This is a genomic window from Arthrobacter sp. 05T45 (genome assembly GCF_056395875.1).
This window is the reverse complement of the sequence record NZ_JBFTKI010000028.1, coordinates 1-56,280: the sequence shown is the minus strand read 5'-3', so window position 1 is coordinate 56,280 and position 56,280 is coordinate 1. Positions and strand designations below refer to the sequence as shown.

At 67.6% G+C, this 56,280-nt stretch carries 54 protein-coding genes, 1 tRNA gene and 1 rRNA gene (1 of these 56 only partly in view); 23 read left to right on the top strand and 33 right to left on the bottom strand.

The genetic code is table 11. The annotated features are described in order from the left end of the window. Positions 1-1,197: the 5' portion of a pyruvate carboxylase gene (locus AC1DGD_RS19390; protein WP_476857894.1), read on the bottom strand. It extends 2,199 nt beyond the left edge of the window; only the first 1,197 of its 3,396 coding nucleotides appear in the window; the start codon lies at positions 1,195-1,197; its stop codon lies beyond the left edge, outside the window. A 317-nt stretch (positions 1,198-1,514) separates the two neighbouring features. On the opposite strand from AC1DGD_RS19390, the gene AC1DGD_RS19385 reads away from it, so the two are divergent. Then, on the top strand, positions 1,515-2,396 hold the full coding sequence (locus AC1DGD_RS19385) for a ParA family protein (RefSeq protein ID WP_476857893.1): 882 nt from the start codon (positions 1,515-1,517) through the stop codon (positions 2,394-2,396). Positions 2,397-2,526: 130 nt separating this feature from the next. On the opposite strand, the gene AC1DGD_RS19380 is transcribed toward AC1DGD_RS19385, so the two are convergent. The 5 genes from AC1DGD_RS19380 to gcvH form a co-directional block, all read right to left on the bottom strand. Beyond that, positions 2,527-3,123, bottom strand: a complete 597-nt coding sequence (locus AC1DGD_RS19380; RefSeq protein WP_028275903.1) for a MerR family transcriptional regulator — start codon at positions 3,121-3,123, stop codon at positions 2,527-2,529. A gap of 351 nt (positions 3,124-3,474) precedes the next feature. Then, complete coding sequence (locus AC1DGD_RS19375; RefSeq protein WP_230009361.1) at positions 3,475-3,978, bottom strand: bifunctional nuclease family protein; 504 nt, start codon at positions 3,976-3,978, stop codon at positions 3,475-3,477. Then, positions 3,978-4,700 (bottom strand): transcriptional regulator FtsR, encoded by a 723-nt coding sequence (gene ftsR / locus AC1DGD_RS19370; protein ID WP_026266235.1) that lies wholly within the window; start codon positions 4,698-4,700, stop codon positions 3,978-3,980. The genes AC1DGD_RS19375 and ftsR overlap by 1 nt, the downstream gene beginning before the upstream one ends. Positions 4,701-4,717: 17 nt before the next feature. Then, positions 4,718-5,194, bottom strand: coding sequence for an FHA domain-containing protein (locus AC1DGD_RS19365; protein WP_028275906.1), 477 nt, complete (start codon positions 5,192-5,194; stop codon positions 4,718-4,720). Between the two features lie 160 nt (positions 5,195-5,354). After that, on the bottom strand, positions 5,355-5,741 hold the full coding sequence (gene gcvH / locus AC1DGD_RS19360) for a glycine cleavage system protein GcvH (protein ID WP_079553886.1): 387 nt from the start codon (positions 5,739-5,741) through the stop codon (positions 5,355-5,357). Between the two features lie 195 nt (positions 5,742-5,936). On the opposite strand from gcvH, the gene AC1DGD_RS19355 reads away from it, so the two are divergent. Next, positions 5,937-6,806: an Fpg/Nei family DNA glycosylase gene (locus AC1DGD_RS19355; RefSeq protein WP_476857892.1), complete on the top strand. Its 870-nt coding sequence runs from the start codon at positions 5,937-5,939 to the stop codon at positions 6,804-6,806. A gap of 101 nt (positions 6,807-6,907) precedes the next feature. On the opposite strand, the gene AC1DGD_RS19350 is transcribed toward AC1DGD_RS19355, so the two are convergent. From AC1DGD_RS19350 to AC1DGD_RS19310, 9 genes are all read right to left on the bottom strand, one after another. Further along, positions 6,908-6,984 (bottom strand) — tRNA-Pro (locus tag AC1DGD_RS19350). Positions 6,985-7,132: 148 nt separating this feature from the next. Then, the gene (gene der, locus AC1DGD_RS19345; protein ID WP_028275909.1) at positions 7,133-8,683 is read right to left on the bottom strand and encodes a ribosome biogenesis GTPase Der; all 1,551 of its coding nucleotides are present in this window, start codon (positions 8,681-8,683) and stop codon (positions 7,133-7,135) included. Further along, on the bottom strand, positions 8,680-9,360 hold the full coding sequence (locus AC1DGD_RS19340) for a lysophospholipid acyltransferase family protein (RefSeq protein WP_476857897.1): 681 nt from the start codon (positions 9,358-9,360) through the stop codon (positions 8,680-8,682). Before AC1DGD_RS19340 ends, der begins: the two co-directional genes overlap by 4 nt. Before the next feature lie 73 nt (positions 9,361-9,433). Beyond that, positions 9,434-10,177 carry a (d)CMP kinase gene (gene cmk / locus AC1DGD_RS19335; protein WP_028275911.1) on the bottom strand — a complete coding sequence of 248 codons (744 nt, stop codon included), beginning with the start codon at positions 10,175-10,177 and terminating at the stop codon, positions 9,434-9,436. Continuing rightward, complete coding sequence (locus AC1DGD_RS19330; protein WP_459384367.1) at positions 10,177-11,286, bottom strand: prephenate dehydrogenase; 1,110 nt, start codon at positions 11,284-11,286, stop codon at positions 10,177-10,179. The genes cmk and AC1DGD_RS19330 overlap by 1 nt, the downstream gene beginning before the upstream one ends. 2 nt (positions 11,287-11,288) lie before the next feature. Further along, the gene (locus AC1DGD_RS19325; protein WP_476857891.1) at positions 11,289-12,572 is read right to left on the bottom strand and encodes a pseudouridine synthase; all 1,284 of its coding nucleotides are present in this window, start codon (positions 12,570-12,572) and stop codon (positions 11,289-11,291) included. A gap of 110 nt (positions 12,573-12,682) precedes the next feature. Next, positions 12,683-13,369 (bottom strand): SMC-Scp complex subunit ScpB, encoded by a 687-nt coding sequence (scpB, locus tag AC1DGD_RS19320; RefSeq protein ID WP_476857890.1) that lies wholly within the window; start codon positions 13,367-13,369, stop codon positions 12,683-12,685. Then, positions 13,366-14,244 (bottom strand): segregation and condensation protein A, encoded by an 879-nt coding sequence (locus tag AC1DGD_RS19315; protein WP_476857889.1) that lies wholly within the window; start codon positions 14,242-14,244, stop codon positions 13,366-13,368. Before AC1DGD_RS19315 ends, scpB begins: the two co-directional genes overlap by 4 nt. A 44-nt stretch (positions 14,245-14,288) precedes the next feature. Beyond that, positions 14,289-15,188 (bottom strand): ParA family protein, encoded by a 900-nt coding sequence (locus AC1DGD_RS19310; protein ID WP_018772307.1) that lies wholly within the window; start codon positions 15,186-15,188, stop codon positions 14,289-14,291. A gap of 356 nt (positions 15,189-15,544) precedes the next feature. On the opposite strand from AC1DGD_RS19310, the gene AC1DGD_RS19305 reads away from it, so the two are divergent. Genes AC1DGD_RS19305 through AC1DGD_RS19255 form a run of 11 tightly spaced genes read left to right on the top strand, consistent with a single transcriptional unit; the run spans position 15,545 to position 24,599 of the window. Then, positions 15,545-15,874: a hydrogenase maturation nickel metallochaperone HypA/HybF gene (locus AC1DGD_RS19305; protein ID WP_028275916.1), complete on the top strand. Its 330-nt coding sequence runs from the start codon at positions 15,545-15,547 to the stop codon at positions 15,872-15,874. Between the two features lie 2 nt (positions 15,875-15,876). Then, positions 15,877-16,797 carry a hydrogenase nickel incorporation protein HypB gene (gene hypB / locus AC1DGD_RS19300; protein ID WP_476857888.1) on the top strand — a complete coding sequence of 307 codons (921 nt, stop codon included), beginning with the start codon at positions 15,877-15,879 and terminating at the stop codon, positions 16,795-16,797. 55 nt (positions 16,798-16,852) lie between these two features. Continuing rightward, positions 16,853-17,911: an NADH-quinone oxidoreductase subunit B family protein gene (locus AC1DGD_RS19295; RefSeq protein ID WP_026538777.1), complete on the top strand. Its 1,059-nt coding sequence runs from the start codon at positions 16,853-16,855 to the stop codon at positions 17,909-17,911. Between the two features lie 25 nt (positions 17,912-17,936). Further along, on the top strand, positions 17,937-19,730 hold the full coding sequence (locus AC1DGD_RS19290) for a nickel-dependent hydrogenase large subunit (RefSeq protein WP_018772303.1): 1,794 nt from the start codon (positions 17,937-17,939) through the stop codon (positions 19,728-19,730). 6 nt (positions 19,731-19,736) lie between these two features. Beyond that, on the top strand, positions 19,737-20,711 hold the full coding sequence (locus tag AC1DGD_RS19285; protein ID WP_476857887.1) for a NifU family protein: 975 nt from the start codon (positions 19,737-19,739) through the stop codon (positions 20,709-20,711). 43 nt (positions 20,712-20,754) lie between these two features. Further along, positions 20,755-21,492: a DUF5947 family protein gene (locus tag AC1DGD_RS19280; RefSeq protein WP_476857886.1), complete on the top strand. Its 738-nt coding sequence runs from the start codon at positions 20,755-20,757 to the stop codon at positions 21,490-21,492. After that, the gene (locus tag AC1DGD_RS19275; protein WP_476857885.1) at positions 21,485-22,126 is read left to right on the top strand and encodes a DUF6084 family protein; all 642 of its coding nucleotides are present in this window, start codon (positions 21,485-21,487) and stop codon (positions 22,124-22,126) included. The genes AC1DGD_RS19280 and AC1DGD_RS19275 overlap by 8 nt, the downstream gene beginning before the upstream one ends. Beyond that, the gene (locus AC1DGD_RS19270) at positions 22,123-23,631 is read left to right on the top strand and encodes a hypothetical protein (protein ID WP_476857884.1); all 1,509 of its coding nucleotides are present in this window, start codon (positions 22,123-22,125) and stop codon (positions 23,629-23,631) included. The genes AC1DGD_RS19275 and AC1DGD_RS19270 overlap by 4 nt, the downstream gene beginning before the upstream one ends. Further along, complete coding sequence (locus AC1DGD_RS19265; protein WP_018772298.1) at positions 23,628-23,747, top strand: DUF6893 family small protein; 120 nt, start codon at positions 23,628-23,630, stop codon at positions 23,745-23,747. Before AC1DGD_RS19270 ends, AC1DGD_RS19265 begins: the two co-directional genes overlap by 4 nt. An 8-nt stretch (positions 23,748-23,755) precedes the next feature. After that, entirely contained in the window at positions 23,756-24,328 is a 573-nt protein-coding gene (locus tag AC1DGD_RS19260) for a hydrogenase maturation protease (RefSeq protein ID WP_476857883.1), read from the top strand. A gap of 13 nt (positions 24,329-24,341) precedes the next feature. Further along, positions 24,342-24,599 (top strand): HypC/HybG/HupF family hydrogenase formation chaperone, encoded by a 258-nt coding sequence (locus AC1DGD_RS19255; RefSeq protein ID WP_230008283.1) that lies wholly within the window; start codon positions 24,342-24,344, stop codon positions 24,597-24,599. Between the two features lie 69 nt (positions 24,600-24,668). On the opposite strand, the gene AC1DGD_RS19250 is transcribed toward AC1DGD_RS19255, so the two are convergent. Beyond that, complete coding sequence (locus tag AC1DGD_RS19250; RefSeq protein ID WP_230008282.1) at positions 24,669-25,439, bottom strand: DUF6390 family protein; 771 nt, start codon at positions 25,437-25,439, stop codon at positions 24,669-24,671. Between the two features lie 195 nt (positions 25,440-25,634). On the opposite strand from AC1DGD_RS19250, the gene AC1DGD_RS19245 reads away from it, so the two are divergent. The 3 genes from AC1DGD_RS19245 to AC1DGD_RS19235 all read left to right on the top strand — a co-directional run bounded on the left by AC1DGD_RS19245 (position 25,635) and on the right by AC1DGD_RS19235 (position 28,615). Beyond that, positions 25,635-26,810, top strand: a complete 1,176-nt coding sequence (locus tag AC1DGD_RS19245; RefSeq protein WP_476857882.1) for an ABC transporter substrate-binding protein — start codon at positions 25,635-25,637, stop codon at positions 26,808-26,810. A gap of 97 nt (positions 26,811-26,907) precedes the next feature. Next, positions 26,908-27,873, top strand: coding sequence for a FecCD family ABC transporter permease (locus tag AC1DGD_RS19240; protein ID WP_179129146.1), 966 nt, complete (start codon positions 26,908-26,910; stop codon positions 27,871-27,873). Continuing rightward, positions 27,866-28,615 carry an ABC transporter ATP-binding protein gene (locus AC1DGD_RS19235; protein ID WP_223916560.1) on the top strand — a complete coding sequence of 250 codons (750 nt, stop codon included), beginning with the start codon at positions 27,866-27,868 and terminating at the stop codon, positions 28,613-28,615. Before AC1DGD_RS19240 ends, AC1DGD_RS19235 begins: the two co-directional genes overlap by 8 nt. Before the next feature lie 137 nt (positions 28,616-28,752). Here the strand turns inward: AC1DGD_RS19235 and AC1DGD_RS19230 are convergent, their stop codons facing one another. Continuing rightward, on the bottom strand, positions 28,753-30,120 hold the full coding sequence (locus AC1DGD_RS19230; RefSeq protein ID WP_476850387.1) for a cation:dicarboxylate symporter family transporter: 1,368 nt from the start codon (positions 30,118-30,120) through the stop codon (positions 28,753-28,755). A 137-nt stretch (positions 30,121-30,257) separates the two neighbouring features. Here AC1DGD_RS19230 and AC1DGD_RS19225 point away from each other — a divergent pair, with 137 nt between their 5' ends. Together AC1DGD_RS19225 and AC1DGD_RS19220 are read left to right on the top strand one after the other, a co-directional pair. Beyond that, the gene (locus tag AC1DGD_RS19225; RefSeq protein WP_476857881.1) at positions 30,258-31,997 is read left to right on the top strand and encodes a sensor histidine kinase; all 1,740 of its coding nucleotides are present in this window, start codon (positions 30,258-30,260) and stop codon (positions 31,995-31,997) included. Continuing rightward, complete coding sequence (locus AC1DGD_RS19220; RefSeq protein ID WP_223916554.1) at positions 31,994-32,713, top strand: response regulator; 720 nt, start codon at positions 31,994-31,996, stop codon at positions 32,711-32,713. The genes AC1DGD_RS19225 and AC1DGD_RS19220 overlap by 4 nt, the downstream gene beginning before the upstream one ends. Before the next feature lie 337 nt (positions 32,714-33,050). Here AC1DGD_RS19220 and AC1DGD_RS19215 read toward each other — a convergent pair whose 3' ends face one another. Beyond that, positions 33,051-34,496 carry an SLC13 family permease gene (locus AC1DGD_RS19215; RefSeq protein WP_476857880.1) on the bottom strand — a complete coding sequence of 482 codons (1,446 nt, stop codon included), beginning with the start codon at positions 34,494-34,496 and terminating at the stop codon, positions 33,051-33,053. A gap of 10 nt (positions 34,497-34,506) precedes the next feature. After that, positions 34,507-35,625: a PrpF domain-containing protein gene (locus tag AC1DGD_RS19210; RefSeq protein ID WP_476850384.1), complete on the bottom strand. Its 1,119-nt coding sequence runs from the start codon at positions 35,623-35,625 to the stop codon at positions 34,507-34,509. 241 nt (positions 35,626-35,866) lie between these two features. Here AC1DGD_RS19210 and AC1DGD_RS19205 point away from each other — a divergent pair, with 241 nt between their 5' ends. Further along, positions 35,867-36,805 (top strand): LysR substrate-binding domain-containing protein, encoded by a 939-nt coding sequence (locus AC1DGD_RS19205; RefSeq protein ID WP_476850473.1) that lies wholly within the window; start codon positions 35,867-35,869, stop codon positions 36,803-36,805. Between the two features lie 18 nt (positions 36,806-36,823). Here AC1DGD_RS19205 and AC1DGD_RS19200 read toward each other — a convergent pair whose 3' ends face one another. Beyond that, positions 36,824-38,734 carry an AMP-binding protein gene (locus AC1DGD_RS19200; RefSeq protein WP_476857879.1) on the bottom strand — a complete coding sequence of 637 codons (1,911 nt, stop codon included), beginning with the start codon at positions 38,732-38,734 and terminating at the stop codon, positions 36,824-36,826. Positions 38,735-38,932: 198 nt separating this feature from the next. Between AC1DGD_RS19200 and AC1DGD_RS19195 the strand changes: the two genes are divergently transcribed. The 4 genes from AC1DGD_RS19195 to AC1DGD_RS19180 all read left to right on the top strand — a co-directional run bounded on the left by AC1DGD_RS19195 (position 38,933) and on the right by AC1DGD_RS19180 (position 43,209). Then, a complete protein-coding gene (locus AC1DGD_RS19195; protein ID WP_028277407.1) occupies positions 38,933-39,592 on the top strand; it encodes a GntR family transcriptional regulator in 660 nt (219 codons plus the stop codon). Further along, complete coding sequence (locus AC1DGD_RS19190; protein WP_476857878.1) at positions 39,585-41,105, top strand: MmgE/PrpD family protein; 1,521 nt, start codon at positions 39,585-39,587, stop codon at positions 41,103-41,105. The genes AC1DGD_RS19195 and AC1DGD_RS19190 overlap by 8 nt, the downstream gene beginning before the upstream one ends. Next, on the top strand, positions 41,105-42,007 hold the full coding sequence (gene prpB / locus AC1DGD_RS19185; RefSeq protein ID WP_476857877.1) for a methylisocitrate lyase: 903 nt from the start codon (positions 41,105-41,107) through the stop codon (positions 42,005-42,007). The genes AC1DGD_RS19190 and prpB overlap by 1 nt, the downstream gene beginning before the upstream one ends. Positions 42,008-42,069: 62 nt before the next feature. Continuing rightward, positions 42,070-43,209 carry a bifunctional 2-methylcitrate synthase/citrate synthase gene (locus AC1DGD_RS19180; RefSeq protein ID WP_476857876.1) on the top strand — a complete coding sequence of 380 codons (1,140 nt, stop codon included), beginning with the start codon at positions 42,070-42,072 and terminating at the stop codon, positions 43,207-43,209. Between the two features lie 93 nt (positions 43,210-43,302). Here the strand turns inward: AC1DGD_RS19180 and AC1DGD_RS19175 are convergent, their stop codons facing one another. The 13 genes from AC1DGD_RS19175 to rrf all read right to left on the bottom strand — a co-directional run. Then, a complete protein-coding gene (locus AC1DGD_RS19175; RefSeq protein WP_028277411.1) occupies positions 43,303-43,785 on the bottom strand; it encodes an 8-oxo-dGTP diphosphatase in 483 nt (160 codons plus the stop codon). 35 nt (positions 43,786-43,820) lie between these two features. Then, positions 43,821-44,216, bottom strand: a complete 396-nt coding sequence (locus AC1DGD_RS19170) for a hypothetical protein (RefSeq protein ID WP_476857875.1) — start codon at positions 44,214-44,216, stop codon at positions 43,821-43,823. A 362-nt stretch (positions 44,217-44,578) separates the two neighbouring features. Continuing rightward, a complete protein-coding gene (locus AC1DGD_RS19165) occupies positions 44,579-45,100 on the bottom strand; it encodes an RNA polymerase sigma factor (RefSeq protein WP_476857874.1) in 522 nt (173 codons plus the stop codon). A gap of 110 nt (positions 45,101-45,210) precedes the next feature. Further along, entirely contained in the window at positions 45,211-46,221 is a 1,011-nt protein-coding gene (xerD, locus tag AC1DGD_RS19160) for a site-specific tyrosine recombinase XerD (RefSeq protein ID WP_476857896.1), read from the bottom strand. A gap of 11 nt (positions 46,222-46,232) precedes the next feature. Further along, a complete protein-coding gene (locus tag AC1DGD_RS19155) occupies positions 46,233-46,895 on the bottom strand; it encodes an NUDIX domain-containing protein (RefSeq protein ID WP_476857873.1) in 663 nt (220 codons plus the stop codon). A gap of 27 nt (positions 46,896-46,922) precedes the next feature. Continuing rightward, on the bottom strand, positions 46,923-48,716 hold the full coding sequence (locus AC1DGD_RS19150) for a CTP synthase (RefSeq protein WP_476850378.1): 1,794 nt from the start codon (positions 48,714-48,716) through the stop codon (positions 46,923-46,925). Positions 48,717-48,816: 100 nt separating this feature from the next. Further along, positions 48,817-50,553 carry a DNA repair protein RecN gene (gene recN / locus AC1DGD_RS19145; protein ID WP_476857872.1) on the bottom strand — a complete coding sequence of 579 codons (1,737 nt, stop codon included), beginning with the start codon at positions 50,551-50,553 and terminating at the stop codon, positions 48,817-48,819. A gap of 3 nt (positions 50,554-50,556) precedes the next feature. Further along, the gene (locus tag AC1DGD_RS19140; RefSeq protein WP_476857871.1) at positions 50,557-51,594 is read right to left on the bottom strand and encodes an NAD kinase; all 1,038 of its coding nucleotides are present in this window, start codon (positions 51,592-51,594) and stop codon (positions 50,557-50,559) included. A 22-nt stretch (positions 51,595-51,616) separates the two neighbouring features. Then, positions 51,617-52,429: a TlyA family RNA methyltransferase gene (locus AC1DGD_RS19135; RefSeq protein WP_476857870.1), complete on the bottom strand. Its 813-nt coding sequence runs from the start codon at positions 52,427-52,429 to the stop codon at positions 51,617-51,619. Continuing rightward, complete coding sequence (locus AC1DGD_RS19130) at positions 52,426-52,764, bottom strand: hypothetical protein (RefSeq protein ID WP_230010829.1); 339 nt, start codon at positions 52,762-52,764, stop codon at positions 52,426-52,428. The genes AC1DGD_RS19135 and AC1DGD_RS19130 overlap by 4 nt, the downstream gene beginning before the upstream one ends. 9 nt (positions 52,765-52,773) lie before the next feature. After that, positions 52,774-53,763 carry an HAD-IIA family hydrolase gene (locus tag AC1DGD_RS19125; RefSeq protein ID WP_476857869.1) on the bottom strand — a complete coding sequence of 330 codons (990 nt, stop codon included), beginning with the start codon at positions 53,761-53,763 and terminating at the stop codon, positions 52,774-52,776. A 4-nt stretch (positions 53,764-53,767) separates the two neighbouring features. Then, a complete protein-coding gene (locus AC1DGD_RS19120) occupies positions 53,768-55,783 on the bottom strand; it encodes a hypothetical protein (protein ID WP_476857868.1) in 2,016 nt (671 codons plus the stop codon). Between the two features lie 413 nt (positions 55,784-56,196). Beyond that, positions 56,197-56,280 (bottom strand): 5S ribosomal RNA (rrf, locus tag AC1DGD_RS19115); the annotation flags it as partial.

The following is a 56,280-nucleotide window of genomic DNA, read 5'->3' as shown; positions in this document are numbered from 1 at the left end:
GCAGGTCAGCTTGACCAGCATGGAGTCGAAGTGCGGGCTGATCTCCGCGCCCGAGTAGACGGTGCCGCCGTCAAGCCGGACGCCTGCGCCGCCGGCCGAGCGGTAGCCGGTGATCTTGCCGACGTCGGGCCGGAAGCCGTTGGCCGGGTCCTCCGTGGTGATGCGGCACTGCAGGGCGGCACCCTTGAGCTGGACGCTCTCCTGGGACAGGCCCAGGTCCGCGAGGCTCTCACCGGCGGCGATGCGCAGCTGCGCCTGGACGAGATCGACGTCGGTGACTTCCTCGGTCACCGTGTGCTCGACCTGGATCCGGGGGTTCATTTCGATGAATACGTGCTGGCCGGCCCGCTCACCCACCGTGTCGACAAGGAATTCGACGGTACCGGCGTTGACGTAGTTCAGCGCTTTCGCGAACTTCACGGCGTCGCGGTACAGCGCCTGCCGGATGCCTTCGTCCAGGTTCGGCGCCGGGGCGATCTCGATGACCTTCTGGTGGCGGCGTTGGATGGAACAGTCACGCTCGAAGAGGTGCATCACGTTGCCCTCCGCGTCGGCCAGGATCTGGACCTCGATGTGGCGCGGGCGCAGGACGGCCTGCTCCAGGAACATGGTGGGGTCGCCGAACGCGGCGTCGGCTTCGCGCATGGCGGCCTGCAGGGCCTCCGGGAGCGCCTCGCGGGTGTCCACGCGGCGCATGCCGCGCCCGCCGCCGCCGGCGACGGCCTTGGCAAAAATGGGGAAGCCGATTTCATCCGCGGCGGCGATCAGTTCGTCCAGGTCCTTCGACGGCTGGCTGGACTTGAGGACCGGGACGCCGGCCTTGCGCGCGGCCTCGAGGGCGGCAACCTTATTACCGGCGAGTTCCAGAACCTCGGCCGGCGGGCCGACGAAGGTGATGCCGGCCTCCTTCGCGGCCCGCGCCAGGCGCGGGTTCTCGGAGAGGAAACCGTAACCGGGGTAAATGGCGTCCGCCCCGGACTCCTTGGCGACGCGCACCACCTCATCAACGTCCAGGTAGGCCCGGACCGGATGTCCCTCCTCGCCGATCAGATACGCCTCATCGGCCTTCTGGCGGTGAATGGAGTTGCGGTCCTCATGGGGAAACACAGCGACAGTCTTGGCACCCAGCTCGTAGCTCGCGCGGAAGGCGCGAATCGCGATTTCGCCGCGGTTGGCCACCAGAATCTTAGAAAACATACTTCTCCTGCTTCATCGCGGGCGTATCGGTAAGTGCTCACAGTGTCTAGGACCTGTGCGGGCAAACACAAATCATTGTGGCGACTGTCACAGCATTATCCGTCACGGACGCCGCGATGGGCAGGGCCTTGGCCTTGGAGCTTTCCCCGTCCGTCCGATTGGCGAGGTTCTGGCGCCCCACGCCGGATGAAACGGGTTTCGCCGGAGCATCAACATATGATGAGTGGGTGGGTGGCGCACGCACGCCCCGGCTCCGAAGAACGCAGGAGCCGGCACGACCCCGTCTCGGCAACCGGCGTTAGGTATTGGTTTTTCAAGTGCAAGTAGTGAGCATCAGCAGCCTCAAAGGCGGTGTCGGCAAGACATCCGTGACCACCGGACTGGCGTCGGCGGCATTGGCCGCCGGCATCCCCACCCTCGTCGTCGACCTTGATCCGCATGCTGACGCCAGCACGGCCCTGGGCGTGAGTCCGGACGATCAGCTCGATATCGGCAGGATGCTGAGGTCGCCGCGGCGGGCACATCTGGCGGACAACGTGGTCCCCAGCGGCTGGGTGGAACACGCCCGGATCAACGGCCGCAGCAACGCCAACGGCAGTGCCAACGGCAGGATTCAGTCCGGCGCGGCAACCTCCGTCCTGGACGTGGCCGTCGGCTCTGCCTATACCGGCATCTACGACCGCCCCGACCTGGGCCGCCGCGACCTTCGCCGGCTTTCCACGGTCCTGGCGGGCGCCACGAACTACGAACTCGTCCTGGTCGATTGCCCCCCGTCACTGAACGGCCTGACCCGGATGGCGTGGTCCGCAAGCGACAAGGTGACCCTGGTAGCCGAGCCCGGGCTTTTCTCGGTGGCCGGCACGGAACGCACCATGCGCGCCATCCAGCTCTTCCGGCAGGAATTCGCCCCCAAGCTGTCCCCTGCCGGCATCGTGGCCAACCGGGTGCGCAGCAGTTCGGCCGAGCACACGTTCCGGCTCTCGGAGATGGAATCCATGTTCGGCCAACTGCTGTTGAGCCCGCATATCCCGGAGCAGGCCAACTGGCAGCAGATCCAGGGCGCCGCCCACTCCATCCACCACTGGCCCGGCGACTCGGCCAAGAATGCGGCCGGGCTCTTCGATGCCCTGCTGCAGAACCTGCTGAACCAGGGCGGCGTGGCCCCGGCCGGCGCTGTCCGAGACCGCAGCCTTCGGTAGCCCCGGACTGCCGTACACAGCCCAACAGAAATGAGGCCGCCTTCCCTGTCCGGGAGGCGGCCTCATCTTGTTGTACTCAGTTTCTGTGCTCAGTCGTTGCTGTGCTCAGTCACGTCTGCAGCTGCGGGCGCTAGCCGATCTTGCGGGCCGCCCGGCGTTTGCTCAGCTCGTCGTCGGGAAAGGACTGGTCCGCGGCGTGTTCGCTGGGAAGAGCTGCGAGGCTTCCTTCAACTTCGCGCCATACGCGGCCGACGGCGATGCCGAACACCCCCTGGCCGCCCTGGACGAGATCGATGACTTCATCTGCCGATGTGCACTCGTAGACGCTGGCGCCGTCGCTCATGAGCGTGATTTGGGCGAGGTCCTCGACGCCGCGCTCCCGCAGGTGTTCCACGGCGGTGCGGATCTGTTGCAGGGAGACGCCCGTGTCCAGGAGCCGTTTGACCACCTTGAGAACCAGAATGTCGCGGAAGCCGTAGAGCCGCTGCGAGCCGGAGCCGGCCGCACCGCGGACGGCGGGCTCAACGAGTCCGGTGCGCGCCCAATAATCGAGTTGGCGGTAGGTAATGCCGGCCGCCTTGCAGGCGGTGGGTCCGCGGTAGCCCGCGTCCTCGTCCAGAACGGGGAGATCCTCGGTGAACAGCAGGCCTTGGGCACCGCTGGCGGGCACAGCAACGCCGGCCGTTGAGGCCTGCTTCAGCTCGCCTGCTTCGCCTTTCGGACTCACGTGGACCCTCCTTGTCGTGGGTTCCCCTGGGTTTGTTGCATCGGCAGCAATAGATGTGAACAGCTGCATGACACCGGATGAATATTTCATCCGTGTAATTCAGCCGGACTGCACCTTCCAGTGTGACTTGCGCGGCTACCGTATGCAATGGGAACTTGTACCTTCGACGTTAGGCCTGCCGGGGCCCAAGGTCAAAGACGTTGGGGCTATTCCAAGGGCGTGTCGAAAGTTTCATCCTCGACTTTAACGTTTGGTGCCGCCACAGCTGTCACGCACGTATCAGAAACACCAGCAGTCACAGGCACGCCCGCAATCGCGGCAGGTTCCCTGGCGCCGGTTGCCTGGGCCGGCTCAGCCGCCGAAGTCTTCGGGTTCGACGTCGTCGAGGAACTCGCGGAAGCGCCGCAGTTCGACTTCCTCGTCCACGGCGGGTCCGGGGTGCGTGTCCTCGCCCTCGTCGTGTTCGGTGATCCGGACGCCGGCCTCGTCCATGACGGCGTCGGCGCACCAGATCCGGCACTTGGCGCGCAGGGCAACGGCCAACCCATCGGAGGCCCGGGAGCTCACGGTGGTGCCGTTCTCGAACTGCAGCTGCCCGTAGAAGATGTTGTCCTCCACCGCCACGATGTTGACGCTGACGATCGTGTGGCCCAGGGCCTCGACGACGTCCACCAGGAGGTCGTGGGTCATCGGCCGGGGCGGGATGACCCCCTGCTGGGCCAGGGCGATGGCGCTGGCCTCCGGGGTCCCGATCCAGATGGGCACGTGGCGCTCACCATGGATTTCCTTGAGCAGGACAAGCGGCTGGTTGGACGGCAACTCGATCCGCACGCCGACAATCTCCACCTCAATCATCAGATGTCCATCCTTGAGATGCGGTCGTGGACCAGCGCCTGGTGCAAGGACAGGCAGAGGTCGCTGATTTCCCGGGCCGCCTCGGCGGCGCGGGCGTGGGAGGCTGCGTCCTTGCGGGAGGTCAGGGTGGCCACAGCACGCTCCACGAGCCCGAATTCGCGGTCGGCAGCCGCCTGGAAGGGCCGCAGGTGGCGGGGTTCCAGGCCATGGCTCTCCAGCTGGACGCAGGCCCGCGCGACCTGCAGCGCGTGTTCGTCGAATTTGCCGTTGACGTGCCCGATCAGGCCGTAGCTCAGGAGCGATTCCAGCAGTGGGACGCTCGCCCCGGATTCGGCGCGCAGCTGCTCCTCGCTGAGCCTGCGTGCCCGGCTCTGCAGCTCGGAGGCGAGCTCCTCGGAGACAATCCGCGGGGACAACGTGACGCCTGCCGGCAGGTTCTCCGGCCGTTCGCCCCGGTCGATCGCATCCAGGTAGTCCTTGATGACCTTCAGCGGCAGGTACTGGTCACGCTGGAGTGAGAGGACGAAGCGCAGCCGTTCGACGTCGTTCTCAGAGTACTGACGGTAGCCGGCAGGTGTCCGCTGCGGGTTGATGAGTCCCTTTTCTTCAAGGAACCGGATTTTTGACGCAGTCATGCTGGGGAAGTCGTCGCTCAGTTGAGCCAGGACTTCCCCGATGTTCAGAACCTGGGGTCCGCGCCGATCCGCATGTGCCGTGGCCACAGGCAACTACCCCGGAATCAGACGTTGCCTGCTGCGCGGGCAGGGCTGAGGTAGAAGGTGAGGCGGAATTTGCCGATCTGGACCTCGTTGCCGGACTTCAGTTCCACCGAGTCCACGCGGTCGTGGTTGACGTAGGTGCCGTTCAGGCTCCCGGTGTCCACAACCTCAAAGCTGCGCGCAGTGCGGCGGAATTCGACGTGCCTGCGCGAGACAGTGACGTCGTCGAGGAAGATGTCGGCGTCCGGGTGGCGGCCCGCCGTGGTGACGTCGGAGTCCAGCAGGAACCGCGCACCGGCGTTGGGGCCGCTGTGCGCGACGAGCAGGGCCGATCCGAAGGGAAGGGCCTCAACCGCTGCCCGTTCCTCAGTTGAAAGCTTCGGCGTGAAATTGGGTTCGTCGCGCACCGGAGTGAGGTTGATCGACGTGGTCTCCGAAGCCTTCACTCCACCCGTGCCGTAACCGTCACCGGTGTCGTTCCGTTCGTGCCCAAACATTGAGTCCTCCTCATTCGTTGCAGGTGTCCCCCCTGCAAACAACGCATGCCGTCCGGAAAAGCCTTGCAGTCCCGGTGATGAGGCCCTTCGGCGGGGCGCGGCTTTGTTTTGTTATCCCAACAACACTCGCCGGCGGCCCCGGCCCGAATGACCTCTGTCTTTAGCCTACCTGCTGTTCATACTCGGATGCACTGAGCAAGGACTCGACCGCGTCGGCTTCCGCGAGCTTGATTTCGATCAGCCAGCCTTCACCGTACGGATCGGAGTTGATAAGGGCGGAATCGGTGTCCAGCGACTCGTTCCTGGCGACCACCTCGCCCGTCACCGGGGCGTAAATGTCGCTGACGCTCTTGGTGGATTCGACCTCGCCGACGACGTCGTTGGCCTTGATGGTGGTCCCGACCTCGGGCATCTGGGCGTAGACGACATCCCCGAGGGCGTCCTGGGCAAAATCAGTGATGCCCACGCGCACAACCCCGTCGGCGTTGGGGGCCGAAACCCATTCGTGTTCTGCGGTGTAGGACAGGTCTTCGGGAATGATGCTCATGACGGGCCTTTCATCGGGTCAATCACCTGGCGGCGGCAGTCGTTTGTTCTAGCCGCCGCTGAAAGTATAGGCACATCGGGCAGGGGCCGGGGAGGCATCTGCGAAGATGGTGCCATGGCAGAACATGCTCCGCTGAAGGGCGGGAATGTGAACAACCGGGGTGCCGGGACCGTCCGGACACGTGAGGGCTAGGCCGTGCCTGAGCTTCCTGAAGTTGCGGCCCTGACGGACTTTCTGGACGAGCACCTGCGCGGAGCAATGGTGCGGAAAATCCAGCCGGTCTCCTTCGCCGTGCTCAAGACGGCAGACCCTCCCTACTCCGACCTCCAGGGCAAGGCCGTCAGCGGCGTGCAAAGGTTCGGCAAGTTTGTCAGCCTGGAAGCGGACGGGCTGCATTTTGTCTTCCACCTCGCCCGGGCCGGCTGGGTCCGCTTCACGGACTCCCCCACCGACGCCCAGCTGAAAATGGGGAAGGGCCACATCGCGCTGCGGCTGACGTTCTCCGCCGATTCCGGCCCGGTGGGCATGGACCTGACCGAGGCGGGCACGAAGAAGAGCCTGGCGGTCTATGTGGTCCGTGATCCGCACGACGTGCCCGGCATCGCGGCGCTCGGACCGGATCCGTTCAGTCCGGACTTCGACGTAGATGCCCTGGCCGGGATTCTCGGCTCCAGTTCCCAGCAGATCAAGGGCGTCCTGAGGAGCCAGGGCATCATCGCCGGGATTGGGAACGCGTACAGTGACGAGATCCTGCACGCCGCCAGGACTTCGCCGTTCGCGATCGCCAGGTCGCTGGGCCGGACGCACGTGCAGCACCTCTACGACGCCATCCACACCATTCTGGGAACGGCGGTGGCGGAGGCCAAGGGCAAGCCGCCCAACGAGCTCAAGGACACCAAGCGGAGCCACATGCGGGTCCACGGCCGGACCGGCGAACCGTGTCCGGTGTGCGGGGACACGGTCCGGGAGGTTTCCTTTGCCGATTCCGCCCTGCAGTACTGCCCGACGTGCCAGACCAAAGGAAAGATCCTGGCCGACCGCCGGACGTCCCGCTTCCTGAAATAGCGGATCACCGCGGACCTTCCTGGGAACACCACGGAGCGGATGTGTCCGGGAAACAGAAAACCCCGCCATTCCTTCATCAGGAATGGCGGGGTTTCAGCTGTTGGTCGGGCTGACAGGATTTGAACCTGCGACCCCTTGACCCCCAGTCAAGTGCGCTACCAAGCTGCGCTACAGCCCGCTGGTTCCACCGTTCTCCGCCCGGAAGTCTTCCCGGATTCGCTCCAGGTTTTCTTCCAAGCAGTCCGGCCGAACCACCTCCAAAAGCTTACACGATCCGGGAGGGTGCCTGTGACAATTTCAGGCTGTCACGGCAAGGTGTGTTGGAATTAACGTTTCTTGCCACGCTTTTCGCGCACGCGCATGTTGACCTCAATCGGCGTGCCCTCGAAGCCGAAGGTCTCCCGGAGGCGTCGGGTGATGAAGCGGCGGTATCCCGGATCCAGGAATCCGGTAGTGAAGAGCACGAACTTCGGCGGCCGGCTCGAGGCCTGGGTGCCGAACAGGATGCGGGGCTGCTTGCCGCCGCGGACCGGGTGCGGGTGCGCTGCGACAAGTTCGCCCAGGAACGCGTTGAGGCGTCCGGTGGGGATGCGCTTGTCCCAGCTTTCCAGGGCGGTGTCCAGGGCCGGGACGAGCCGGTCCTTGTGCCAGCCGGTCTTGGCCGAGATGTTCACGCGCGGCGCCCAGGCCACGTGTGCCAGGTCCTGCTCGATTTCGCGTTCCAGGTAGCGGCGGCGCTCGTCGTCGAGGAGGTCCCATTTGTTGAAGGCCAGCACCAGGGCGCGGCCGGATTCAACGGCAAGCTGCAGGATGCGGACGTCCTGCTCGCTGAGCACCTCGTCCACGGCCAGAAGCACGACGGCGACCTCGGCCTTTTCGAGCGCGCTCTGCGTGCGCAGGGAAGCGTAGAAGTCCGCGCCCTGGGCCATGTGCTGGCGGCGCCGGATGCCGGCGGTGTCCACGAAGCGCCACGTGCGTCCGCCGAGTTCGATGAATTCATCGACCGGGTCGCGGGTGGTGCCGGCGGTATTGTCCACCACCACACGCTCGGAACCGGCGAGCTTGTTCAGCAGCGAGGACTTGCCGACGTTCGGGCGGCCGATCAGGGCGATGCGGCGGGGGCCACCGGAGCGCTCGAGGCCTTCAATCAGGGAGTACTCCGGGAGGGTGTCCATGACGTGGTCCAGGAGGTCCGCCACGCCGCGGCCGTGCAGGGCCGAGACGGGGTACGGTTCGCCGAAGCCCAGGCCCCAGAGGGTGGCCGAGTCGGCTTCCTGGGCGAAGTCGTCCACCTTGTTGGCCACCATGATGACCGGCTTCTTCGACTTGCGCAGCATTTTCATGACGCCTTCGTCGGTCGCGGTCGCGCCCACGGCGGAGTCGACGACGAACAGGACGGCGTCGGCAAGTTCCACGGCCATCTCGGCCTGCTCCGCCACACGGGCGTGGATGCCGCGGGCATCGTGCTCCCACCCGCCGGTGTCCACCACGGTGAAGTTGCGGCCGTTCCAGTTTGCCGAGTACATGACACGGTCGCGGGTGACGCCGGGGGTGTCCTCGACCACGGCCTCGCGGCGGCCCAGGATCCTGTTGACCAGGGTGGATTTGCCCACGTTGGGCCGTCCGATGATGGCGAGGACCGGGTCCAGCTTGACCGGGCCGTCAAAGTCCTCGTCGTCGAAGTGGCCGCTCAGCAGCGCGGCGTCGTCTTCGTCGAGCTCGTAGTCGTCCAGCCCGGCACGCAGCGAGGCCGCGCGGAGTTCCGCTTCGTCATCGTCCAGGGCGGCAAGGTTTTCAGCCACCTGGTCGGTGCCGGTGGGCGTGTATTCGTCTTCGCCGGCGCCAAAATTGCCGGAGGTTTGAGTCGTATCGCTCATTGCACTTTCCTTAGGTGGTGATCTGCCGGCGTCCCGGCTACTTCTTCATGACGTTCATGCGGTGATTCCGCGTGGGGCAGGGGCTGCCCGGTTCTTAGTACTGAGTCCTGGACATGGCGCGCTAATGCGGCCCGGATTTCGGTTCCCGCCCTGTCCATTGAAACACGCCCGGTCTCGCCGGGCCTGCGGCTGACGTTGATGGCCCCGCCGAAGCTGACATGCAGGCGCCGGCGCGGTGCGGGCACGGTGTCCAGGTGTTCGCCGCCGATTCTTGTGCCCAGGATGGCCACGGGGACCACGGTGGCGCGGGAGTTAAGCGCCAGCCAGGCGACGCCGTTGTTGATCGCGGCGGCCTCACCGCTCCCCCGCGTGCCTTCGGGAAGAATCCCGACGCACCGTCCGGCGTCGAGCAGGCTCCGGGCCGTGGCCAGCGCCGCACGGCCACCGCGGCGGTCGACGGGCAACTGGCCCGACGCCGCCAGGACGCGGCCGAGGAACCCGGTGAACATCTCCTGCTTGACGAGGATGTGCATGGGCCGGGGCGAGGCGCCGAACATGACGGGCCCGTCCAGGAAGCTGATGTGGTTTCCCGCGAAGATCACGGGACCGGCCGCCGGGACGTTGGAGCGTCCGCTGACCGAGGTGCGGTAGACGACGTGGTCCAGGAGCCAGCCCACGGGCCGGCTCCACGCCGTCGTCCACTGACCGGGCAGGGAGGCCGGCGCTGTCCCCGGCAGTCCGGCGCGCCCCTCAGTCACCGTGGACGGCCCGGAGCGGAACGGGAGAGTGGTTGACCACGGTGTCCACGATGTCGAGGGCGGCCTGGACCGTCTCGTCAAAGTCCAGGTCGGAGGAGTCCAGGGTCACGACGCCGTCGGCGGCCGTGGTGAAGTTCACTACGGTGGAGTCCTTGGCATCGCGGTGCGTGACCTGGGCTGCCAGCTGCTCGGCATTCTGGCTGCCGCCGAGCTGGATGCCGCGGCGGCGCAGCCGGGCTTCCTCGCTGGCGGTCAGCAACATCCGCACCTCGGCATGGGGCGCGACGACGGTGGTGATGTCCCGGCCCTCGACCACCATGCGGCGGTGGTGCTTTTCGATCAGCTCGCGCTGCCGGCGGATCAGTTCAGTCCGCGCGCCCAGGGTGGTGGCGACGGCGCTGACTGCCGCGGAAATGGCGGGTTCACGGATGGCGAGAGTGACATCGTGCCCGCCGACGCGGACGTACTCTTCCTGCGGGCTGGTGCTGATTTCAAGCGGCAGGGTCTCGGCGGCGGTCTCGACGGCGGCCCCGTCGTCCAGGTCCGTGCCGCTCTGCAGGCAGAACCATGTCAGGGCGCGGTACATCGCGCCGGTGTCGAGGTAGGCCAGTTTCAGCCGGCGGGCCACCTCTTTGCTCACGCTGGATTTGCCGGAGCCGGAGGGGCCGTCGATGGCAACCACAAGGCTTTTGCCGGGGCGGACTACGTCCACTGTCTCGATGAGTTCCTGGGTCATTACTGGAGTACCCGCCATCCACGGTCGTTTAGGGCTGCTATCAAAAGGTCGTGCTTGTTGGGCAGGACGGAAATTTCCACCATGCCCACATTCTGCCCCGAAGAGTGGTCGAGGCGGAGGTCTTCGACGTTGACGCCGATCTCGCCAATCTCGGTCAGCAGCTTGGCGATCTGTCCGGGTGTGTCATCCACCAGCACCGTCAGCCACGAGTATGCCTGCGGGGGTCCGCCGTGCTTGCCCGGGATCCGGGACTGGCCGGCATTGCCTTCGCTGATCAGCTGGGCAAGGTCCAGCCTGGCGCCGGGAGCGGCCGGTGCCTCCAGGGTGCCGATCAGCCGGTTGAGGTCCTCGCGGACTCCGTGCAGGATTTCCACCACTTTTTCCGCGTTCGCGCCCAGGATCTGGACCCAGAGCGTGGGATCGCTTGCGGCAATCCGGGTGACATCCCGCAGCCCGTTGCCGGCCAGGGACAGGGCGTGCAGGGGCGTGCCCTGCAGGCGGCTGGCCACGAGCGAGGACATCACCTGCGGCAGGTGTGAGACGAGCGCCACGGCTGCATCGTGCTCGTCGGCAGCGAATTCGGACACGACGGCGCCGAGATCGCCGGCCAGCGCACGCGCCACCCGCAGGGACTCCGGCAGTGTCTCCTCCGCCGGGCACACGACCCACGGCATGGAGGTGAACAGCTCGCCCCGGGCCGCGACCGGGCCCGATTTCTCGCGCCCGGCCATGGGGTGGGTCCCCACGTAGCGGCCCAGGTCCGCGCCGCGGCTGCGCAGATCGGCTAGGATCTGTGCCTTCACGCTCGCGATGTCCACCACGACGGCGTGCGGGTAGTCCTGGAGCGCCTTGGCCACGACGTCCGCCGTGACATCCGGCGGCGCGGCCACGACGACGAGCTCCGGCGCCTCCCCCTCGAGGCGCGCCAGCGGCAGGCCGGCGCCGATGTCGACGGCGACGGCCTGGTTGGTCGGCGAGGGATCCGAGAGGAACACGGGAACGCCCCGCCCCCGCAGCCCCAGCCCGATGCTGGTGCCCAGAAGCCCGGAGCCCAGGACGAGCACCGGGCCGTTCAGGTGGCCGCGGCCGTGCGTGCGGAAGGCGGACATGCTTACAGCCCCACGGAGGCCAGCAGGTGGCCGACTTCCTGCTTGCCGAGGTTGCGGATGCTGCCCTGGCGCTGGTCGCCGAGCCCGATGGGGCCGACCTTGACTCGCACAAGGCGCAGCACGGGGAAGCCGACGGCGTCGAACAAGCGCCGGACGATCCGGTTCTTGCCCGAGTGCAGCACGACCTCGATCAGCACGTGGCCCGGGGTCGAGTCGACGAGCTTGAAGGAGTCCACCGAGGCGATGCCGTCCTCGAGTTCGACGCCGCCCTTGAGTTCGGCGCCCACGCCCTGCGGGAAGGGCCCGCGGACCTGCACGAGGTAGGTTTTGGGCACTTCATAGGACGGGTGCGTCAGGCGGTTGGCGAGCTCGCCGTCGTTCGTCAGCAGCAGCAGCCCTTCGGTGGCGACGTCAAGCCGGCCCACGTGGAAGAGGCGTTCGCCGTGGTGGTTGCGGACAAAGTCGCTGATGCACGGGCGGCCGTCCGGGTCCTCCATGGTGGAGACAACGCCCTTGGGCTTGTTGAAGACCATGTAGACCATGTTCTCGTCCAGCTGGATGCGCAGTCCGTCGACGTGGATCACTGCCGTCTTCGGGTCGACGCGCACGCCGAGTTCGGTGACAACCTGGCCGTCGACCTCGACGCGGCCCTCGGCGATCATTTCCTCGCAGACCCGCCGTGAGGCGACGCCGGCGGAGGCCATGACCTTCTGGAGGCGGGTGCCGTCGGCGTCGTGCAGTTCAGACTGGGGCACCTCGGCGCGGGGGCCGCGTTTGCGGGCCGGCTTGCGCACGGGCCCGAGGTTCTGGCCGAAGCGTTCACTGCCGAAGGCACGGGAACCGGTGGCCTTGGCCGCTCCGGCGCCGACGCGCGGCTTGGGCTTGAGGGCGCCGGGAGTGCCCGGTGCCTTGCCGAAGCCCGGCTTGCGGGCTGCCGCTTTGCGGGCTGCCTCCTTGCCGGACGGCGCTTTCGACTTCCAGTCAGCGGAAGCCGGGCGGGCGGCCGACGGCGCGCCGTCCGGACCCTGCAGGTCCGGATCGATGAAGGCCTCTTCGCGAGGCTTGGGGTGCTTGAAGGGGCGGTCTCCGCCGCCCTTGTAGCCGGCTCCGCCGCTGCGGCCTGCGCCGCCCTGGGAGCTGCGGCCTGCGCCGCCCTTGTAGTCGGCTCCGCCGCTGCGGCCCGAACCGCCCTGTGCGCCGCGGCCTGAGCCTTGCGCTGAGTTTTGTCCGGCACTGTTACGTCCCGAACTGTTACGTGGTGAACCCTGGCGTCCCGCCTGTGTCATGACCCGTCCTTCGTTTGTTGGCCGACGGCCGCTGTCTCCCGACAACACCCGCCGACTGGGCAAAATGATTCTGCCCTAGTGGATACTCGTGCGCAGGCAGTTGTTCCTGCCTACATTCTTCCAGCGTCGTAAAACTCTTCGATGCCTTCAAGCCCCGGAAGGTGGGGTGAAAGCTGTGGCAATTCCGCCACCGAGCCGATTCCCATTCGCTCCAGGAAATACGACGTCGTGCGGTACAGGATTGCTCCGGATTCAGGATCGGTTCCCGAGTCCTCGATCAGCCCCCGCTGCGTCAGCGTCCGCACGACAGAGTCAACGTTGACTCCTCGAATTGCAGACACCCGCGCCCTAGATACGGGCTGGCGGTAAGCGATGACGGCGAGCGTTTCGAGCGCCGCCTGCGTCAGCCTGGCCGTCTGTCCTTCCAGCACGAATTCGCCAACGATCTCGGCGAATTCAGCGCGGGAATAGATCCGCCAGCCTCCGGCGATATTCCGCAATTCAAAACCCCGGGCGGTGGCGCTGAAGCCGTTCAAACTGGCATCGTCCACATCCGGGGCATTAACAGTATAACCGTTATACTCCCGCTGCAGTTCAGCCAGCAGGGTCTCGACGACGTCGACCGCCAGGTTCAGTCCGGCTGCCAGGGCCTGGGCCGTGGCCGGTTCGTCGATCACCATCAGGACCGCTTCGAGGGCCGCGCGGGCACCCCCTGGCAGGCTCGCGACGTCCGGCCGCGCGTCTGTCCCGGCGTCCGGCCCGGCCTCGCGGGCAGCGTCAGGGAGTCGTTCGTTCACGGTTGGTCCTCGTATTCTTCACTCAGGTTTTCGCTGCTCCACCCCTGGGTATCGGCCGTCCAGTGCACCGTCAGTTCCCCCAGCGGCAGCAGCTGGTCAAAGCCCACTGCCCGGTCGCGGAACAGCTCCAGCAACGCCAGGAACCGCGCCACCACCACCAGCGTGGATTCGGCGTCGGCGATCAGGGCCCGGAAGCTCAGCGGCGTGCCCAGCCGCAGCCGGTTCCCCAGCAGCTCGGCCTGGTCCTTGACGCTGACGGGCGCGCCGTGCAGGTGCGCGAGGCCTACTTCGGTGGGGGCTGCCTCCTTGGGTTTGAGGGCCGCCTCGGCCAGGGAGGCGAACTGGGCAGGGGTGTGCCGCCACAGCAGTTCCGGAAGCAGGGCAGCGAAGTGTCCCTCAAGGGCAACCTGCCGGGGATAGCGCCGGGCCTCAAGCTCGAGTGTGGAGCCGATCATGCCGGCCACCTGCTTGAACGCCTTGTACTGCAGCAGCCGGGCGAACAGGAGGTCCCGGGCCTCCAGCAGGGCAATGTCCTCATCGTCCTCAACCTCGCCCGCGGGCAGCAGCCGGGCCGCCTTGAGGTCCAGGAGGGTGGCCGCAATCACCAGGAATTCGCTGGCCTCATCCAGGGCCCACTCCTCCCCCAGCTGCTGCAGGCCCCTGATGTACTTGATGAATTCGTCAGTGACCGTGGACAGCGCCACCTCGGTGATGTCCAGTTGGTGCTTGGAGATCAGGCCGAGCAGGAGATCGAACGGGCCGGTGAAGTTGGCCAGCCGCACTTCGAATCCGGGCTTTTTGACGCCCTGTTCTGCTGGGTCCTCCGGCCGCGCGGCCCGCGCGGATTCCGCGCGTGTGTCGAGCTCCGCAGGCATGTCGAGATTCGCTGGCGGAGAAAAGGCGCCTGCCACGACCCTGGCTAGGGCGCGCCGCCGCGCGAGATCAGCTCTTTGGCCAGGCGGCGGTAGGCGTCGGCACCGACGTGGTTGCCCGCGTAGGTTGTGATGGGCTCGGCCGCGACCGTGGCGTCGGCAAATTTGATCGAGCGCTTGATGACGGTTTCGAAGACCTTGTCGCCAAAGGCCTCCACGAGGCGGGCGATTACCTCGCGGCCGTGCAGGGTCCGGGCGTCGTACATCGTGGCGAGCACGCCGTCGACCTGCAGGCGCGGGTTGAGGCGGTCCTGGACCTTGTCGATGGTTTCCACGAGCAGCGCCACGGCGCGCAGGGCAAAGAATTCACAGATCAGCGGGATGATGACCCCATGGGCGGCGGTCAGCGCGTTGACGGTGAGCAGGCCGAGCGAGGGCTGGCAATCGATCAGGACGACGTCGTAGTCGTCCTCGACCTTTTTCAAGGCCCGGTCCAGCACTTGTTCGCGGGCCACTTCATTAACCAGCTGCACCTCGGCGGCGGAGAGGTCGATGTTGGCCGGGAGCAGATCCACGTTTTCCACGCCGGTCTTCTGGATGGCGTCGCGAATGTCCACCTTGCGGTCCATCAGCACGTTGTACACGGTGAGGTCGAGCTCGTGCGGATTGGTGCCCAGGCCGGCGGACAGGGCGCCCTGCGGATCGAAGTCGACCAAGAGCACGCGGCGGCCGTATTCGGCCAGGGCGGCGGCGAGGTTGATCGTGGACGTGGTTTTGCCCACCCCGCCCTTCTGGTTCACCATGGCGATAACCCGCGCAGGACCGTGGGAGGACAGCGGCGCGGGCTCCGGAAAGTCGCGTTGGGGCCGCCCGGTGGGGCCCATGACGGCGTCTTCCAGATCGAGTTCGGTGCCTTCCAGAGTTGCTGAACCCTGTTCGCTGCTCACGTATCTATCCACACTTTCGATGACGGTGATTGTCGTGCTTCATTTTGCCGCCTCCGGGCTCCCGGAGCCCAGCGCGTTCCTCCCAAGGTTACAGCGCCCGACACGGTATTCGCCGGACCTTGACACTGCGCCGGAGGCTGTGCCTTGACGTTCGGGTTGAAGTCGAAGGTTGCCACCCGGCTGTCACGGCAGCCCGGGCGTGCCGGCTGACAGGCCCGGAGGGACACCAAGGGGGACGCCCGCAGGCGCGCCGGGAGCGGTGAAGCAGGCGGCCGGTTCCGGCCTCCGGCGGCCCCGGACATATTGAAGTTTGTACCCCGCAGGCCTACATTGAAACGACGAGGTGGCAGCGGCTCATGCACGAACTTTCGATCACGCAAAGTCTTGTGGAGGCGGTCCTGGACCGGACCGGTGGCCGCTCCGTGACGGGCGTCAACCTGCGGATCGGACCCTTGAGCGGCGTCCTCCCGGACGCCGTGCGCTTTTGCTTCGAAGTCGTTTCAGCTGACACGCCGCTGGCCGGGGCAACCCTGACGATCGATGAATCCGAGGGCCGGGCCAGATGCCGCAGCTGCCGCGACGAGTTCGTCCTTGAGGACATGTTTCTGCTCTGCCCCTGTGGCAGTGCCGATGTCGAAGTCGTCAGTGGCCGGGAGCTCCTGGTCACCTCGGTGGAGGTTGCGTAGACATGTGTGCGACGTGCGGATGCGGCGACGACGCCGGCACCAGAGTTTCGGACCTCGACGGCACTGTGCACGACATCTTGCCCGCTGCTGCGGCCCCGCACGAACATCCGCATCCGCACGATCACGGCCATCCCCACGATCACGATCACGATCATGATCACGGCCATCAGCATCCCCAATCCCCCGGGACAGCCGACGCCGGGCACAGCCCCGCGGCGGAAGGACGGACCCTCATCTCCCTGGAGGAGAACCTGCTCGCCAAGAACGACCTCCTGGCCGCACGGAACCGGGGTTGGCTGGAAGGACGCGGCATCCAGGCCTTCAATGTCATGAGTTCCCCAGGGGCCGGCAAGACCACGCTCCTGGTCCGGACCATCAGGGAACTTGCCGGTGAGCTGGACATTGGTGTGATCGAAGGGGACCAGGAGACCTCGCTGGACGCCGACCGGATCCGGTCAACCGGGCGGCCGGTGATCCAAATCAACACCGGGGCAGGCTGCCACTTGGATGCCGGGATGCTGCAGCGGGCGCTGGGCGCGCTGGATCCAGTCCCCGGATCGACACTCTTCATCGAAAACGTGGGCAACCTGGTGTGCCCGGCATTGTTCGACCTCGGCGAATCGGCCCGGGTCGTCGTGATCTCAGTTACGGAGGGCGATGACAAACCGCAGAAATACCCCCACATGTTCCTGGCCGCCGACCTGGTGATCATCAACAAAGCAGACCTGCTCCCCTATGTGGAGTTCGACGTCGAGCGATGCGTGCGCCAGGCGCGCCTGCTGAATCCCGGCGTCGACGTCCTGACCCTGTCAGCTACCACCGGCGACGGCATGGACGGCTGGCTGGAGTGGATCCGGAAGAATCCCCACCCGGCGGCGGCTGCCGCCGGGAGTGCGCCGCGCTCTGGCGGACTACGCGTTTGACCGTTGACGCAACATTCGAGCCGCGGCCACAGGGCGGGCTCCGAAGGAGGCAACGATGCCTACAGCTACTGCATTGAAAGCGGAAGAAACCTTGATCCACGTCCTGTGGATCAATGCCGGACTCAGTTGCGACGGTGACTCCGTGGCCCTGACGGCGGCAACCCAGCCAAGCGTCGAGGAGATAGCCCTTGGGGCGCTTCCCGGACTACCCAAGATTGCCATGCACTGGCCGCTGATCGACTTCGAATGCGGCCCGCAGCAAGGCGCCGACGACTTCCTCGAGTGGTTCCGCAAGGCGGACCGCGGCGAGCTGGAGCCGTTTGTGCTGGTGGTGGAGGGGTCCATCCCGAATGAAAAGCTGCACGCCGCGGGCGGCTACTGGGCAGCCTTCGGCAACAACCTCGACACCGGACAGCCGATCACCACCAGCGAGTGGCTGGACCGGCTGGCGCCCAAGGCGACGGCGATCATCGCCGCCGGGACCTGTGCGACCTACGGCGGCATCCATGCCATGGCCGGAAACCCTACCGGCGCCATGGGGGTGCCCGACTATCTCGGGTATGACTGGCGCTCCAAAGCCGGGATCCCGATCGTGTGCGTCCCGGGCTGCCCCATCCAGCCGGACAACCTTTCCGAAACCATGACGTACCTGCTGTATCAGGCCACCGGACAGGCCCCCATGATTCCCCTGGATGAGGCGCTCCGGCCGACCTGGCTGTTTGGCCAGACGGTGCACGAGGGATGCGACCGCGCGGGATACTACGAACAGGGCGACTTCGCCACCGAATACGGGTCCCCGAAGTGCATCGTCAAGCTCGGCTGCTGGGGGCCGGTGGTCAAGTGCAACGTGCCCAAACGCGGCTGGATGAACGGAATCGGCGGCTGCCCCAACGTGGGCGGCATCTGCATCGGCTGCACCATGCCGGGCTTCCCGGACAAATTCATGCCGTTCATGGACGAACCTCCCGGCGGCAAGCTGTCTACCGCGTCGGTCATGCCGTACGGCAAGACCATCAGGACACTGCGGAACATCACGAAGCACACGCTGGACCAGGAACCCCGCTGGCGCAAACCCGGTAATGATCTGCTGACCGGCGCCAAGCGGACCTGGTAGGGACGCTAGGCAGAGAGGCAATGCAATGACTTCGACGATTCCGATGCCCTCAGCGGACGGTACCGCGGGCGAGAACCTGGTAGAGATGGCCTGGGACCCGATCACAAGGATCGTCGGCAGCCTCGGCATCTACACCAAGGTCGATTTCAAGAACAACCAAGTGGTGGAATGCCACAGCACGTCCTCGATTTTCCGCGGCTATTCCATCTTCATGCGCGGCAAGGACCCCCGGGACGCACACTTCATCACGAGCCGGATCTGCGGAATCTGTGGCGACAACCACGCCACCTGTTCCTGTTACGCGCAGAACATGGCCTACGGCGTGAAGCCGCCCCACCTCGGCGAATGGATCGTCAACCTGGGCGAGGCTGCCGAGTACATGTTTGACCACAACATCTTCCAGGAGAACCTGGTCGGCGTGGACTACTGCGAGAAGATGGTCTCCGAAACCAACCCGTCGGTGCTGGCCAAAGCCGAGAACACGCCGGCCCCGCACGCCGCTGAGCACGGCTACCGCACCATCGCGGACATCATGCGCTCGCTGAACCCGTTTACCGGGGAGTTCTACCGCGAGGCGCTGCAAGTGAGCCGGATGACCCGGGAAATGTTCTGCCTGATGGAGGGCCGGCATGTCCATCCCTCCACGCTTTACCCCGGCGGCGTGGGCACCGTGGCGACGATCCAGCTGATGACGGACTACATCACCCGGCTCATGCGGTACGTGGAGTTCATGAAGAAGGTCGTGCCGATGCACGATGACCTCTTCGACTTCTTCTATGCGGCCCTGCCCGGGTACGAGCAGGTGGGGCTGCGGCGCACCCTGCTGGGCTGCTGGGGGTCCTTCCAGGACCCGGAGTTCTGCAATTTCGCCTACAAGGACATGACGGAGTGGGGCCGGAAGATGTTCGTCACCCCCGGCGTCGTGGTGGACGGCAAACTCGTGACCACGGATCTGGTGCGCATCAACCTGGGGATCCGGATCATGCTGGGCTCGTCCTACTACGAGGACTGGGGCGACCAGGAAATGTTCGTCACCCGCGACCCGCTGGGCAACCCGGTGGACCGCCGGCACCCCTGGAACCAGCACACCAACCCGCGGCCGCAGAAGCGCGACCTCGAGGATAAGTACAGCTGGGTGATGTCACCGCGGTGGAATGACGGCGAAAGCAACCTGGCGCTGGATACCGGCGGCGGCCCGCTGGCCCGGCTCTGGTCGACCGCTCTTGCCGGCTTCGTCGACACCGGCTACCTCAAGTCAACGGGCAGCAGCGTCCAGATCGAGCTACCCAAGACTGCGCTGAAGGGCCCGGTGACCCTGGAATGGAAGATCCCGCAGTGGAGCAACACGCTGGAGCGGAACCGCGCCCGGACCTATTTCCAGGCCTACGCGGCGGCCGCCGCCCTGCACTTCGCCGAAAAGGCGCTCGAGGAGATCCGGGCCGGCCGCACCAAGACGTGGGAGTCCTTCGAGGTGCCGGAGGAAGCCATCAGCTGCGGCTTCACCGAAGCCGTCCGCGGCGTGCTCTCGCACCACATGGTGATCCGCGACGGCAAGATCGCCAACTACCATCCCTATCCGCCGACGCCGTGGAACGCCAGCCCGCGCGACTCCGAGGGAACACCGGGCCCGTATGAGGACGCGGTGCAGGGCCAGCCCATCTTCGAGGAGAACGACCGCGACCATTTCAAGGGCATTGACATCATGCGCACCGTCCGCAGCTTTGACCCCTGCCTGCCGTGCGGCGTCCATATGTATCTCGGCGACGGGCAGACGCTGGACTTGCTGCACTCCCCCACGCAGTCGCTCACCGGTGAGTAGCCCGCCATGGACCGGGAGAATCTGTTGGGCTCGGCCGGTGAACGGATCAGTTCGCTCCTGGACGCGCTGGGCTCCGGCGGTCCGGTGGCCCGGGACCGGGCGGAAGAACTGGTCCGGCAGGTGACGGAACTGTACGGTGCCGGGCTGGAACGGATCCTGCACGTGCTCGATTCGCAGGGTGCGCTCGGGCCCGGAACGCTGTCCGCCCTCACGTCCGACCCGTTGGTGTCGGGCCTGCTCCTGATCCACGGGCTGCACCCCGTGGACCTGCCCGGCAGGGTCGCCGGCGCCCTGGACTCGGTCCGGCCCTACCTCGGCTCGCACGGCGGCGATGTGGAACTGCTCGGCATCAGCGAAGAAGGCGTCGTCCGGCTGAGGCTGCTGGGCAGCTGCCAGGGCTGTCCGTCGTCGTCGGTGACGCTCAAGCTCGCCGTCGAGGACGCGATCGAATCTGCGGCGCCCGAGGTGACCGGCATCGAAGTGGAGGAAGCGGCCCCCGCCGCCGTTCCCGCCCTCATCCCGGTCGGCGCCCTGCGCTCGCGGCTGGACGGGCTGGGCGGCCCGCCCGACGGCGGCATTCGCAGTGCCGCGCCGGACTGGGCGGTCCCCGACTCCGGCACACCGGCCCCAGGCACGTGGCAGGCGGTCCCGGCCCTCGCTGAGCTGGAGTCCGGAGCCGTGGCCGGCTTCCTGGTGGCGGGCGTGGACGTGCTCACGTGCCGGATCGGCCCGGACATCTACGCGTTTGTGGACCGCTGCCCGCGGTGCACCCACACCATGCCGGGCGCCTCGCTGCAGCGGGCGCTGGCTGCCCCGGTGGGCGGGGGGCTGTTGCGCTGCCCGCACTGCCGCAGCCACTTCGACGTCCGGAAGGCCGGGGCCTGCCTCGAGGACAAGGGGCTGCATCTTGATCCCCTCCCGCTGCTGCTCCGCGACGGGATTCCCTCCGTGGCCGTCCCCACCACCGCGGACCCGCTGTGAGATGCCGGCACATGAATTCCGCGGCACGGGAACGGAGCAGGGCATGACGGCGCCGCCGGGAACCGGGAGTCCGCCGGCCGGCAGCGCCGGAAACAACAGCGCCGGAAACAACAGGGCCGGAAACAGCGCGTCGGCGCTGGCCGTGCTCCGCCGGATAACGTCCACCCGCCCGGCCCAGCCTGCCGGCGAGCGCTGCGAGATGTGCGCGGAGCCCATCCCGGACGCCCACCAGCACGTGGTGGATCTGGAGAGCCGCTCCCTGCTGTGCACGTGCCGGCCCTGCTATCTGCTGTTCACGGACTCGTCGGCCCATCTGCGTTACCGCTCCGTCCCTGACCGCTACCTCTCGTTCGAGCCCTTCGAGCTCGGCCAGGCCCAGTGGGACGAGCTGGAAATCCCGGTGGGGCTGGCATTCTTCTTCTTCAACTCGGCTCTTGGCCGGACGGCCGCTTTCTACCCGAGCCCCGCGGGCGCCACGGAGTCCGAACTTCCCCTGGCTGCCTGGGCGTCGGTCGAGGCGGCCAACCCGGCCATCACCGTGCTCGCCCCCGACACGGAAGCCCTGCTGATCCGCGCCCCCGGCCCGGACCGGGACCGGGCGGACTGCCACCTGGTCCCCATCGATGCGTGCTACGAGCTGGTGGGCCGCCTGCGGCGGGTATGGAAGGGCTTCGACGGCGGTCAGGAGTCCCGCCAGGAGCTCGCGGGATTCTTCGACCGGATCAGCCGCCGCAGCAGGCCGGGCGCCCCCGCGGCAGACTTGGAGGGACGCCATGGTTGAGCTCGAATTCAGTGTGCTGGACATCGCCCCGGAGCCCTACGCGGCCGCACCCCAGCTGACCGCGCGCCTGCGGATCCAGGAGAAGAGTGGCGCCGCCGTCCATGCCATGGCCCTGCGGTGCCAGGTGCGGATCCTGGCCCAGCGCCGCGGCTACGACGCCGACGAGGAAGCCGGGCTGCTGGAACTCTTCGGCACCCGCGGACGGTGGCCCACCACACTCAAGCCCTTCATCTGGATGCACAGCGGCGTCCTGGTCCAGGGATTTGCGGACAGTGCCGACGTTGACCTGCCGCTGCCCTGCACGTTCGACTTCGACGTCGCAGCGGCAAAATACCTGAACTCCCTGCGGGACGGGACGGTCCCGCTCGAGTTCCTCTTCTCCGGGACGGTCTTCACGCGCGGCGCGGCGGGCTTCGGCGTCGAGCAGATTCCCTGGGACCGGGAAACGCGGTACGCCCTGCCCGTGGCGGCCTGGCGCTCGCTGATGGACGCATTCTTCCCGAACCAGGGATGGATCCGCCTGGACCGCGACGTCCTCGCGGCCCTGGCCAGGTACAAGGCGGTCCACGGCTTGATTTCCTGGGAGGCCGCCATCGAGGGGCTGCTGGCCGGGGCGGGTGACCCGGTGCCGTGAACACCGGACTCAGCCTGGCCCGCGCCGTCGCCGACGCCGTCCTCTACGAGGGATACCTCCTGTACCCCTACCGCGCCTCGTCCGCCAAGAACCAGGCCCGCTGGCAGTTCGGCGTGCTCGGGCCGCCGGGCGCGGCTGAATCCGGTGCCGGCGAAGCGCCGGACATGGCAGCGGATTGCCTCCTCGAGCCGGGACCCGCGGCGCGGGTCGACGTGCACCTGCGCTTCCTGCACCTCCAGAGACGGTCCGCCGAACGCGCGGATGACGGCGGATTCACGCCCGTCGACGAACTCACCGTCGGCGCCTCCCGGTGGCTTAGCTGGGACGAGGCAACGGATCGGGAGATCACCCTCGGGCCGTACAGCCTCGGCCAGCTTGCCGCGGGCGTGTCCGCGCCGGTGAACGTGCCGGCGAACGAGGACATCGAGCCCGTGCTGGATTCCGCCGGCGCCATTGCGGGCCGGCTTGTGCGCCGGCGGCGGGAGCTTCGTGGCGAGGTGCGCCTGCTGGCGGCGCAAGTGGCGGCGCAGGGGCAGGCCGCCGGAGCAGATGCCGCGGCGGGGCCGGCCCACGGGCCGCTGTGGCGGCTCAGGGTCACGGTGGAGAACGCGGCGGCAGCGGCCACCGACACGCGTTCCGCCATCGAGTACTCGTTCATCGGAGCCCATGTCCTGCTCGCCGTCCACGATGCCGACTTCCTGTCGGTGATCGATCCGCCGGGATGGGCAGCGGCGGCGGCGGCTTCGTGCAGCCAGCACCGCTGCTGGCCCGTGCTCGCCGGCCCCGAGGGGCAGCGCGATGTCCTGCTCCTGTCCCCGATCATCCTCTATGACCATCCGGCGGTGGCACCGGAAAGCACCGTGGAACTGTTCGACGCGACGGAGATCGATGAAATCCTGACCTTGCGGGTGCTCACCCTGACCGATGCGGAAAAGGCGGAGGCCCGGTCAACCGATGCCCGGGCCGCGGCGATCATCGAACGCTGCGAAAACATGACGGCAGAGGAGCTCCAGCAGTTGCACGGCATCCTGCGGAACCCGCACGCCGGTGCGCCCCTCGGACCCGGGAGCATCGGAGGCGACGGCTTCCCCGGCCCCGCGGTCCCGGCCTATCCGGAGTTCTCAGTTCCGGAATTCTCGGTTCCGGGCGCCTCCGACGCGGACACCGGCACGCCGTGGTGGGATCCGGCCCGGGACGCCGCCGTGGATCCGGGATCGGACACCGTCTTCATCGACGGCGTCCCGATCTCACGCGGCAGCAGGGTGCGGGTTGTCCCGCTGCGCCGCGCCGACGCCCAGGACCTCTTCTTCGCCGGCAAGTCGGGGCGCGTCACCGGAGTCCACTTCGACGTCGACGGCGGAACGCACGTCGCGGTGGTCCTCGAGGCCGACCCCGCCGCCGAACTGCAGGAGTGGTACGGACGGTATCTGTATTTCGCCCCCGAGGAACTCGTGCCGCTCACCGCGGCGCCGGCCCCGGACAACGGAAAGGAACCATCACCATGAAAGCTCTGGGCATCATGACAGTCGTGCTCTTGCTGGCCGCGGGCCTGGCAGCAGCCGTCGTCGGCCTGCGTTCAATTCCGGACATCAAGCGCTACGTGCGAATGCGGAGCATGTGAGGCCCGGTGTGAGCGGGGTCCTCGTGGCGGGCGTGGGGAACGTGTTCCTTCGCGACGACGGATTTGGGCCGGCCGTCGCCCGCCGGCTGGCCGAGGAGGTGTCCGGCCTGCCCGGCTGGGCGCCGGAGGAGGTCCAGGTGCGGGACTACGGGATCCGCGGGCTGCACCTCGCCTACGATCTCCTGGACGGGGTGGATGCGCTGGTGCTCGTGGATGTGCTCCCGGCCCCGGCGGACGGGAGCACAGGCGCCGGAACGCTTCGGATCCTGAAGATCCGGGTGGAGGACCTGGAAAGCGGCGGTCCGCTGACGCCGGCCGGCCTGCGGGCCAATCCGGCCTTCGATCCGCATGGCATGGACCCGCTGGCTGTCCTCCGCCGTCTGCGTGTTTTGGGCGGATCGCTGCCGGAGACCTACCTGGTCGGCTGCATCGCGGGGCGAACGGACGAGGGCATGGGACTGTCCGAGGACGTGTCCCGCGCCGTTCCGGCAGCCGTGGAAGCAGTCCGCACCCTGGTCACAGCCCGCATCACGAACGCAGACGCAGCGCCCGCGAGCGCGGCTCCGGATGAAACAGGCTGAGGAGGAACCACGGATGTGTCTGGGAATACCGGGCCGGATCATCGAAGTGATCGACGGCTACAACGGGCAACTCGCCCTCGTGGATGTGGCCGGAGTGGAGCGCAAAATCAACATTGGCCTCCTCGATGACGGCCCCGTGGAGAGCGGCACGTGGGTCCTGATCCACATGGGCTTCGCCCTGGAACGCGTGGACCAGGAAGGCGCCGACCGTGCGATGACGGGACTTGAGCTCATGGGACGGGGCCCGGACCCCACCGACACGGTCCCGTAGCCTTCACTCCCCCACTGAAGGAACTCTCCCACTGAAGGAACTCCCCCACTGAAGGATCGAAAGGCGCCGCTATTCGAGGGCGATCGCTGCGCCGCGGTGCTCCACGCCGGAATTCGCGATCTTGAGGTGGCGCGCAAAGTAGTGCTGGAGCCGGTGGAGCTGGGCGGCCGAGAGCCGGTCGCACACCCAGTCCCAGTGGAGGGACACCATGTCCCCGGGCATGAGGTCAGCGATGAAGCCGGACCCGGCCACGGCGTACTTGGCCGTCTCGATCACCGGTTCCCCCAGCGACAGCGCCATCCCGTCCCACGCCAGGGGCCGCGAGCGCACGAGGGCGCTGTCCGCTTCGACGGCCACCACCTCGCCCCACCGGATGCGGCATTGGTCAAGGACATTCAGGGCCGTGGAGGAGCGCCTGTCATCGCGCAAGAGTCCCGTCCACGGATAGATTTCCAGGACGTGGAAGCTGTGATGCGGGACGCCGCCGGCCAGGACCCCTTCCATCAGATGCGGGAACTGATGCCCGGTCCGTGCGCGGAACCGGTCCTCCATGGAATTGCCGATGCTGCGCACACCCACGGAGTCCAGTAGCGTGTTTCCCACCCAGTAGGCCTCCACCACCGCGTAGTCCAGCGGGTCCGGGTTGCCGGTGGCGCCGGCGATGAGCTCCAGGTACGGCCAGGCCCCGGCGAACCCCTTCGCAAGTTCGCGCAGGCCCGCGTCGGTCACCCCGGACTGGCCATAGTGCAGCAGCGCGTCGCTGTCAGGCGGCCCGCAGCTGCCCCGCGAATTCGGCGGATACGCGTAGCGGACAAACAGTTGGGCGCCGTTGATTTCCATCCCGTGGCCTCATTTCACAGGGGATATCAGCGAGGCTAGCACCGGCGCCCATCGGCGAACAATGCCCGGCGGGACCGGCATTGACACCCCTGCGCATTCGGCGGATGCTGTGAGGAAATGCCGCACCGGGACCATTGCTGTGGCCGGCGCGGAGCGAATGGCCGTTGCGCGCGGTCCTTCCCGGGAGGTAGGCCGATGAGCGTCCCCGAAGCCAACCGACGATCTGTACTGGCAGCGGCCCTCTACGGCGGAGGGGCGCTGTTCCTCGCTTCCTGCGCCGCGGCCGGCACGTCGCCGCAGTCAACGCCGCCGGCAGGGGCTGCCGGTACTGCGCCCGCGGGTTCCGCCTCCGGCCCGGCCGGGATCCAGGTGACGGACCAGCGCGGGACGGTCCTAAGTTTCGACCGCCCGGTCACCCGGGTGGTGACCATTCCCATGCCCGCCGCCTCCCTGCTGGCCGCCGTCGACCAGGGCGCCGGCCATCTGGCCGGGATGCACAACGCCTCATGGGTCGCCATGCGCGACGGCGCCATGGGCACCATGTACCCGGAGGCCCTGAACATCCCGCACGACATCGCCACGACCGACTTCACGCCCAATGTCGAAAGCATCCGGGCACTGAACCCCGACGTCGTGGTCCAGTGGAGCGATGCGCAACTGACGGCACCCCTGGAACAGGCCGGGATGAAGGTCCTGGGCATCACGAACACCGGCACGCAGCAGGACGTGGACACGTGGACCGCGCTTTTCGCAACGATGCTGGGCCGGCCGGACCGGGCCGTGCAGATGAAGGCGCGCAGCGACGGGCAACAGAAGGCCATCCAGGCCGAGGCCGCCGCCCGCGGCACCGGCGGCCCGGGCATCATCTACTTCAACAGGTTCAGCGGCGGCCTCAAGGTGGCCGGAAACGGCAGCTACAACGACTTCTACATCAAGCTCATCGGGGCACACAACCCCGCCACCGGCCCGCAGGGCCTTCAGGGCAAGGGCATGGTGGGCGTGGACGTCGAACAGGTCCTCGCCTGGGATCCGGAAATCATCCTGCTCGGGAACTTCGACGCCGCGATGCCCGCCGACGTCTACGCCAACCCGGTGTGGCAAAGCGTCTCCGCGGTGCGCTCCCGCCGCGTCTACAAGGTCCCGCTGGGCGGCTACCGCTGGGATCCCCCCGGCCAGGAATCGCCACTGATGTGGCGCTGGCTCACAGATGTCAGTTTCCCCTCCGGCAACCGCTCCACGCTGAGGGACGAGACAAACGACTACTTCGACTTCCTGTACCGCCACCGGCCATCGGCGCCGGAGCTGGACAAGATCCTCTGGACCGAGGCCAACGGCACCTCGGCCAACTACCGGCAGTTCGATGCTTCGTGAGGCCCAGCCTCTGACCACGGGACCCCCCGGCGGCCGGGGACCAGGGCTGCGCCAGGTCATCGGTCCATGCCTGCTCTCAGGAGCAGTCCTGGCGGCCGTGTCGGCGGTTGCACTCGCCAGCGGCCGCTACAGCGTGTCCCTGGACCATGTCGTGCAGATCCTGGCCTCCCGAATAGTTCCCTTCGGCCCGGGCCTTCCCGCGGCCGAGGAAAACGTGGTGCTGCTGGTCAGGTTGCCCAGGGTCCTGCTTGCCCTGCTGGTCGGTGGCGCCCTCGCAATCGGCGGCGCGGCCCTGCAGGCCGTGTTCCGCAATCCCCTGGTCAGCCCAGAGGTCATCGGCGTCTCCTCGGGCGCCTCCTTCGGCGGTGCCCTGGCCCTGCTGCTGGGCCTGGGCCCCGTCGCCCTCGTGGGCGGATCGTTCGGCTTCGGGCTGCTGGCACTGGGAATCGTCTTCCTCATCACGTCCGGGCGGGGCGGCGCCCACATCCTCATGGTGGTCCTCGGAGGAATCGTCACGGCCTCCTTCTTCTCCGCCCTGGTGGCCCTGGTGACGTATCTGGCGGACCCGTTCACCACCTTGCCCGCCATCGTATTCTGGCTGCTTGGCAGTGTCTCCACCGCCACCTGGGCGAAAGTGCTGGTGGCCCTCATTCCCATCGCTGCCGGCGGCGTCGTCCTGCTGGCCCTGCGGTGGCGGATCAATGTGCTCTCGCTCGGCGACGACGACGCCACCGCCCTGGGGCTCCGGCCGCGCCCCCTGCGCTGGGCGGTCCTCGCCGCCGTGGCCCTCATGGTCGCCGGGGCCGTCGCCGTCAGCGGCGTCATCAGCTGGGTGGGGCTGGTCATCCCGCACCTCGCACGCATGTGGGTGGGACCGGACCACCGGGTGCTGCTGCCGGTCTCCTTCCTGCTGGGCGGGGCCTACCTGATCGCCATCGACACCATCGCGCGCACCGCCACGGCCGGGGAAATCCCGTTGGGCGTCCTGACCGCCCTGATCGGCGCACCGGTGTTCTTCGTGCTGTTGCGCCGGAACCGGGAGAGGATCTGGGACGGTGCTTGAGCTGCGCGGGGCCGGGTTTGGCTATTCGCCGCAGAACTGGGTGTTCAAGGATCTCAGCTTCTCGGTGCCGCCGGGCACCGTGACCGCGGTCCTGGGGCCCAACGGCAGCGGCAAGACGACCCTGGTGCGCTGCGCGGCCGGCATGCTGGCCGTACAGGAGGGTGCGGTGCGCAGGTCCGAGACGGCGGGCTATGTTCCCCAGGCGCGCGGCAGCACGTTCGGCTACCCGGCCCTGGACATGGTGGTCATGGGCCGTGCCCGCCACATCGGCGTTTTCCGCTCCCCCGGCAGCCGGGACAGGGCCGCCGCGCTCCGCGCCATGGACCGGGTGGGGATCGCCGCCCTGGCCGACCGGCTGTTTCCGACGCTGAGCGGGGGCGAGCAGCAGCTGGTCCTCATTGCACGGGCTATCGCGGGCGGTTCGCGGCTCCTCGTCCTGGATGAGCCGTCCACCGGGCTGGACCTGAAGAACCAGGTCCGGGTCCTCCAGCTGCTGAGGGAACTCGTGCGGACCGGGATGTCGCTGCTCGTGAGCACCCATCACCCGGACCACGCCCTGTTCCTCGCGGACTCGGTGGTCCTCATGGGCGCCGCGGGTGTGGTGACCGGGCCTGCCGGGCCGCTCCTCGCCGATGCGCAGCTTTCCGCGCTGTACGGCGTCCGTGTCAGCACCCTGAGCTACGACGACGCCGGGACGCCCCGCCGCACGGTGGTCACCCCCTTCGGCGCCGAGGAGGGCTGAACCGAACGCCCAAGCGCCCGGCAGCTGGGCTGCCGGGCGCTTGGGGCGTCATCGAGCGGTAGTGCGTCCTGTCAGTTTAGGGCCGGGGTGCGGCCCTGGCCGGTTCCGGCGTGGTTCGGGACGGTGCAGGCGCGGGTTCAGGCGTGTGCCAGGACCGGTTGTGCCGGCTGTGCGGGCTGTTCGGCGGCATCCTGTGCGCCGGAGTGGCCGGCCAGCATCGTCTCTTCGTCGAACGGCTCGGCACCGGCCAGGACACGGTCCACGCGTCCGCCGTCGATCTCCTTGACCCAGGTGCCGATCAGCACCGTGGCGACGGCGTTGCCGGTGAAGTTGGTCAGGGCGCGCGCCTCGGACATGAACCGGTCGATGCCGACGATCATGCCCACGCCGCCCAGCAGTTGGGGTGCGTGCGCCTGGAGTCCGGCGGCCAGCGTGGCCAGGCCGGCACCGGTGACGCCGGCGGCACCCTTGGAGGCGATGATCATGAAGACCAGCAGGGAAACCTGGGCGCCAAGGTCCAGCGGCGTGCCCATGGCGTTGGCGACGAACAGTGCGGCCATGGTCAAGTAGATGGCGGTCCCGTCGAGGTTGAAGGAGTACCCGGTGGGGACCGTGACACCCACGACGGGCTTGGACACGCCGAGGTGTTCCATCTTCGCGATCAGGCGGGGCAGCGCGGCTTCGGAGGAGGACGTGGAGAAGATCAGCAGGTATTCGCGGCCGAGGTACTTCATGAGCTTGAAGATGCTGACGCCTGCGACCGCCTTGAGCAGGCCGCCGAGGATCACGACGATGAACAGGGCGCAGGTGATGTAGAAGGCACCCATCAGGGTCGCCATGCTGATGATGGCCTGGAAGCCGGTTGCACCGACCACTGCGGCGATCGCGCCGAAGGCTCCGACCGGGGCCAGCCACATGATCATGATGAGGATGCGGAACACGAGGGCCTGGCCGTAACCGACGGCCTTGAGGATCGGGGCTCCCTGCGGGCCCATCTTCTGCAGCGCGAAGCCGACCAGGATCGCGGCGAGGAGGGTCGGCAACACGGGAATGTCGCCCGGGATGATGCCCAGAAGGAAGTCAACGGTGCTGTCGACTGCCGCCTTCTTGTTCGGATCATAGGGGGCGAGCTTGAGGCCCTCGCCCGGGTGGATCAGGTTGCCGACCACCAGGCCGATCCCCAGGGCGAACGTGGACATGACCACAAAGTAGGCGAGCGCCAGGCCGCCGACCTTGCCGACCGTGGCGGCCTTGGCGATGGAGCCGATGCCCAGCACGATGGTGCAGAAGATCACGGGCGCGATCATCATCTTGATGAGTTTGATGAAGCCGTCGCCGAGTGGTTTGAGGGATTTGCCGACCTCGGGGAACAGCAGGCCGATAACGGCACCTGCAATCACGGCTACGATGACTGCGATGTAGAGGTAGTGGGACTTGTCCAGTCCCTTGCGCTTCTTGGCCGGAGCGGCGGCCGGTGCTGCTGACTCTCCTCGTTGAGAGGCCATGGTGTTCTCCTTGGATAGGCTGGACTTGGTGCGGTCCTGGCTGTGGTCCGCTCTTGTCCTTCTTGCGTGTAACCCCATCATTGATGAGAAGGTGACGCGCATCACCCTTGCGTTCATATTGGTCATGGAAGGTGTTGATGATCCGGCGCTGGAGCATCGCCCGCAGGCTGTTTGCGGCCAACCTGCTGTTCGTGGTGGCCCTGACGGCCATCGTTGGCACGGCCGTGTTCGTGGACGCGCGCGATCACGCCTACGACGAGGCCGGACGCCGGATGGCCGGCATCGCCACCGCCGTCGCCGACGCCCCCTTCGTCCTGGCGGCGGCGGACTCGGCCGATCCCACGGCCCTGCTGCAGCCGTATGCCCTGAAGACCATGAACGACGCCGACGCGGATTTCATCACGATCATGGCCCCGGACCGCACGCGCTGGACCCACCCGCGGGATGAGGAACTGGGCAAACCGTATATCGGCTCCATTGACGCGGCCCTCCATGGCCAGGTGTTCACGGAAGTCGTGGCCGGCACCCTCGGCCCGTCGGTGCGCACCATCGCCCCGGTCAAGGATGCCGACGGCAAGGTCCGGGCGCTCGTGGCCGCGGGCGTGACGGTCCGGACGGTGGACGTCGCACTCTCCGGCCGGCTGCCGGCGCTGCTGGCCATCAGCCTGGCGCTGCTGGCCGGCGGGTCGGCGGCGGCCTGGCTCCTGGGACGGTACCTGCGCCGGGTGACCCGCGGCTGGGGCCCCGAAGAGCTGGGCCAGCTCTTCGCGTACTACGAATCGGTGCTGCATTCGGTGCGCGAGGGCGTGATCCTCATCGACCCCAAGGGCAAAGTGGTGATGTACAACGACCAGGCCGCCGAACTGCTCGGGTTGAGGAAGCAGTCCGCCGACGGCGGTCCCACCTCCGGCGCTGACCGCGGGGTTGCGGGGGGCGGCCGCCAGGCGGCGCCCTCCCTCGCGGAGTTGCCGCTGGCCCCCAGCCTCAAAGAGCTCTTCGAATCGGGGCGGACCGCCCTGGATGAGATCCACCTGACCGGCTCGCGGATCCTGGTGGTCAACCAGGGCCCCGCGGTGGGACCCGAATCTGCCAGCGCCCGCCCGCGCGGAGCGAAGTCCGGCGCTGCCGGCGCTGGCACTCCTGTTTATGGAACGGTCGCCACCATCCGGGACCGTACCGAGATCGAATCCCTGGGCAGTGAACTCGAGACCATGCGCACGCTCTCGGACGCGCTCCGCGCCCAGACCCATGAACACGCCAACCGGCTCCACACCATCGTCTCGCTCATGGAACTGGGCCGGGGCCCCGAGGCGCTGGACTTCGCCACCAAAGATCTGGAACTGAGCCAGCGGCTCACGGATGACATTGTGAGCTCCATCGAGGAACCCGTGCTCGGCGCCCTGATCATGGGCAAGGCAGCCGAAGCACACGAACGCGGCGTCGAACTGACCCTCAATACCAGCGGTTCCACGGCCGTGACCGGACTGGCCGTGCAGGACCTCGTGGCCATCCTGGGGAACCTGCTGGACAATGCCATCGACGCCGCGGCCGAGGCGCCGGCACCCCGGCTCGTGGAGCTGACCGTCGAGACCACCGGCTCCGCCCTGGAGATTACCGTGGAGGACAGCGGCCCCGGGATCGATCCCGCGGCCGTGGAGGACGTCTTCCGGCACGGTTTCAGCACCAAGGCCCCGGGACCGTTCGGACGCGGCCTTGGACTGGCCCTGGTGCGCCAGGCGGTACAGCGGCTGGGCGGTACCATGACAATCACCAGCCCGGCCGGGGCGCTGTTCCGCGTCACTCTGCCCGTCACAACACCGCCGGTCACTCCGCTGCCGGTCACTCCGCTGCCGGTCACTACCGAGGGACAACCATGAGCGAGATCCGGGTACTCGTCGTCGAGGACGAGCCCATCGCTGCCGCAGCGCACGCCGCCTACATAGAAAGGCTGGACGGTTTCACCCTGGCGGGCTCCGCGCCCGACGGCCAGTCCGCCCTGCGCCTGCTCACCGAATTCTCCGCGGCAGGCAATCCGGTGGAGCTGGTCCTGCTGGACATGAACCTCCCGGACCTCCACGGGCTGGACATCGCACGCCGGATGCGGGCGGCCGGACTGTTCGCGGACATCATCGCCATCACCGCGGTGCGGGAACTGAACATTGTCCGCAGCGCGGTGGCCACCGGCGTGGTCCAGTACCTGATCAAACCGTTCACCTACGCGACCTTTGCGGACAAGCTCGCCAGCTACCGGCTGTTCCGCGAGCAGCTGGCCGCACCCCTGGCCGGGGAAGCCGGAGCCCGGGCGTCCCAAAGCGATGTGGACCAGGCCTTCGCCAGCCTCCGTGCCCCGTCCGAGCTGTCGCTGCCCAAGGGCCTGGCCGTATCCACGCTGGAATCCGTCCAGGACTACATCAAGCAGCAGGCCGAGGCGGTGTCGGCCAGCGAGGTCATGGAGGCGCTCGGGATGTCCCGGGTCACCGCCCGGCGCTACCTCGAATACCTCGCCGACGCCGGAACGGTCTCCCGCGCCGCCCGCTACGGCGCCCCCGGGCGGCCGGAGAACGAATACCGCTGGAACCGGCCGCGGACGTAGGCCTGCCGCTCCCCGTTACCGTCACCGGGAGGGCACTTGCCGGCAATCCCGGGAAACACTGCCGCGAAATGCCGTCCCGGCGGTTTCCTTGTGGCGGGATGATCGCGAATGCTTAGTGCCATGCGGCCGCTGTTGACGTGTCAGGGCAGCGGGGCGGCGCGCGTTGCGAATAGGCGATGATCCGGGTGATCATCATTCGCCGCCCCACTGCGGTCTGGTGCCGGCGGACACTGTGTGTCCGGGCCTTCTGCGTGGTTACTTGCCGCAAACGAAGACTTCATTCAATGCGGCGGGGTCGGCCCGGCTATCGGTAGCCGCACCGCCGGTGGCCGCGCGGTTACATGATGCCGGTGGGAACCAGCAGGACCCAGGCGAGGGCCGGGGCTACGAGCACCACTCCCCCGGCATACGCCATCAGCTGCCGGTACACTCGCTGCCTGTCATTGTCGCGGGCGTTGGCGACCACCAGCGCACCGTCGGTGGAGAAGGGCGAGACATCCACCACCGTGGCAGCTATAGCCAGCGCCGCGACCGTTCCTGATGCGCTCAGCGAGCTGGTAGCCAGGAGCGGACCGGCCAGGGGAATGAACGCGGTCAGCAACGCCGTGGAGGAGGCGAAGGCTGAGCCGACGCCAATGACATAGCAGAGGACCAGCGCCACCAGCAGCGGTGCGCCCAGTGCCAGAGCCTGCTCGGCGAGGGTGTCGATGACGCCAACGTGCTGGAGCAGGGAGACATAGGTGATCATGCCGGCAACCAGCAGGACGGTGGACCAGGAGACACCGCCGATGAACGTCTGGTGTTCTTTGATATTGACCAGCGCCAGCAGGAGCCCGGCGGAGAGTGCGACAAAGCCGATCGGCAGGTGGAAGCCCAGGGTGCACACGAGCATCACCGCGATCAGTGCCAGCGTGAGGATCTGCTGCCCGCGAGGGCGGCTGGTGCGGGCGGTGTCGACGTCGGCATGCTGGCCGCCTTCGCCGTCCCGCAGCCTGCCCAGGAGGGCGAACAGGACGATGGTGAGCACGGAGAGAATGAGGTTAAGAGCGAAGCTGGCGATGAAGAGTGCGCCCTGGGAAATGGGAAATCCGTTCTTCAGGGCGATATCGTGCACCAGCACGCCGGCGACGGACAGCGGGGAAAAGCCGCCGGCGTGGGCTCCGTTGATGATGAATGCGCCCATCAAGACGGGATGGATCCGGGACTCGTAGGCGAAGCCGATGGCCGCCGGCGCCAGCAGCGCGACGGCGGCCGGCGAGAAGGTGCCCAGTGACGTGAGCGCAGCAGCGATCAGGAAGAACACCCAGGGCAGCAGCATCGTCTTGCCCCTGACGAGGCGTACGCAGGTCTGGACGATGATGTCGATGGTGCCGTTCCGCTGGGCCATGCTGAAGAAGTACGTGACTCCGATGATCGTCACGACGATGCTGGCGGGGAACTCTTCGAGGATCTGCTTGTCCGTCATTCCGAGCATGAAATAGCCGACGCCGAAGGAGGCAACCAGCCCCATCACGCCGATGTTCAGCGGCCATTTCGTGGCGACGATGAACATAATGACGAGGATGACGAGCGGGATGATTTGGACAGCGGTCATGGAGTGCTCCGGTTGCGGGGTGGCCGAAGGGTTGAAGATATCACCCCCCAGCACGAGCGCAATCAAAGCCAGGAACGCGAACCCGGCGGCCGCCGCCAGCAGGATTCGGCGGCGGCGGGTTGGACGCGGGGCATCGTCGTCCCGGGTCTGGTCCGCAGCGACAGCGGTGCGGTGCTCAGTCTTGGTCATGATGGTCTCCTCAGCGGGTGGCTCCCGCGAGGGAGGCAGCGACGGCGCTGCCGGGGACCTCGGGGAGATGGATGATGGTTGTGGCGATGGTGCGGGCCGTGCGGTCGACGCCTACGAGGAGCGTCCCGTCGTGCTCCTCGCTCCAGGTCTCGATGACCCCGGCGGGGGTGCGGAGCCGGAGCGTGCTCCCCAGGGAGTCGCCCGTAATGGTGTGCAGCACGGTGCCGGGGGTGCGGGCGGCCAGGGTCAGGGCGATGCTGCCGGTGATGGCCAGGGCCGGGTGGGGCTTGCCCATGGAGAGCATCATGACGTTGGCGTCGCAGTCTGGGTCAGCCTGGGCGGCCGCGGCGACGATGGCGAGCTTGGGGATGGCCCGGGCCGCTTCGGCTGTTGTGCGGACCAGCCCCATCCGCACCGCCGCCTGCCGCCGGATCTGCTCCAGGGTATCCAGCTGCAGCTCCACTCCGGCGCGCCAGCTGTCGTACCTGGCCGGGTCCAGGCCCAGTTCTTCGGCGTTGACGATCACGACGGGCGCTCCGGCGTCGACCATCGACACAGTCCAGCGGGTTCCGCCGGCGGTGAGGGTGTCAGTGGCCGCACCGGTGGGCAGCAGCGCACCGGTGGTCCTGCCGGCAGGGTCCTGGAAGCCGAGCCCCACAGCGTAGCCGGGGAAGGGTACGCCTGGCGTCCGGGCGTCCGGAACGGAGGCCAGGGCTCCGGCAGGGGTGGCCACGCGCTGGACGATGATTTGGTTGGTGTTGGTGTTGCGGGTGACGATCCGGGTGACGTCTCCGTTGGGGAGCACCCAGCCCTTCTCGATGGCGTACAGACCCACCACCGCCGAGCCGTTCCCGCAGTTGCTGCCCCAGTCCACCGCGGCCTCTTCGACACCGACTTGGGCAAAGGTGTACTCAACGTCGACGTCGCCACTGACGGGCCGGTGCACGATCACGGCCTTGCTGGTGGTCGAGGTGGCGCCGCCGACGCCGTCGATCTGGCGCGGATCCGGGCTGCCGAACAGCCGCGGCAGCAGCACATCCAGGCTGATGCCGCCCGCCTGAAGATGCTCCGCTTCGAACACCCAGCACTTGCTGGTGCCTCCGCGCATCCATTGGGCTTCGATCTTCATGGTGTTTCCCGCTTCTCCTCGTGCCTCAGACTTGAATGAGGACCTGAAAAGAGATTGAGCCAGATCACAACTTTAGACAATGTTGGATTTTTTCAGGGGGATGTAGGATTGCTTAATTCATAGAGCGCTGGAGGATTATTCCCCAGCTGCAAAGCGTCCGTTGCCAGGAAAAGTGCTCGAAGTCCTCAAGGCAGGCCTCGTCCCGGCAGGGAATGAACCAAAGGCGAAGAAGGGTGAAGCGTTGCTAAAGGACGAAGGTCAGGATTTGTTCGACATAAGGCGGCTGGCGCTTCTGCTGGAGGTGGTGGAGCAGGGCTCGATCACCGCGGCGGCCGAGTTGATGATGTACACGCCCTCGGCCGTCTCCCAGCAGCTGCGCAAGCTCGAACAGGAAGTGGGGCAGCCTCTGCTCACCCGCCGCTCCCGCGGGGTGGTGCCCACCGAGGCCGGCCAGGTTCTGGCCGGCCACGCCCGCAAGATCGTCTGGCAGATGCAGGCAGCCCGGTCCGACCTGGGCCAGATTGCCGGCCTCAGACGCGGTTCCCTGACTGTGGGTACATTCCCAACCCTGGCCGGATCCTTCCTGCCCATCGTCATCCGGACCTTCAAGAAGCGCTACCCGGCCATCAGCCTCTCTTTGCGCAGCGCCCGCTTCGACGAACTCGTCGCAGATCTGCAGTCCGGGGTCACGGGTCTGTGCCTGCTCTGGGATTACCCCTGGAACCCGTTCCGGGACGATTCCATCCGCGTAACCGAGGTCTTCCGGGAGAGCACCGTTATCCTGGTGGCCCGCAGCCATCCACTCGCCGAGCGGGAGCAGGTACGCATGGAAGACCTGCGCAACGAGTCCTGGATCGTGCGCGCCGAGGCCCACCCCGTCGTGGAGGTGCTGCAGCGTTCCGCTCACGACGCCGGATTCGAACCGGAGATTGCCTTCCTGGCCAACGACTACCAGGAGGCCCAGGCCATGGTCAGCGTGGGAATGGGCGTGGCTATGGTGCCCAAAACCGCCGTGGCACTTCAGCATCCCGACGTGAAGGTGCTGAGCCTGGGCTCCGCTGCCCCGCTGCGGAGAATACTGCTGGCGCAGCGGGAGGACAAGGTCTATGCCCCGGCCGAGGTGGCCTTCCACTCCACCCTGTTGGAAATCGCCCGCGAACGGGCCGGCGACTATCACTAGACCACGAGGCTGCTCCGGTCACTCCGTAGGGCCGGGGCGCAGGGTGTCGAGCAGCGCGTCGATCACGCCGGCGTCCTCGATCGTGGAGGGCACCACGTAGGTCTCGCCGTCGGCGATCTGGCGCATGGTCTTGCGCAGGATCTTTCCCGAACGGGTCTTCGGCAGGGCATCCACCACGGTGACGTGCTTGAAGTCCGCCACGGCCCCGATGTCGCGCCGGACCAGGGCGATCAGGTCCTTGACCAGGACTTCCTCGGGCACGTCCACCCCGGACTTGAGGACCACGTAGCCGCTGGGCCGCTGGCCCTTGAGCGGGTCGGCGAGGCCGATCACGGCGCATTCGGCAACTGCCGGGTGCTGGCCGATCACCTGTTCCATGGCGCCGGTGGAGAGCCGGTGTCCGGCGACGTTGATGATGTCATCCGTGCGGCCCATGACGAAGACATAGCCGTCCTCGTCCCGGTAGCCCGAGTCACCGGTGGCATAGTAGCCCTCAAACGCCTGGAGGTAGGAGGAAATGTAGCGGTCGTCGTTGCGCCAGAGCGTGGTCAGGGTGCCAGGCGGCAGCGGCAGGCCGAGGACGATGTTGCCTTCTGTGCCGGCCTCGACGTCCCCGCCCGCGCCGTCGACGACGTTGAGCCGGAAGCCGGGCATCGGGACGCTCGGCGACCCGGCCTTGATCGGCAGTCCGCCGAGGCCTCGGGGGTTGGCGCAGATGGCCCAGCCCGTCTCCGTCTGCCACCAGTGGTCGACCACCGGAACACCGAGCACCCGGGAGGCCCAGTGGAAGGTATCGGTGTCCAGCCGCTCGCCGGCCGCGAACAGGGTCCGCAGGCTGGCAATGTCGTACTTGTCCAGGAACCGGCCCTCAGGGTCGGCCTTGCGGATGGCCCGCAGCGCGGTGGGCGCGGTGAACAGCACGTTGACCTTGTGGTCCTGGATGACCCGCCAGAACGCGCCGGCGTCGGGCGTCCCCACCGGCTTGCCTTCGTACAGCACCGTGGTGGCGCCGGCCAGCAGCGGACCGTAGACGATGTAGGAGTGGCCCACCACCCAGCCGACATCCGAGGCGGTCCACATGACGTCGCCGGGGCCGACGTCGTAGAGGTTTTCCATGGTCCATTTCAGGGCCACGGCGTGGCCGCCGTTGTCCCGCACCACGCCCTTGGGCGAGCCGGTGGTGCCCGAGGTGTAGAGGATGTACAGCGGGTCCGTCGCCTTGACGTCCACCGGCGCGGCCGCCTCGGCGGAGGCCATCTCGGTGTCCCAGTCGAGCCACCCGGGGTGCTCGGCCGCCATGGAGGCCACCGTCGAGCCGAAGCCGTCCCTGGCCTTGACCAGCACCGGGGTTTCGGCGGCGCCGGCGATACTGAGGGCCTCGGCGACGGCAGGCAGGTACTCAATCCGGCGCGACGGCTCGATGCCGCCGGACGCCGTCACCACCGCCGCGGGGGCTGCGTCGCGGATGCGGGCGGCAAGTTCCTTGGGGGCAAACCCGCCGAAGACGACCGAGTGCACGGCGCCGAGCCGTGCGGTGGCCAGCATCGCGATCACGGCCTCGGGGATCATCGGCATGTAAATCACCACGCGGTCGCCCTTGCCGACGCCGCTGCGGCGCAGGACACCGGCGAACCGGGCCACGAGGTCCGTCAGTTCCGCATAGGTATAGCTCTGCCGGATGCCCACCATCGCGGAGTCGTAGACCAGGGCATCCTGCTGACCCCTGCCCTGGGCGACGTGCCGGTCGAGGGCGTTGTACGACGTGTTCAGGACCCCGTCCGGAAACCAGTCGTAGAGCGGTGCCCGGCCCGCCTCGAGGGCCTGCCGCGGGGACGTCTGCCAGGAGATCCCTTCCGCGGCCTCCAGCCAGAACTCTGCGGGATGTTCCAGGCTCCGTTCGTAGGCTGCCCTGTAGCTCTTGGTGACCATGACGTACATCCTGTCCACGACGTTGTGATGCGACCAATGATAGACAAGGGTAAACCGGGGCGGACCGGCGATACAAGGGTCATGTATACACAACTCGGCTATTTGTTCACCACAGGCGGCAATTGCTGGGCAAAGAGCCGTTGCGTGTATACACTGATGTTGTTCCATCCCGACACAGCCGCCACCGAAGGAGGCAGGATGCGCGCCAGCGACAAGGCCTACGCGGCCCTGCGCGACGACATCATCGAATGGCGCCTCCTGCCCGGAACCGTGCTCGCGGAGGTGGAACAGTCGGCGCGCCTCGGCATCTCCCGCACCCCGCTGCGGGAGGCCCTGAGCCGGCTCACGGCCGAAGGGCTGACGACGACGGCGGGCGGCCGCGGCGTCGTCGTCACCGACATTTCCCTGGACGACATCGACGAACTGTTCGAACTGCGCGAAACCCTCGAGGGCAGGGCCGCCGCCCTGGCCGCCGAGCGCGGCGACCCCGCAACCTTCGATGCGTTGCGGCGCGAACTGCTCCAGGCCCCGGAACTGATCGGCGGACAGGATCCGGCCCTGCACGACTATTACGGGCTGGTCGGACGGCTGGACGCGGCCATCGACGCCGCCATTTCCAACGCCTACCTCGTCCAGGCCATGCGCAGTCTCCGCGTCCACCTCGTGCGCGTCCGGCGCCTGGCCGCCGACGACGCCGCCCGGCTTACTGCCGCGGCCGCCGAGCACGCTGCCATCGCCGAGGCGATCGCCGCCGGCAACCCGCGCCTGGCCGAGGCCGCCACCACGCTTCACCTGCACCGCAGTCTTTCGCACGTCAAAGCCACCCATACACCTCAGCAAAGGGAGCACCATGGTTAAGGAACACCACGTCCGCGTTTACAAGAGCGAGGAAAACCTGGGCCGCGAGGACCAGCTCGCCTACAAGATCGCCAAGGTCGCCGCGGATCCCGTGGAGGTCACCGATGAGGTCACCGACATGGTGATCAACCGGATCATCGACAACGCCTCGGTGGCGGTTGCCTCGCTGAACCGCGCCCCGATCGTCGCGGCCCGGGCCCAGGCCCTCACCCACGGTCCCAGCACCGGCGGCAAGGGCGCCAAGGTCTTCGGCATCGAGGAACGCGTCTCCCCCGAATGGGCCGCCTGGGCCAACGGCGTCGCGGTCCGTGAACTCGACTACCACGACACCTTCCTGGCCGCGGACTACTCGCACCCGGGTGACAACATCCCCCCGGTCCTGGCCGTCGCCCAGCACGTCGGTTCAAGCGGCCGGGACCTGGTCCGCGGCATCGCCACCGGCTACGAGATCCAGGTCAACCTGGTCAAGGCCATCTGCCTGCACAAGCACAAGATCGACCACGTGGCCCATCTCGGCCCGTCCGCGGCCGCCGGCATCGGCACCCTGCTGGGCCTCGACGTCGAGACCATCTTCCAGTCGGTCGGCCAGGCGCTGCACACCACCACCGCCACCCGGCAGTCCCGCAAGGGCGAAATCTCCACCTGGAAGGCGCACGCCCCCGCGTTCGCAGGCAAAATGGCCGTCGAATCCGCGGACCGTGCGATGCGCGGCCAGACCTCGCCCGTACCGATCTACGAGGGCGAAGACGGCGTGATCGCCTGGATGCTGGACGGCCCGGACGCCTCCTACACCGTGCCGCTGCCTGAGGCCGGCGAGGCCAAGCGGGCCATCATGGACACGTACACCAAGGAACACTCGGCCGAATACCAGGCCCAGGCGTGGATCGACCTCGCCCGCAAGCTCAACGGCGAACACCCCGAGGTCACGGACCCGGCCAATGTCGAATCCGTGCTGATCAAGACCAGCCACCACACCCACTACGTGATCGGCTCCGGCGCCAACGACCCGCAGAAGTACGATCCCACGGCCAGCCGCGAGACGCTGGACCACTCGATCCCGTACATTTTCACTGTCGCCCTGCAGGACGGCACCTGGCACCACGTGGACTCCTACGCCCCGGAACGCGCTGGCCGCCCCGACACCGTGGAACTCTGGCACAAGGTCACCACGGTCGAGGACCCGGAATGGACCCGCCGCTACCACTCCCTGGACATCGCCGAGAAGGCCTTCGGCGGCACCGTGGAGATCACGCTCAAGGACGGCACGGTCATCACCGATGACATCGCGGTCGCCGACGCCCACCCGCTGGGCGCCCGGCCGTTCGCCCGGGAGCAGTACGTCAACAAGTTCCGCACCCTTGCCGCCGGCCTCGTGGCCGACGAGGAGATCGAGCGCTTCCTCGCCGCCGCCGCCCGGCTCCCCGAGCTCGCCGCCGGCGAGCTGGACCAGCTGAACATCCAGGCCGCCGACGGCGTGATCGACCTCGCCGGCGCCCCGAAGGGACTCTTCTAATGTTGTATTCGAAAGTCACCCCGGAGCAAAAGCGGATCCGGTTCCGCGAAATCCTCGCCTCCGGCACCATCGCCCAGTTCCCCGGCGCGTTCAACCCGCTGTCGGCGCGGCTGATCGAGGAGAAGGGCTTCGCCGGGGTGTACGTTTCCGGCGCCGTCCTCGCCAATGACCTGGGCCTGCCGGACATCGGGCTGACCACCCTCACGGAGGTCGCCACCCGCGCCGGGCAGATCGCCCGGATGACGGACCTGCCGGCAATCGTCGACGCCGACACCGGCTTCGGTGAGCCCATGAACGTGGCCCGGTCGGTCCAGGAACTCGAGAACGCCGGCCTGGCCGGCTGCCACATCGAGGACCAGTTCAACCCCAAGCGCTGCGGCCACCTCGACGGGAAGAACGTCGTGGACCTGGAAACCGCCACCAAGCGGATCCGGGCCGCGGCCGATGCCCGCCGCGACCCGAACTTCCTGATCATGGCCCGGACCGACATCCGCGCCACGGACGGGCTCGAGGCCGCCCAGGAGCGTGCCAAAGCGCTCGTGGAGGCCGGTGCGGACGCGATCTTCCCGGAGGCGATGAAGGACCTGGCCGAATTCCAGGCCATCCGCGACGCCGTCAACGTCCCGATCCTGGCCAACATGACCGAATTCGGCCAGAGTGCCTTGTTCACCGTGGAGGAGCTGGCCGGCGTCGGTGTCAATATGGTCATTTATCCGGTGACGCTGCTCCGTAGTGCCATGGGCGCTGCGGAGCGTACTCTGGAATCGATTAAGGCCGACGGAACCCAGGAGGCACAGGTTGGAAGCATGCTGACCCGTGCGCGTTTGTACGATCTCGTTGATTACGAGGCTTACAACCGTTTCGATACCGGAGTCTTTAATTTCCAGATCCCCGGTAAGTAAGCCCCGCATAGAACCTCCGGCACGTGCCGGTATACAGGCGTTAGGAACAAAGGAGTTTCAGCATGGCTGAACAGGACATTAAAAAGGGCCTCGCCGGCGTCGTGGTGGACTACACCGCAGTCTCCAAGGTCAACCCGGACACGAACTCGCTGCTGTACCGCGGCTACCCCGTCCAGGAACTGGCTGCCAAGTGCAGCTTCGAGGAAGTCGCGTACCTGCTCTGGAACGGCGAGCTGCCCGACGCGGCGCAGCTGGCGGAGTTCACCGCCCGGGAACGCGCCGGGCGTGCCCTGGATCCGGTCGTCAAACAGGTGATTGACGCGCTGCCCACCACCGCGCATCCCATGGATGTCTGCCGGACTGCCACGTCGGTGTTGGGGGCCCGGCACCCCCTCGCCGAGGACGCCTCGCGCGAAGCCAACCTGGCCAAGGCCATCGATCTGTTCGCCGCGATGCCGGCCGTGGTGGCCTACGACCAGCGGCGCCGGCACGGCCAGGACGTGGTGGAACCCCGCGAGGATCTGGGCTACGACGCCAACTTCCTCTGGATGACGTTTGGTGAGGAGGCCGTCCCCGAAGTAGTCGACGCGTTCAATGTCTCCATGATTTTGTACGCCGAGCACTCCTTCAATGCCTCGACCTTCACGGCCCGGGTAATCACCTCCACGCTCTCGGACCTGCACTCAGCCGTGACCGGCGCCATCGGGGCCCTCAAGGGATCGCTGCACGGCGGTGCCAACGAGGCCGTCATGCACACCTTTGACGAGATCGGCATCCGGCCGGAGGAGTCCCTGGAGGACGCCCACGTCCGGGCCAAGGCCTGGATGGAGGACGCCCTGGCCCACAAGAAGAAGGTCATGGGCTTCGGCCACCGCGTCTACAAGCACGGCGACTCCCGGGTGCCCACCATGAAGTCGGCGCTGGACAAGATGATCGCGCACTATGGCCGGCCGGAGCTGCTGGGCCTCTACAACGGGCTCGAGACGGCGATGGACGAGGCGAAGGGGATTAAGCCGAACCTCGACTACCCGACCGGACCCACGTACCACCTCATGGGCTTCGACACCGCCACGTTCACCCCGCTGTTCGTCGCCAGCCGCATCACAGGCTGGACGGCGCACATCATGGAGCAGCTGGATTCGAACTCCCTCATCCGTCCCTTGAGCGAGTACAACGGCGTCGAGGAACGGCACCTGGGGTAGCAGGGCTTCCTGCGGGACGCACGGGACCGGACAGCCGGCACGGGCCGGCCACCTATTCGTAGGTGGCCGGCCCGTGCTGTTTGCCCGCGGACTTCAGCGCCGCGGGATCCGGACCGACGCAACAGTCTCGTTGTCCTCGTTGAGGACCACGACGACGTCGATCGTTTCGCCTGCCAGCGCCGGAGGCAGCCAGTGCCCCGCATCCTGCCACATCCGCTCCAGCGGCAACGCCGCGGAGTCGAACCATTCGGGCGTGATTTCCGGGCTCTCGGCGGGTTCGCCGTGCCACCGCCGGGTGGTGAAGAGCCGGCACGACATGTTCCAGTCAGGCCGGGCCGGAAAGATGAACTCGACAACGCCGGCGTGGGCCAGGTCCTCTTGGAGCACTATGATCCCGGCTTCTTCCCAGACCTCGCGGACCACGGCCTCGGCGTCGCTCTCCCCCGGCTCCACGTGGCCGCCGATTCCCACGATCTTGCCGATGCCAAAGCCGGTCCTTTTCATGCCCAGCAGCACCTCGGTGCCGCTCTCCGCATCACGGAGCGGGAAGCAGAGAGTGACTGGCGTGAGCTTCATGTGCTCAACCCTATAGCTGCCGCAGGCTGCCGGCGCTATCCGGCGGCCGGGCCGTCGCCGACAAGCTGCGGCCTCAGTTCGACCGGTATCCCCTTCTGCGCGAATTCCTTGTCCATGGCCTGCTGCGGCGTGAGGCCCTGGTTGTTCGTGGCTTGGAACTCCCAGTTGTAGACGCTGGACCACTCCTGCCGGACATCGCAGAGGAATCGGCCGTTCTGCAGTTTGGCGATCTTGAACCAGGCGTTGCCGCCGTCGAGCTGGAGTGCCCGGATCCCGTCACCGGAAATGGAGTAGGCGAGCCATCCGCCGGCGCAGCCCAGCACCGTGTAGTAGCCCTGTTCGGCGGGGGCAATCGGGATGATCGCGCGCTGCTGGTCATTGCGCTGCTGGTCAATGTTGGCCAGGGTGCATGCGACCCCGCCGGTGCCCAAAGCGGCAGGACCCGCTTTCGTGGGAGACGCTGTGGGGGCGGCAGCGGAAGGGGTTGGGGACGACGGCGATGGGCTGGCGGAGACAGTCGGGGCCGGGATGCCCGTCTGGGCCGGCCCCGGCGCTGGTTGCGGCATCAGATTGCCGCCGACAACCACCGCGCCAACGACGGCTGCAGCGGCCAGTACAGTCGCGGCCGCAGCCCGCACGGCATTCCGTCGTGCCGGAGTGCGCCCTGCCAAAAGAACGACATTCGGATCCGTGGAAAATACGATTGAGCGGGCAGAGTCGCTTCCCGGCTCTGCTCCCGGCGCTCCCACCCGAGGTTTTGCATCCCTCATGAGCTGTTCGATGCGGTCCATGGCTAGTCCTTCCGTTCGGTCATGAGATGTGAGGGGGCAGCTTTCGCGAACGCCCGGCGTGCCCGGTGCAGGCGAACGGCAGCGGCGGATGAAGAACAGCCCAGCGTCTGCGCCAGTTCAGCGATGGTCAGCTCGTCCCAGTAGCTGAGCATGAGGACCTCGCGGTCCCGCTCCCTGAGCTGCACCAGCACCTCCGCCACGGCGGCTCGTTCTTCATTGTTTGACTCGGGGATTTGGCTGCGGGCATCGTCTTTCAGCCTTTCGACAAGTTCCTGGCGGCGACGGCGGCCCTTGTACTCATTGCCGACCACATTCCGGGCCGTTGCCAACAGCCAGCCAATGCCGGGCGGTTCCGACAGCTCCTTCTCCCAGGCAATTCTGAAGACGTCCGCGGCCAGTTCCTCGGCGCGGTGCCGGTCACTGATACGGCAGGCAATGTAGCGGTAGACCCGCGCGGAGTGCTGGGTGTGCAGATCAATGAACGCTTGCTCTTTGGCAGCCAACATGGTGGTTCCCCCGGACATCGATGACTTCTTCTTGCTGTGTAAGTGTCCAGTGAACGGCATTTTCTTACACAGGCCCGCAAAAAAGTTTGCCGGCACCGGCGCGGTGCGGGGACCCGGCGGACTACGTCTTAGCCCAGGGCGCGCGGGTGCGCGGCGGCGTAGATCTCCCGCAGCGTATCGGCCGTCACCTGGGTGTAGACCTGCGTGGTGGTCACCGAGGCGTGCCCCAGCAGCTCCTGCACCACCCGGACGTCGGCCCCGCCCTCCAGCAGGTGGGTGGCGAAGGAGTGCCGCAGCGTGTGTGGCGAAACGTCCTTGGTGATGTGGGCCTTGTCCGCCGCCGCCTTCAAAATGGTCCAGGCGCTTTGCCGGCTGATCCTGCCGCCGCGGGCGTTGAGGAACAGGGCGGGGGTGCCCTTGCCCTTGGCGGCCAGCAGGGGCCGGCCGCGGACGAGGTAGGTGTCAAGGGCTCGTGCCCCATAGGATCCGAGCGGGACGAGGCGTTCCTTGGACCCCTTGCCGAAGAGCCTGACGATCGCGGGCCCGTCGCCGGCATCGGACCCGCCGGAGGTATGCAGGGAAATGTCGTCAACGTCCAGGCCCACGGCTTCGCTGATGCGGGCACCGGTGGAATAGAGGAATTCGAGCAGCGCGCGGTCGCGCAGGCCCGTTGCCGTGTCCGTGCCGGCCGCCTCGAGGATCCGGGTGACCTCATCGACGCTGATGGCCTTGGGCAGCCGCTTGCCGGGCATGGGCGGGTGGACGTCGCTGGCCGGGTCGGTGGACGTGATGCCTTCGAGGGCCCAGAACTTGTGGAGTCCGCGCACCGCCACCACCGTCCGGGCCGCCGAGCGGATGCCCAGGGCGGAGCCGCCGTCGGACCCGTCGGAGAGCGCCTGAACGAATCCGGTGACGTCGTGCCGGGTGATCTCCGCGGGGCGTTCCCGGCCCGCGTGGGCCAGATGCCTGGCGTAGCGGGCCAGGTCCCGCCGGTAGGCGGAGAGGGTGTTGGCCGCGAGGCCCCGCTCCACGCCCATGTGCTGCAGGTAGTCAGTGATTGCGCGGTCGATCGCCGTCAACGCCCTGGCGGGCGGCCGCTCGGGAGCGGCTGCCTGCGCCGGGGCCGGCGGTTCGGCGATCAGCGGCTCCACTAGCGCTGGCTGGGATGGGCGGGCCAGGGCGCGTCGGCCGGGCGGAGGCTTTCGAAATTGCCCGCGCGGGCGGCGGCAGCGGCCAGGACGCCGACGACGGCGGACGGGTTGTGGAGGCGGCCGTCAAGGACCGCCTGCACGGCCTCGTCCAGCGGGGTCCAGCGCAGTTCGATTTCGGCTTCCTCGTCTGTGCGGACGTGCCGCTCATGTCCCGGCACCTCACTCAGGCCGCGGGCCATGTAGATGCGGATGGCCTCGCTGGAGGAGCCCGGGGAGTTGAAGAAGTCCGCCAGCACGTTCCAGCGGTCCGCGACGAGGTCCGCTTCCTCGGCCAGTTCGCGGGCGGCCCCGACGACGAAGTCCTCCCCTTCGACGTCAAGCAGCCCGGCGGGGATCTCCCAGAGGTCCATGCCGACGGGGTGCCGGTACTGCCGGAGCAGCAGCACGTCGCCGTCGTCGTTCATCGGGAGAACCGCCACCGCGCCTGGATGGTCGATGTAGTCCCGGACCAGGGTGTCGCCGTCGTCGTTGAGCTGGAAACTGTCGCTGACGACGTCCCAGATCCGGCCCTCGTACACCTTTCGGGACGACAAAAGACGGCGCGGGCTCGGCTCATCCGAAACCTGCCGTGCAGCATTGGGGGTCTCAGACATACCGGGCATCGCGCCGTCCTTTGATTCAGTTGGAAATTACTTGGACACTGCTGCCGACGAGGGCTTGGGCGCAGGTGCCGGGGCATCGGCCTTCGCACTCGGGCTGCTGCTTGCAGCGTTCGCGGCGTCGCCGGCCCGCTGGTGGCCAAGGGCAGCCTCAATCAGGCCCGCGAACAGCGGGTGCGGGCGCGTGGGCCGCGAGCTGAGCTCGGGGTGCGCCTGCGTGGCCACGTAGTACGGGTGGACGTCGCGGGGAAGTTCCACGAACTCGACCAGTTTGCCGTCGGGCGACGTTCCGGAGAACGACAGGCCCTTGGCGGCGATCTGATCGCGGTACTTGTTGTTGACCTCGTAGCGGTGCCGGTGCCGTTCGCTGACCTTCGTGGCGCCGTAGGTCTCGGCGACGACGGAGCCTTCGTCGAGCTTGGCCTCGTACAGGCCCAGGCGCATGGTGCCGCCGAGGTCGCCCTTGCCGTCAACGATGTCCAGCTGCTCTTCCATCGTGGCGATGACGGGGTACTTGGAGTCCGGCTCGAACTCGGACGAGGACGCCCCCTCGAGGCCGACTACGTTGCGGGCATACTCGATCACCATGCACTGCAGGCCCAGGCACAGGCCCAGGACCGGGAGCTTAGTTTCGCGGGCGTACTTCAGGGCGCCGAGTTTGCCTTCCAGGCCGCGGATGCCGAAGCCGCCGGGAACGCAGATGGCGTCGACGCCGGCCAGGGACTGCACGGCGCCCTCACGGGTTTCGCATTCGTCCGAGGGGACCCAGCGGATCTTGACCTTGGTGTCGTTGGCGAAGCCGCCGGCGCGCAGGGCCTCCGTGACGGACAGGTAGGCGTCAGGCAGGTCGATGTACTTGCCCACGAGCGCGATCTCAACTTCGTGCTTCGGGTTGTGGACGGCGTCGAGCAGCTTGTCCCAGCTGGTCCAGTCCACATCCTTGAACGGCAGGTCCAGGGCGCGGACGATGTAGGAATCCAGACCCTGGGAGTGCAGGGTCTTCGGGATGTCGTAGATGCTCGGTGCGTCCGGGCAGCCGATCACGGCGTCGATGTCGACGTCGCACATGCGGCCGATCTTGTCGCGCATCGGCTGCGGGACTTCGCGGTCCGACCGGATCACGATTGCCTCGGGCTGGATGCCGATGGAGCGCAGCGCGGCAACGGAGTGCTGCGTCGGCTTGGTCTTCAGCTCCTGCGACGGGCCGATGTAAGGCACGAGGGACACGTGGAGGAAGAACACATTTCCGCGGCCGATGTCCTGGCGGACCTGGCGGGCGGATTCGAGGAACGGCTGGGACTCGATGTCGCCCACCGTGCCGCCGATTTCGGTGATGATGACGTCGGGGGCGTTCTTGCCCTCGGCGGGAAGCCGCATGCGCCGCTTGATCTCATCGGTGATGTGCGGGATGACCTGGACGGTGTCGCCGAGGTATTCGCCGCGGCGTTCCTTCGCGATGACGGTCGAGTAGACCTGGCCGGTTGTGACGTTGGCCGATCCTTCGAGGTTTTCATCGAGGAAGCGCTCATAGTGGCCGATGTCCAGGTCCGTCTCGGCGCCGTCGTCAGTGACGAAGACTTCGCCGTGCTGGAAGGGGTTCATCGTGCCCGGATCCACATTCAAATAGGGATCGAGCTTTTGCATTGTTACAGACAGACCGCGTGCCCGCAGGAGGTGGCCGAGGCTCGAAGCCGTCAGTCCCTTACCGAGCGAGGACGCTACACCACCGGTGACGAAGATGTGTTTGGTCGTCTTGGACGAGCCCGGAAACCGGGAATTTACACGAGAGTTTGATCGCTGCACCACGGGGTTTGAGCTTATCATCAATTCGGCCTTCCACGGGTTCCTTGGCGGGATCCCGATGTGATTGTTGTCCTAGCAGCGGTCCTTGCGGGAGTCCCTGCGGACGTCCTTTCGGGCCCGCCTAGCTTTGCGGGAGGAGTTTGGCGTCGTCCAGCAGCTCCTGGGCGTGGGCCTGGGCTGATTCGGAGTCCTCTTGGCCGGCCAGCATGCGGGCCAGTTCGCGGACGCGCTCGGCCTCGTCCAGCAGCTGCACGTCGCTGGAGGTGAAGCCGGTGGCGGTAGCCCCGTCAGCGCCCCGCACGGAAGTCTTGGTGACCCTGATGTGCTGGTTCGCGAAAGCGGCCACCTGCGGCAGGTGGGTCACCACGAGGACCTGGACGTGCTGGGCCAGCATCGCCAGCCGGCGCCCGATCTCGACGGCGGCACGGCCGCCGACGCCGGCGTCGACCTCGTCGAAGACAAACGTCGGGACGGGATCGACGGCAGCAAGCACCACCTCAATGGCGAGCATGACGCGGGAGAGTTCACCGCCCGAGGCGCCTTTGCCCAGCGGCCGGGCCGGCGCGCCGGAGTGCGGCTGAAGCAGGAAGGAGATCTCGTCGGCCCCGAACGGTCCCAGCTGGCCTGCGGGCTCCACATTGATGACCAGGGTGGCATCGGCCATGGCCAGCGCCGTGAGCTCAGCGCTGACCCGCGCGGAGAGGTCCTTGGCGGCCTTGCTGCGGGCCTTGCTGATCCCGGCGGCCTTCTTCCGGAGCTCGGTTTCGGCCCGTGCGACCTCGGCGTCCAGCGCTTCGATCCTGGTGGAGTCGTCCTGGAGTTCCTCGTGCCGGGCCCGGGCCTCCTCCGCCCAGACCAGCACCTCGTCGATGCTCGGCGCGTACTTGCGGACCAGCTTGGCCAGCGCGGCCCGTCGGTCCTCGATTTCGGCGAGCCGTTCCGGGCCCTCCGTGTCAAGGGCGGCCTGGTAGCTGGCGAGTTCAGCGGCGATGTCGTTGAGCAGGAAACCGACCTCGGCCAGGCGCGCCGCGGCAGAGCCCAGCTCCCCGTCGTGTTCGGCCACGTGCTCCAGGGTGCGTTTGGCAGCGTCCACGAGGGTGGTGGCGTCGGCTTCTTCACCGAAGTCCTCGGCGATGAGGGCCTGGTGGGCGGTGCTGGCCGCGATCCGCAATTCTTCGACGTTGGCCAGTTTCACGGCCTCGGCCTTGAGGGCCTCGTCCTCCCCCGGCTGCGGGTCCACCGCGTCGATCTCGGCCAGGGCAACGTGCAGCGACTCGGCCTCGCGGAGGCGTTCACGCGCGGCACTGCGCAAGGAGTCCAGCTCGCCCTGGCTGGCATGCCAGTGCGCGTAGAGGTCCTGATAGGCGGCAAGCGCGCCCGCAAGGCTCTCGCCAGCGAATTTGTCCAGGGCGCCGCGTTGCGCCACCGGGCTCTTGAGCCGGATCTGGTCCGACTGTCCGTGCACCACCACGAGGGTTTCGCCGATTTCGGCCAGCACCCCCACCGGCGCGGCGCGTCCGCCCAGATAGGCCCGGCTGCGGCCGTCGGCTCCGACGCTGCGGGCCAGCAGCAGTTCCACACCGCCGTCGAACTCCTCCACCTCGGCCCCGGCTTCCCTGCACCGCGCGACGGCAGCGTGGCCGGCGTCGAGCTTCAGCACAGCCTCCGCCGAGGCGCTCTTCGCGCCGCTGCGGACGGCGCCGGCGTCGGACCTGGCACCGAGGAGCAGCCCGACGGCGGTCACCACCATGGTCTTGCCGGCACCGGTTTCACCGGTCACCACGCTGAGGCCCGGGCCCAGCGGCAGGGTGGCGTCGGTGATGACGCCGAGGTCGCGGATACGCAGTTCTTCAAGCATGGTTCACTTCTCGGTTGTGGGATCTGGCGAGGGATCGGGCGCGTCACCGGGTTCGGCGTGGCGCGGCGAGGGAAGCGGCGGCATGGGACGGGGCGTGCGGATGATCGGGAGGGGGCCGGTGTGGATGGCCCGGGTTTGGGGCACGGGCCCGCGCCAGCCCTGGATGGGGAGCTGGAATTTGCGCACGAGCCTGCCGGAGAAGGGGGTCTGGTGCGTCCTGGCCAGACGCACGGGCGTTGCGGAGCGGGTCACTTCGACGCGCGCGCCGGGCGGCAGGTCCACCGAGCGGCGGCCGTCGCACCAGAGGACGCCCTGGGCGTCGGTGCGGTTCAGGATCTCGACGGCGAGCCGGGACCGCGGCGAAACCACGAGCGGCTTCGCGAAGAGGGCATGGGCGCTGATCGGCACGATCAGGAGGGCCTCGACCTCGGGCCACACCACGGGACCGCCGGCGGAAAACGCGTAGGCCGTGGAGCCTGTGGGCGTGGCCAGGACCACGCCGTCGCAGCCGAATGAGGTCAGGGGGCGTTCGTCGACTTCGGTGACCACCTCCAGCATCCGTTCCCGGTTGCCTTTTTCGATCGCGGCCTCATTCAGGGCCCAGGTGTGCCAGATCTTCTGGCCGCGGACCCAGACCTGGACGTCGATCGTCATGCGCTCTTCCACCGTGTAGTCACGGCTGGCGATCCACTCGACGGTCTGGGCGAGGTCGGCCCGTTCGCTCTCGGCCAGGAACCCCACGTGGCCAAGGTTCACCCCAAGCAGCGGCACGTCGACTTCGCGGACCAGTTCGGCAGCCCGGAGGATGGTGCCGTCTCCGCCGAGGACCATGACAAGTTCCACGTCGGGCAGCTTCACGTGGTCGTGAAGGACCTCGACCGGGTGGTCGAGCCGGCCGAAGAAGCGGACCATGTCCCCGAGCTCGTTCTCCTGCAGCACGGGGACCAGCCCGGATTCGTGCAGCAGCGCACACGCTTCCCAGGCAGCCTTGAGGGACTCCTCGCGCCCTGTGTGGGCCAGGATCAGGACACGCCTGCTCATCAGGTTCCGCCTTCTGGTGGTACTAGTGGTTCGGCCAGATTGTTCCGAGCAACGCAGCAACAGCTGCGTCCCGCTCCTCGATCTTAGGCGGGACTTCCGACATCGCGCGTTTTATCCACAGGAAGTATTCGACATTGCCGTCCTGGCCCGGCAGCGGGCTCTGGGCGAGGCCTGACAAGACCAGGCCCGCGTCCACGGCGGCGGCAGCCACCTTGCCCACGGCGAGCCGGCGTTCGCGTTCCGAGGTGACCACGCCGGTCCGGCCCAGCCGGTCCTTGCCGATCTCGAACTGTGGCTTGACCATGAGGACGAGGTCGCCGCCGGGCAGGGTGCAGGCCGCGAGTGGCGCCACCACAAGCGTCAGCGAGATGAAGGACAGGTCAGCCACCGTCAGGGCGGCCGGTCCGCCTATTTCCGCGGCCGCCATGTAGCGGACGTTGAGGCCTTCGTGCACGGAAACCCTGGAGTCATTCCGGATTTCCGGCACCAGCTGGCCGTGCCCCACGTCGACGGCCACCACGTGGGCCGCACCGCGCCGAAGCAGCACATCGGTGAACCCGCCGGTGGAGGCGCCGGCGTCGAGGCACCGTTTGCCTGCGACGTCGACGGCGGGAAAGGCATCCAGCGCGCCGGCCAGCTTGTGCCCGGCGCGGCTGACGTAGCCGTCCTCGGCCGAGGCCGTAACGTCCAGCGCGGCGTCGTCCGGGACCTGCTGGGACGCCTTGGCGAGGACCTCGCCCCCGGAGCTCACCTTGCCCTCGGCAATGAGCCGGGCGGCATGGGTCCGGGACCTGGCGAGCCCCCGGCTGACGAGTGCCTGGTCAAGCCGGCTCACGATCCCCCGTTCCCCGCGGCATGGATACGGCGCGCCACGCCGGCGTGGCCGGCGACGTCTTCGTTCAGGGCCTCCAGCAGGGCATCATGCATGCCCGCATAGACTTCGCCGTGCCCGGACACAGGCATTTGCCGCACGGCCCCGAGGCGGTCCAGGACAGCGTTGACGGCCGGATCCAGGACTGCTGCCGCGTGTTCTGGTGCGGCGTGCCCGGACAGCTCCGCCGGGAGCTGCTGCGACGGCAGCTCGGGCCAGGCGACATCGGCCGCAGGGGTCGGCGCCTCAGCCGGCTGTTCGTCTGGGGCCTGGTCCAGTCCCTGGTGTAGCTCGCTCATGTGTCCAGCCTAGTGATCGGACCACTCGAGGACCGGAGCCAGCGCGCTGGTCGTCTCGGGGTTTGCGGCCCACCAGGCCGAACAGGCGGCACGCCACGAATCGAGGTCGGCGGGGTCGCCGCTGATGTGGACCGACTGCCCCCGCACGACCGCCGAGGCCGTGCCGCTGCGGAACCGCCCGGCGTCGTGCTCTACGGCAGGGTATGGCGCGTACAGGCCGGTCAGATCATTGATGAGGAAATCGGGGCGTTCCACAGATCGTGCCGCGAGGATCGATTCCCTCGTGTCCACTCCGGTCAGCACGGCGACGGTGGCGAAACCGGCGTTGTTGCCGCCCAGGATGTCGGTGTCCAGGCGGTCGCCGACGACCAACGGCCGGTCCGCCGCCAGCCGCTTGGCGGCAGTGTGGAACAGTGGGGCTTCGGGTTTGCCGGCCACGATCGGACTCTTGCCGGTCGCGGCTGCCACTGCGGCCACGAGCGTCCCGTTACCGGGGGCAATTCCACGCGCCTGGGGAATGGACCAGTCCGTGTTGGTGGCCACCCACAGGGCGCCGCCGGCGACGACGTACGATGCGTCGGCGAGGTCCTTCCAGCCAAGTTCCGGACTAAAGCCCTGAACGACGGCGACGGGGGCATCCTCCGCGCCGCGGACGGGAACCAGGCCAACCAGTTCAATTTCCCGGGCAAGTGCGGCACTGCCCGTGATCAGCACGTGTGCCCCGGCCGGCAGCATCGACGCCAGCAGCGCTGCCGCTGCCTGCGAGGAACTCACCACCTGGTGGTCCTCGGCGGGGGCGCCGAGATCGCGCAGGTGTTGGGCCACCTGTGCCGGGGAACGGGATGCGTTGTTGGTGACGTAGCCCAGCCCGACGCCCACCCCGGCCAGCCGGCGCAGCGACTCGACGGCCCCGGGAATGGCGTTGGGGCCGGCATAGACAACGCCGTCAAGATCGGAGAGCAGGGCATCAAAGGTGGCGATCAGGGCGGTTCCCGTCATGCGATTAGTCCTCCACACTTTCGTGCTGCGCCGGCTCTGAGTCAGCGGAGAGTTCCTGGTCCGCGTCATCGTTCAGTTCCAGGTCGGCCTCGTCGATCGCTTCGCCGTCGGCTTCGTCATCAGCTTCGTCGAGCACGTCGGATTCCACTGAATCCACGTCGGACTCGGCGTCGTCAGACTCGAAGTAGCCGGCTTCTGCGTCGTCGGCTCCGTCGTCGCTGGCGAGCTCATCGCCCGCGTTCAAGCCGGCCACTCCGGCTGCGGCGCCGGTGGCTTCTGCCGCGGCAGCGGCACCTGCGGCACGCGGTGCGCGCTCTTCGGTTCCGGCGTGCGTGTCGGCATGCTCCTGCGCCCGGAGGCGGCGCTGCCGTTCCTCCTCGCGGGCTTCTTCTTCCTCGTCCCAGCCGAGATCGATGATGTCGGGTTCCTCGTCAGCCCCGAGGCCCAGCGCGTTTTCGGCCACGGTGGCCTGGCGTTGCCATTTGGCGGCTTCGGCAGCGCGGCCGGCTGCCGTCAGCGCGTCAGCATAGGCACGGAACAGCCGGGGGCTGTAGGAAAAGGCGCGGTTGATGTCCAGCTGCGGGATTTCCAGTTCGGAAACCGCGGCGTCGAGCTGCCCGAGGTCGGTGCGGGCCCCGGCTGCAACGATGGCCAGTTCCACCTTGCCGGGGGCGTCGAGATCCTTGGCTTCGTCGGACCGGGCCATGTCCAGGGCACGGTCCGGGCGGCCAAGGCCGCGTTCGCAGTCGGCCATGACCGGCAGGTGCATGTTGGAGCCACTGATCCGGCGGTAGGTCCGGAATTCCCGGAGGGCTTCACCATAGTGGCCGGCTGCGTAGGCCGTCAGGCCGACAGCTTCGCGGACGGACGCGAGGCGTCCGCCACGGCGGCTGGCCGCCAGGGCATGCTGGAAGGCAAGCTCGGGTTCTTCGTCCAGGAGCCGCCCGGCCATGACGAGGTGGCGGGCCACCCATTCGGCGCTGGTGCCTTCGAGGGTCTTGATCTGGTGCTGCGTGGCGCGGTCAAGCTCCTTGCCCGTGACGTCCTCGTCGATCTGGGGTGAACGCTCCCGGTCCGGGCGGTTGGCGCTGCGGAGGTCGCGGGCATTGGGCACGCGAACCGGACGGTCCTCGGGGCGGTCGCGTCCGTACTGGCGCGGGCCTGAGTCGCCACGGTCGAAGCCCCGTGCGGGACGATCCTCGCGGGTGCCGAAGGGCTTGCGGTTCTCGCCGCTGCCGTAAGGCTTGCGGTCACGGTCGCCACCGCCACCAAAGCTGCGCTGGCCGCCGCCGTCACGCGGGGCACGGTCACCGTACGGCTTACGGTCCCGATCGCCACCACCGCCGTACGGCTTGCGATCACCATAGGACGGGCGGCTGTCGCCACCAAAGCTGCGCTGATCCCCGCCTTCACGCGGGGCACGGTCACCGTACGGCTTACGGTCCCGATCGCCACCACCGCCGTACGGCTTGCGATCACCATAGGACGGGCGGCTGTCGCCACCAAAGCTGCGCTGTCCCCCACCTTCACGGGGAGCACGATCACCGTACGGCTTACGGTCACGATCGCCACCACCGCTGTACGGCTTACGGTCACCATAGGACGGACGGCTGTCGCCACCGAAGCTGCGCTGTCCCCCACCTTCACGCGGAGCACGATCACCATAAGGCTTACGCTCACCACCGCCGCTGTACGGCTTGCGGTCACCATAGGACGGACGGCTGTCGCCACCGAAGCTGCGCTGACCCCCGCCCTCACGCGGAGCACGATCACCATAAGGCTTACGCTCACCGCCGCCGCTGTACGGCTTACGCTCGCTGTTTCCGAAGCCGCGCTGATCCCCGCCCTCACGCGGAGCACGATCACCATACGGCTTACGGTCACGGTCTTCCCTGGAACGGAATCCGCGGGGATCGCCGCCAGAGTTGCTGGTGCCGCGGAACGGGGCTCCACCGGAACTGCGTCCGCCCGAGTTGCCGTGGGCCTTGCCGCCGCGGTTGCCATCATTGTGCTCAGCCATGCTGGAATCCTCCTGTTGTGAGCTGACCACTGGCGCAATCGCAGCCGCTCTGTTCCGTGTTTCGTTTCCTACGCAACCCGAAATCAAGCGCTTCGAAGTCCGTACATCTCCCCCAATTCTAGGCGAGCAACCCGCCACCGGCTAACGGCACCAGGTCGACGGGGGCCCGCGGTGGGAAGTCTCACAACCTCCCGGGGCACTTCTGTCGGCGGCCGCCGGCTGGCGGGCAGTTGGGTGGTCGACGGCGGCTGTGACGCTCCCCCACCTTGGGCGGGAAGTCCGGTGACGCTCCCTCACGTTTAGCGGGGTGTGGCGGGATGCTCCCGCAGGTGTTGCGCGGTCCCGGTCCGTATGGGTCGTTAAATGCGGGAGGACCCCCACCTGGTGGTGGGGGTCCTCGACCGTTAATGGTGTTCCGGCGGTGACCTACTCTCCCACACCCTCCCGGGTGCAGTACCATCGGCGCTGTGGGTCTTAGCTTCCGGGTTCGGGATGGG

Excerpts from the sequence above, each read along its gene's own strand:
- AC1DGD_RS19375 (WP_230009361.1), bottom strand. The coding sequence starts at position 3,978 with ATGATTGAGGTGGAGATTGTCGGCGTGCGGATCGAGTTGCCGTCCAAC.
- AC1DGD_RS19365 (WP_028275906.1), bottom strand. The coding sequence starts at position 5,194 with ATGTTTGGGCACGAACGGAACGACACCGGTGACGGTTACGGCACGGGT.
- gcvH (WP_079553886.1), bottom strand. The coding sequence starts at position 5,741 with ATGAGCATCATTCCCGAAGACCTGTCCTACACCGCAGAACACGAATGG.
- der (WP_028275909.1), bottom strand. The coding sequence starts at position 8,683 with ATGAGCGATACGACTCAAACCTCCGGCAATTTTGGCGCCGGCGAAGAC.
- cmk (WP_028275911.1), bottom strand. The coding sequence starts at position 10,177 with ATGACCCAGGAACTCATCGAGACAGTGGACGTAGTCCGCCCCGGCAAA.
- AC1DGD_RS19330 (WP_459384367.1), bottom strand. The coding sequence starts at position 11,286 with ATGTCCGCCTTCCGCACGCACGGCCGCGGCCACCTGAACGGCCCGGTG.
- AC1DGD_RS19325 (WP_476857891.1), bottom strand. The coding sequence starts at position 12,572 with ATGACACAGGCGGGACGCCAGGGTTCACCACGTAACAGTTCGGGACGT.
- AC1DGD_RS19315 (WP_476857889.1), bottom strand. The coding sequence starts at position 14,244 with ATGCCTGCGGAGCTCGACACACGCGCGGAATCCGCGCGGGCCGCGCGG.
- AC1DGD_RS19305 (WP_028275916.1), top strand. The coding sequence starts at position 15,545 with ATGCACGAACTTTCGATCACGCAAAGTCTTGTGGAGGCGGTCCTGGAC.
- hypB (WP_476857888.1), top strand. The coding sequence starts at position 15,877 with ATGTGTGCGACGTGCGGATGCGGCGACGACGCCGGCACCAGAGTTTCG.
- AC1DGD_RS19295 (WP_026538777.1), top strand. The coding sequence starts at position 16,853 with ATGCCTACAGCTACTGCATTGAAAGCGGAAGAAACCTTGATCCACGTC.
- AC1DGD_RS19290 (WP_018772303.1), top strand. The coding sequence starts at position 17,937 with ATGACTTCGACGATTCCGATGCCCTCAGCGGACGGTACCGCGGGCGAG.
- AC1DGD_RS19285 (WP_476857887.1), top strand. The coding sequence starts at position 19,737 with ATGGACCGGGAGAATCTGTTGGGCTCGGCCGGTGAACGGATCAGTTCG.
- AC1DGD_RS19280 (WP_476857886.1), top strand. The coding sequence starts at position 20,755 with ATGACGGCGCCGCCGGGAACCGGGAGTCCGCCGGCCGGCAGCGCCGGA.
- AC1DGD_RS19275 (WP_476857885.1), top strand. The coding sequence starts at position 21,485 with ATGGTTGAGCTCGAATTCAGTGTGCTGGACATCGCCCCGGAGCCCTAC.
- AC1DGD_RS19265 (WP_018772298.1), top strand. The coding sequence starts at position 23,628 with ATGAAAGCTCTGGGCATCATGACAGTCGTGCTCTTGCTGGCCGCGGGC.
- AC1DGD_RS19255 (WP_230008283.1), top strand. The coding sequence starts at position 24,342 with ATGTGTCTGGGAATACCGGGCCGGATCATCGAAGTGATCGACGGCTAC.
- AC1DGD_RS19250 (WP_230008282.1), bottom strand. The coding sequence starts at position 25,439 with ATGGAAATCAACGGCGCCCAACTGTTTGTCCGCTACGCGTATCCGCCG.
- AC1DGD_RS19245 (WP_476857882.1), top strand. The coding sequence starts at position 25,635 with ATGAGCGTCCCCGAAGCCAACCGACGATCTGTACTGGCAGCGGCCCTC.
- AC1DGD_RS19230 (WP_476850387.1), bottom strand. The coding sequence starts at position 30,120 with ATGGCCTCTCAACGAGGAGAGTCAGCAGCACCGGCCGCCGCTCCGGCC.
- AC1DGD_RS19225 (WP_476857881.1), top strand. The coding sequence starts at position 30,258 with ATGATCCGGCGCTGGAGCATCGCCCGCAGGCTGTTTGCGGCCAACCTG.
- AC1DGD_RS19220 (WP_223916554.1), top strand. The coding sequence starts at position 31,994 with ATGAGCGAGATCCGGGTACTCGTCGTCGAGGACGAGCCCATCGCTGCC.
- AC1DGD_RS19215 (WP_476857880.1), bottom strand. The coding sequence starts at position 34,496 with ATGACCAAGACTGAGCACCGCACCGCTGTCGCTGCGGACCAGACCCGG.
- AC1DGD_RS19210 (WP_476850384.1), bottom strand. The coding sequence starts at position 35,625 with ATGAAGATCGAAGCCCAATGGATGCGCGGAGGCACCAGCAAGTGCTGG.
- AC1DGD_RS19200 (WP_476857879.1), bottom strand. The coding sequence starts at position 38,734 with ATGGTCACCAAGAGCTACAGGGCAGCCTACGAACGGAGCCTGGAACAT.
- AC1DGD_RS19195 (WP_028277407.1), top strand. The coding sequence starts at position 38,933 with ATGCGCGCCAGCGACAAGGCCTACGCGGCCCTGCGCGACGACATCATC.
- AC1DGD_RS19190 (WP_476857878.1), top strand. The coding sequence starts at position 39,585 with ATGGTTAAGGAACACCACGTCCGCGTTTACAAGAGCGAGGAAAACCTG.
- prpB (WP_476857877.1), top strand. The coding sequence starts at position 41,105 with ATGTTGTATTCGAAAGTCACCCCGGAGCAAAAGCGGATCCGGTTCCGC.
- AC1DGD_RS19180 (WP_476857876.1), top strand. The coding sequence starts at position 42,070 with ATGGCTGAACAGGACATTAAAAAGGGCCTCGCCGGCGTCGTGGTGGAC.
- AC1DGD_RS19175 (WP_028277411.1), bottom strand. The coding sequence starts at position 43,785 with ATGAAGCTCACGCCAGTCACTCTCTGCTTCCCGCTCCGTGATGCGGAG.
- AC1DGD_RS19165 (WP_476857874.1), bottom strand. The coding sequence starts at position 45,100 with ATGTCCGGGGGAACCACCATGTTGGCTGCCAAAGAGCAAGCGTTCATT.
- AC1DGD_RS19155 (WP_476857873.1), bottom strand. The coding sequence starts at position 46,895 with ATGCCCGGTATGTCTGAGACCCCCAATGCTGCACGGCAGGTTTCGGAT.
- AC1DGD_RS19150 (WP_476850378.1), bottom strand. The coding sequence starts at position 48,716 with ATGATAAGCTCAAACCCCGTGGTGCAGCGATCAAACTCTCGTGTAAAT.
- recN (WP_476857872.1), bottom strand. The coding sequence starts at position 50,553 with ATGCTTGAAGAACTGCGTATCCGCGACCTCGGCGTCATCACCGACGCC.
- AC1DGD_RS19140 (WP_476857871.1), bottom strand. The coding sequence starts at position 51,594 with ATGAGCAGGCGTGTCCTGATCCTGGCCCACACAGGGCGCGAGGAGTCC.
- AC1DGD_RS19130 (WP_230010829.1), bottom strand. The coding sequence starts at position 52,764 with ATGAGCGAGCTACACCAGGGACTGGACCAGGCCCCAGACGAACAGCCG.
- AC1DGD_RS19125 (WP_476857869.1), bottom strand. The coding sequence starts at position 53,763 with ATGACGGGAACCGCCCTGATCGCCACCTTTGATGCCCTGCTCTCCGAT.
- AC1DGD_RS19120 (WP_476857868.1), bottom strand. The coding sequence starts at position 55,783 with ATGGCTGAGCACAATGATGGCAACCGCGGCGGCAAGGCCCACGGCAAC.